This is a genomic window from Mesorhizobium sp. M0478, from assembly GCF_040321305.1.
GTDB lineage: Bacteria > Pseudomonadota > Alphaproteobacteria > Rhizobiales > Rhizobiaceae > Mesorhizobium.
This window is the reverse complement of sequence record NZ_JAMYRH010000002.1, coordinates 397,071-451,532: the sequence shown is the minus strand read 5'-3', so window position 1 is coordinate 451,532 and position 54,462 is coordinate 397,071. Positions and strand designations below refer to the sequence as shown.

At 62.4% G+C, this 54,462-nt stretch carries 59 protein-coding genes, 1 tRNA gene and 1 pseudogene (1 of these 61 cut by a window edge); 35 read left to right on the top strand and 26 right to left on the bottom strand.

Going from position 1 to position 54,462, the window contains the following annotated elements; all coding sequences use genetic code 11:
• Positions 1–4 precede the first annotated feature (4 nt).
• The 4 genes from NKI64_RS06575 (at position 5) to NKI64_RS06560 (ending at position 4,295) form a co-directional block, all read left to right on the top strand.
• The gene (locus NKI64_RS06575; protein WP_023686170.1) at positions 5–466 is read left to right on the top strand and encodes a membrane protein; all 462 of its coding nucleotides are present in this window, start codon (positions 5–7) and stop codon (positions 464–466) included.
• Positions 463–1,854 carry an FAD-containing oxidoreductase gene (locus NKI64_RS06570; protein WP_023686171.1) on the top strand — a complete coding sequence of 464 codons (1,392 nt, stop codon included), beginning with the start codon at positions 463–465 and terminating at the stop codon, positions 1,852–1,854. Before NKI64_RS06575 ends, NKI64_RS06570 begins: the two co-directional genes overlap by 4 nt.
• 115 nt (positions 1,855–1,969) lie before the next feature.
• Positions 1,970–3,148, top strand: coding sequence for an MFS transporter (locus NKI64_RS06565; protein ID WP_023686172.1), 1,179 nt, complete (start codon positions 1,970–1,972; stop codon positions 3,146–3,148).
• 91 nt (positions 3,149–3,239) lie between these two features.
• A complete protein-coding gene (locus NKI64_RS06560; RefSeq protein ID WP_023804790.1) occupies positions 3,240–4,295 on the top strand; it encodes a succinylglutamate desuccinylase/aspartoacylase family protein in 1,056 nt (351 codons plus the stop codon).
• A gap of 1 nt (position 4,296) precedes the next feature.
• Here the strand turns inward: NKI64_RS06560 and NKI64_RS06555 are convergent, their stop codons facing one another.
• Entirely contained in the window at positions 4,297–5,067 is a 771-nt protein-coding gene (locus NKI64_RS06555) for an isocitrate lyase/PEP mutase family protein (RefSeq protein ID WP_023669978.1), read from the bottom strand.
• A gap of 321 nt (positions 5,068–5,388) precedes the next feature.
• Here NKI64_RS06555 and NKI64_RS06550 point away from each other — a divergent pair, with 321 nt between their 5' ends.
• Positions 5,389–7,578: an anthranilate synthase gene (locus tag NKI64_RS06550; RefSeq protein ID WP_023686176.1), complete on the top strand. Its 2,190-nt coding sequence runs from the start codon at positions 5,389–5,391 to the stop codon at positions 7,576–7,578.
• 23 nt (positions 7,579–7,601) lie between these two features.
• Positions 7,602–8,531 (top strand): cation diffusion facilitator family transporter, encoded by a 930-nt coding sequence (locus NKI64_RS06545; RefSeq protein ID WP_502901367.1) that lies wholly within the window; start codon positions 7,602–7,604, stop codon positions 8,529–8,531.
• A 6-nt stretch (positions 8,532–8,537) separates the two neighbouring features.
• On the opposite strand, the gene NKI64_RS06540 is transcribed toward NKI64_RS06545, so the two are convergent.
• From NKI64_RS06540 to NKI64_RS06530, 3 genes are all read right to left on the bottom strand, one after another.
• On the bottom strand, positions 8,538–8,924 hold the full coding sequence (locus tag NKI64_RS06540) for a type II toxin-antitoxin system VapC family toxin (protein ID WP_023741041.1): 387 nt from the start codon (positions 8,922–8,924) through the stop codon (positions 8,538–8,540).
• On the bottom strand, positions 8,921–9,166 hold the full coding sequence (locus tag NKI64_RS06535; protein ID WP_352667095.1) for an antitoxin: 246 nt from the start codon (positions 9,164–9,166) through the stop codon (positions 8,921–8,923). The genes NKI64_RS06540 and NKI64_RS06535 overlap by 4 nt, the downstream gene beginning before the upstream one ends.
• 67 nt (positions 9,167–9,233) lie before the next feature.
• Positions 9,234–10,322: a hypothetical protein gene (locus tag NKI64_RS06530; protein ID WP_352667092.1), complete on the bottom strand. Its 1,089-nt coding sequence runs from the start codon at positions 10,320–10,322 to the stop codon at positions 9,234–9,236.
• A 100-nt stretch (positions 10,323–10,422) separates the two neighbouring features.
• Between NKI64_RS06530 and NKI64_RS06525 the strand changes: the two genes are divergently transcribed.
• The 5 genes from NKI64_RS06525 to NKI64_RS06505 all read left to right on the top strand — a co-directional run bounded on the left by NKI64_RS06525 (position 10,423) and on the right by NKI64_RS06505 (position 14,059).
• Positions 10,423–10,851: a DsrE family protein gene (locus NKI64_RS06525; RefSeq protein ID WP_023686179.1), complete on the top strand. Its 429-nt coding sequence runs from the start codon at positions 10,423–10,425 to the stop codon at positions 10,849–10,851.
• Positions 10,852–10,924: 73 nt separating this feature from the next.
• Positions 10,925–11,704 carry an SDR family NAD(P)-dependent oxidoreductase gene (locus NKI64_RS06520; RefSeq protein WP_352667089.1) on the top strand — a complete coding sequence of 260 codons (780 nt, stop codon included), beginning with the start codon at positions 10,925–10,927 and terminating at the stop codon, positions 11,702–11,704.
• Positions 11,705–11,783: 79 nt separating this feature from the next.
• Complete coding sequence (locus NKI64_RS06515) at positions 11,784–12,092, top strand: putative quinol monooxygenase (protein WP_023691624.1); 309 nt, start codon at positions 11,784–11,786, stop codon at positions 12,090–12,092.
• 80 nt (positions 12,093–12,172) lie between these two features.
• Positions 12,173–13,261 carry an AbrB family transcriptional regulator gene (locus NKI64_RS06510; protein WP_352667086.1) on the top strand — a complete coding sequence of 363 codons (1,089 nt, stop codon included), beginning with the start codon at positions 12,173–12,175 and terminating at the stop codon, positions 13,259–13,261.
• A 45-nt stretch (positions 13,262–13,306) separates the two neighbouring features.
• Positions 13,307–14,059, top strand: a complete 753-nt coding sequence (locus tag NKI64_RS06505; RefSeq protein WP_352667404.1) for an SDR family NAD(P)-dependent oxidoreductase — start codon at positions 13,307–13,309, stop codon at positions 14,057–14,059.
• 151 nt (positions 14,060–14,210) lie between these two features.
• Here the strand turns inward: NKI64_RS06505 and NKI64_RS06500 are convergent, their stop codons facing one another.
• A complete protein-coding gene (locus NKI64_RS06500; protein WP_352667083.1) occupies positions 14,211–15,107 on the bottom strand; it encodes a LysR family transcriptional regulator in 897 nt (298 codons plus the stop codon).
• 146 nt (positions 15,108–15,253) lie between these two features.
• On the opposite strand from NKI64_RS06500, the gene NKI64_RS06495 reads away from it, so the two are divergent.
• Positions 15,254–16,789 carry an MFS transporter gene (locus tag NKI64_RS06495; RefSeq protein WP_352667080.1) on the top strand — a complete coding sequence of 512 codons (1,536 nt, stop codon included), beginning with the start codon at positions 15,254–15,256 and terminating at the stop codon, positions 16,787–16,789.
• Between the two features lie 10 nt (positions 16,790–16,799).
• Here the strand turns inward: NKI64_RS06495 and NKI64_RS06490 are convergent, their stop codons facing one another.
• The 3 genes from NKI64_RS06490 to NKI64_RS06480 are packed head-to-tail and all read right to left on the bottom strand — an operon-like array spanning position 16,800 to position 19,062.
• Positions 16,800–17,114: a nuclear transport factor 2 family protein gene (locus NKI64_RS06490; protein ID WP_031197571.1), complete on the bottom strand. Its 315-nt coding sequence runs from the start codon at positions 17,112–17,114 to the stop codon at positions 16,800–16,802.
• The gene (locus NKI64_RS06485; protein WP_352667077.1) at positions 17,114–17,890 is read right to left on the bottom strand and encodes an esterase family protein; all 777 of its coding nucleotides are present in this window, start codon (positions 17,888–17,890) and stop codon (positions 17,114–17,116) included. The genes NKI64_RS06490 and NKI64_RS06485 overlap by 1 nt, the downstream gene beginning before the upstream one ends.
• Positions 17,891–17,895: 5 nt before the next feature.
• Positions 17,896–19,062, bottom strand: coding sequence for an ATP-grasp domain-containing protein (locus NKI64_RS06480; protein WP_352499773.1), 1,167 nt, complete (start codon positions 19,060–19,062; stop codon positions 17,896–17,898).
• 463 nt (positions 19,063–19,525) lie between these two features.
• Here NKI64_RS06480 and leuA point away from each other — a divergent pair, with 463 nt between their 5' ends.
• The 4 genes from leuA to NKI64_RS06460 all read left to right on the top strand — a co-directional run bounded on the left by leuA (position 19,526) and on the right by NKI64_RS06460 (position 24,774).
• Positions 19,526–21,202 (top strand): 2-isopropylmalate synthase, encoded by a 1,677-nt coding sequence (gene leuA, locus NKI64_RS06475; protein ID WP_352499869.1) that lies wholly within the window; start codon positions 19,526–19,528, stop codon positions 21,200–21,202.
• 193 nt (positions 21,203–21,395) lie between these two features.
• Positions 21,396–23,165 (top strand): tetratricopeptide repeat protein, encoded by a 1,770-nt coding sequence (locus NKI64_RS06470; protein WP_352499772.1) that lies wholly within the window; start codon positions 21,396–21,398, stop codon positions 23,163–23,165.
• Positions 23,166–23,268: 103 nt separating this feature from the next.
• On the top strand, positions 23,269–24,072 hold the full coding sequence (locus NKI64_RS06465) for an alpha/beta fold hydrolase (protein ID WP_023695841.1): 804 nt from the start codon (positions 23,269–23,271) through the stop codon (positions 24,070–24,072).
• An 84-nt stretch (positions 24,073–24,156) separates the two neighbouring features.
• Positions 24,157–24,774, top strand: a complete 618-nt coding sequence (locus NKI64_RS06460; RefSeq protein WP_023695842.1) for a hypothetical protein — start codon at positions 24,157–24,159, stop codon at positions 24,772–24,774.
• On the opposite strand, the gene NKI64_RS06455 is transcribed toward NKI64_RS06460, so the two are convergent.
• The gene (locus NKI64_RS06455) at positions 24,775–25,701 is read right to left on the bottom strand and encodes a metallophosphoesterase family protein (protein WP_023695843.1); all 927 of its coding nucleotides are present in this window, start codon (positions 25,699–25,701) and stop codon (positions 24,775–24,777) included.
• Between the two features lie 71 nt (positions 25,702–25,772).
• Here NKI64_RS06455 and NKI64_RS06450 point away from each other — a divergent pair, with 71 nt between their 5' ends.
• Positions 25,773–26,273 (top strand): NUDIX domain-containing protein, encoded by a 501-nt coding sequence (locus NKI64_RS06450; protein WP_031197573.1) that lies wholly within the window; start codon positions 25,773–25,775, stop codon positions 26,271–26,273.
• Between the two features lie 16 nt (positions 26,274–26,289).
• Here NKI64_RS06450 and NKI64_RS06445 read toward each other — a convergent pair whose 3' ends face one another.
• Complete coding sequence (locus NKI64_RS06445; RefSeq protein WP_352667071.1) at positions 26,290–27,276, bottom strand: glutathione S-transferase family protein; 987 nt, start codon at positions 27,274–27,276, stop codon at positions 26,290–26,292.
• A gap of 271 nt (positions 27,277–27,547) precedes the next feature.
• On the opposite strand from NKI64_RS06445, the gene NKI64_RS06440 reads away from it, so the two are divergent.
• The 6 genes from NKI64_RS06440 to NKI64_RS06415 all read left to right on the top strand — a co-directional run bounded on the left by NKI64_RS06440 (position 27,548) and on the right by NKI64_RS06415 (position 32,288).
• Positions 27,548–28,084, top strand: a complete 537-nt coding sequence (locus tag NKI64_RS06440) for a GNAT family N-acetyltransferase (RefSeq protein WP_023823375.1) — start codon at positions 27,548–27,550, stop codon at positions 28,082–28,084.
• Between the two features lie 106 nt (positions 28,085–28,190).
• Positions 28,191–28,952, top strand: coding sequence for a 3-hydroxyacyl-CoA dehydrogenase (locus NKI64_RS06435; protein ID WP_023734990.1), 762 nt, complete (start codon positions 28,191–28,193; stop codon positions 28,950–28,952).
• Positions 28,953–28,958: 6 nt separating this feature from the next.
• On the top strand, positions 28,959–30,134 hold the full coding sequence (locus NKI64_RS06430) for a CaiB/BaiF CoA transferase family protein (RefSeq protein ID WP_352667068.1): 1,176 nt from the start codon (positions 28,959–28,961) through the stop codon (positions 30,132–30,134).
• A 25-nt stretch (positions 30,135–30,159) separates the two neighbouring features.
• Positions 30,160–30,930 carry a HugZ family pyridoxamine 5'-phosphate oxidase gene (locus tag NKI64_RS06425; protein ID WP_352667400.1) on the top strand — a complete coding sequence of 257 codons (771 nt, stop codon included), beginning with the start codon at positions 30,160–30,162 and terminating at the stop codon, positions 30,928–30,930.
• Between the two features lie 153 nt (positions 30,931–31,083).
• Positions 31,084–31,422, top strand: a complete 339-nt coding sequence (locus NKI64_RS06420; RefSeq protein WP_023669951.1) for an ArsR/SmtB family transcription factor — start codon at positions 31,084–31,086, stop codon at positions 31,420–31,422.
• 71 nt (positions 31,423–31,493) lie between these two features.
• A complete protein-coding gene (locus tag NKI64_RS06415; protein ID WP_352667065.1) occupies positions 31,494–32,288 on the top strand; it encodes a TrmH family RNA methyltransferase in 795 nt (264 codons plus the stop codon).
• 38 nt (positions 32,289–32,326) lie between these two features.
• Here the strand turns inward: NKI64_RS06415 and NKI64_RS06410 are convergent, their stop codons facing one another.
• The gene (locus NKI64_RS06410; RefSeq protein ID WP_352667062.1) at positions 32,327–33,487 is read right to left on the bottom strand and encodes a coiled-coil domain-containing protein; all 1,161 of its coding nucleotides are present in this window, start codon (positions 33,485–33,487) and stop codon (positions 32,327–32,329) included.
• A 148-nt stretch (positions 33,488–33,635) separates the two neighbouring features.
• Positions 33,636–34,172 carry a DUF1134 domain-containing protein gene (locus NKI64_RS06405; protein ID WP_245259859.1) on the bottom strand — a complete coding sequence of 179 codons (537 nt, stop codon included), beginning with the start codon at positions 34,170–34,172 and terminating at the stop codon, positions 33,636–33,638.
• A 391-nt stretch (positions 34,173–34,563) separates the two neighbouring features.
• On the opposite strand from NKI64_RS06405, the gene chpT reads away from it, so the two are divergent.
• Positions 34,564–35,193, top strand: coding sequence for a histidine phosphotransferase ChpT (chpT, locus tag NKI64_RS06400; protein ID WP_023669947.1), 630 nt, complete (start codon positions 34,564–34,566; stop codon positions 35,191–35,193).
• A gap of 243 nt (positions 35,194–35,436) precedes the next feature.
• Entirely contained in the window at positions 35,437–35,805 is a 369-nt protein-coding gene (locus NKI64_RS06395) for a response regulator (RefSeq protein ID WP_023821625.1), read from the top strand.
• 85 nt (positions 35,806–35,890) lie between these two features.
• On the opposite strand, the gene ctrA is transcribed toward NKI64_RS06395, so the two are convergent.
• Positions 35,891–36,586 carry a response regulator transcription factor CtrA gene (gene ctrA, locus NKI64_RS06390; protein WP_006203583.1) on the bottom strand — a complete coding sequence of 232 codons (696 nt, stop codon included), beginning with the start codon at positions 36,584–36,586 and terminating at the stop codon, positions 35,891–35,893.
• Between the two features lie 449 nt (positions 36,587–37,035).
• Between ctrA and NKI64_RS06385 the strand changes: the two genes are divergently transcribed.
• Positions 37,036–37,413 (top strand): flagellar export protein FliJ, encoded by a 378-nt coding sequence (locus tag NKI64_RS06385; RefSeq protein WP_352667397.1) that lies wholly within the window; start codon positions 37,036–37,038, stop codon positions 37,411–37,413.
• Positions 37,414–37,521: 108 nt separating this feature from the next.
• Here the strand turns inward: NKI64_RS06385 and NKI64_RS06380 are convergent, their stop codons facing one another.
• Positions 37,522–37,923, bottom strand: coding sequence for a winged helix-turn-helix transcriptional regulator (locus NKI64_RS06380; RefSeq protein ID WP_023669944.1), 402 nt, complete (start codon positions 37,921–37,923; stop codon positions 37,522–37,524).
• A gap of 92 nt (positions 37,924–38,015) precedes the next feature.
• On the opposite strand from NKI64_RS06380, the gene NKI64_RS06375 reads away from it, so the two are divergent.
• Entirely contained in the window at positions 38,016–38,945 is a 930-nt protein-coding gene (locus NKI64_RS06375; protein WP_352667059.1) for an NADP-dependent oxidoreductase, read from the top strand.
• Between the two features lie 64 nt (positions 38,946–39,009).
• On the opposite strand, the gene sciP is transcribed toward NKI64_RS06375, so the two are convergent.
• Entirely contained in the window at positions 39,010–39,285 is a 276-nt protein-coding gene (gene sciP, locus NKI64_RS06370; protein WP_013529904.1) for a CtrA inhibitor SciP, read from the bottom strand.
• 255 nt (positions 39,286–39,540) lie between these two features.
• Between sciP and mnmA the strand changes: the two genes are divergently transcribed.
• Positions 39,541–40,731 carry a tRNA 2-thiouridine(34) synthase MnmA gene (gene mnmA / locus NKI64_RS06365; protein ID WP_352667056.1) on the top strand — a complete coding sequence of 397 codons (1,191 nt, stop codon included), beginning with the start codon at positions 39,541–39,543 and terminating at the stop codon, positions 40,729–40,731.
• A 64-nt stretch (positions 40,732–40,795) separates the two neighbouring features.
• On the opposite strand, the gene NKI64_RS06360 is transcribed toward mnmA, so the two are convergent.
• Positions 40,796–41,755: a Gfo/Idh/MocA family protein gene (locus NKI64_RS06360; RefSeq protein ID WP_023699712.1), complete on the bottom strand. Its 960-nt coding sequence runs from the start codon at positions 41,753–41,755 to the stop codon at positions 40,796–40,798.
• A 236-nt stretch (positions 41,756–41,991) separates the two neighbouring features.
• Between NKI64_RS06360 and NKI64_RS06355 the strand changes: the two genes are divergently transcribed.
• Positions 41,992–42,068: transfer RNA gene (locus tag NKI64_RS06355), tRNA-Met, on the top strand.
• Here the strand turns inward: NKI64_RS06355 and NKI64_RS06350 are convergent.
• The 4 genes from NKI64_RS06350 to NKI64_RS06335 all read right to left on the bottom strand — a co-directional run bounded on the left by NKI64_RS06350 (position 42,025) and on the right by NKI64_RS06335 (position 45,268).
• On the bottom strand, positions 42,025–43,653 hold the full coding sequence (locus NKI64_RS06350) for a recombinase family protein (RefSeq protein ID WP_031201392.1): 1,629 nt from the start codon (positions 43,651–43,653) through the stop codon (positions 42,025–42,027). The two genes, NKI64_RS06355 and NKI64_RS06350, sit on opposite strands and share 44 nt — an antisense overlap.
• A gap of 470 nt (positions 43,654–44,123) precedes the next feature.
• Positions 44,124–44,579 (bottom strand): helix-turn-helix domain-containing protein, encoded by a 456-nt coding sequence (locus tag NKI64_RS06345; RefSeq protein WP_023686247.1) that lies wholly within the window; start codon positions 44,577–44,579, stop codon positions 44,124–44,126.
• A 7-nt stretch (positions 44,580–44,586) separates the two neighbouring features.
• Entirely contained in the window at positions 44,587–44,898 is a 312-nt protein-coding gene (locus NKI64_RS06340) for a hypothetical protein (RefSeq protein WP_352667053.1), read from the bottom strand.
• Positions 44,867–45,268, bottom strand: coding sequence for a hypothetical protein (locus tag NKI64_RS06335; protein WP_352667050.1), 402 nt, complete (start codon positions 45,266–45,268; stop codon positions 44,867–44,869). The genes NKI64_RS06340 and NKI64_RS06335 overlap by 32 nt, the downstream gene beginning before the upstream one ends.
• 137 nt (positions 45,269–45,405) lie before the next feature.
• Between NKI64_RS06335 and NKI64_RS06330 the strand changes: the two genes are divergently transcribed.
• Complete coding sequence (locus NKI64_RS06330) at positions 45,406–45,648, top strand: helix-turn-helix domain-containing protein (RefSeq protein ID WP_023699715.1); 243 nt, start codon at positions 45,406–45,408, stop codon at positions 45,646–45,648.
• Positions 45,649–45,733: 85 nt separating this feature from the next.
• On the opposite strand, the gene NKI64_RS06325 is transcribed toward NKI64_RS06330, so the two are convergent.
• Positions 45,734–45,949, bottom strand: a complete 216-nt coding sequence (locus NKI64_RS06325) for a helix-turn-helix transcriptional regulator (RefSeq protein WP_023669907.1) — start codon at positions 45,947–45,949, stop codon at positions 45,734–45,736.
• Positions 45,950–46,078: 129 nt separating this feature from the next.
• Entirely contained in the window at positions 46,079–49,126 is a 3,048-nt protein-coding gene (traA, locus tag NKI64_RS06320) for a Ti-type conjugative transfer relaxase TraA (RefSeq protein ID WP_352667045.1), read from the bottom strand.
• Positions 49,127–49,298: 172 nt separating this feature from the next.
• Here traA and NKI64_RS06315 point away from each other — a divergent pair, with 172 nt between their 5' ends.
• The 3 genes from NKI64_RS06315 (at position 49,299) to NKI64_RS06305 (ending at position 50,944) form a co-directional block, all read left to right on the top strand.
• Positions 49,299–49,625, top strand: a complete 327-nt coding sequence (locus NKI64_RS06315; RefSeq protein WP_023669905.1) for a conjugal transfer protein TraD — start codon at positions 49,299–49,301, stop codon at positions 49,623–49,625.
• Position 49,626: 1 nt separating this feature from the next.
• Entirely contained in the window at positions 49,627–49,875 is a 249-nt protein-coding gene (locus NKI64_RS06310) for a conjugal transfer protein TraD (protein ID WP_023669904.1), read from the top strand.
• 538 nt (positions 49,876–50,413) lie between these two features.
• A complete protein-coding gene (locus tag NKI64_RS06305) occupies positions 50,414–50,944 on the top strand; it encodes a Ros/MucR family transcriptional regulator (RefSeq protein WP_352667041.1) in 531 nt (176 codons plus the stop codon).
• Positions 50,945–51,032: 88 nt separating this feature from the next.
• Here the strand turns inward: NKI64_RS06305 and NKI64_RS06300 are convergent, their stop codons facing one another.
• Positions 51,033–51,344, bottom strand: a complete 312-nt coding sequence (locus NKI64_RS06300) for a DUF736 domain-containing protein (RefSeq protein WP_023669902.1) — start codon at positions 51,342–51,344, stop codon at positions 51,033–51,035.
• Between the two features lie 661 nt (positions 51,345–52,005).
• Between NKI64_RS06300 and NKI64_RS06295 the strand changes: the two genes are divergently transcribed.
• On the top strand, positions 52,006–52,155 hold the full coding sequence (locus tag NKI64_RS06295) for a hypothetical protein (protein WP_352667038.1): 150 nt from the start codon (positions 52,006–52,008) through the stop codon (positions 52,153–52,155).
• 3 nt (positions 52,156–52,158) lie between these two features.
• Positions 52,159–52,388, top strand: a pseudogene (locus NKI64_RS06290) (hypothetical protein).
• Positions 52,389–52,670: 282 nt separating this feature from the next.
• Here NKI64_RS06290 and NKI64_RS06285 read toward each other — a convergent pair.
• From NKI64_RS06285 to NKI64_RS06275, 3 genes are all read right to left on the bottom strand, one after another.
• Positions 52,671–52,910: a hypothetical protein gene (locus NKI64_RS06285; protein ID WP_156933401.1), complete on the bottom strand. Its 240-nt coding sequence runs from the start codon at positions 52,908–52,910 to the stop codon at positions 52,671–52,673.
• 127 nt (positions 52,911–53,037) lie between these two features.
• Positions 53,038–53,175, bottom strand: coding sequence for a YHYH domain-containing protein (locus NKI64_RS06280; RefSeq protein WP_023669898.1), 138 nt, complete (start codon positions 53,173–53,175; stop codon positions 53,038–53,040).
• A gap of 949 nt (positions 53,176–54,124) precedes the next feature.
• Positions 54,125–54,462, bottom strand: the end of a protein-coding gene (locus NKI64_RS06275) for a hemolysin family protein (RefSeq protein ID WP_023669895.1). It continues 1,006 nt past the right edge of the window; 338 of the gene's 1,344 nt are visible here — the last part of the coding sequence; the start codon falls outside the window, past its right edge — the gene reads right to left on this strand; it ends in the stop codon at positions 54,125–54,127.

Sequence of the window (54,462 nt, the reverse complement as noted above, 5' to 3'; positions counted from 1 at the left end):
CGACATGCTCTATTTGCTTGCACTTCTGATCGGCGTCATTGCCGGTCTTCGCGCCATGACCGCGCCGGGCGCGATCGCCTGGGGCGCCTATCTCGGCTGGCTGCCGGTGGCCGGCACCTGGGCAAGTTTCATGGGCCATTGGGCCGCCGTCGGTATCTTCACCATCCTCGCCATCGTCGAACTGGTCACCGACCAGCTGCCCTCGACGCCGAGCCGCAAGGTTCCGCAGCAATTCGGCGCCCGCATCCTGCTTGGCGCCTTCAGCGGCGCGGTGATCGGTGCCACTGCCGGTTCCACCATTGGCGGCCTGATTGCCGGCGCCATCGGTGCTGTCATCGGCACCTATGGCGGCGGCGAAGCGCGCGGCCGGTTGGCCGCCGCCTTCGGCAAGGATTTGCCTGCCGCCCTCATCGAGGACGCGGTGGCGATCATCGGCGGCCTGCTGATCGTGGCGGCGGTGGTATGACTGCCCAAGCCTCAGACGCCAAGACATACGACGCCATCATCATCGGCGCCGGACAGGCCGGCCCTCCTCTCGCCGGCCGGCTGACGTCAGCCGGCATGAGCGTGGCGCTGATCGAGCGCAAGCTGGTCGGCGGCACCTGCGTCAACACCGGCTGCATGCCGACCAAGACCATGGTCGCCAGCGCCTATGCCGCGCATCTGGCGCGGCGTGCCGCGGACTACGGCGTGACGTTCTCAGGCCCTGTCGGCGTGGACTACAAGAGGATCAAGGCGCGCAAGGACAAGGTCACAAACGACTCCCGCAGCAATCTGGAGACGTGGATCGCCGGCATGAAGGGCTGCACGCTTTATCGCGGCCACGCCCGCTTCGAATCCGCCAACACCGTGCGTGTCGGCGGCGACCTTCTGACCGCCGAAAAGATCTTCCTCAACACCGGCGGCCGCGCCTCGGTGCCCGACCTGCCGGGCGTCAACGACGTCGACTACCTCACCAACTCCTCGATGATGGATCTCGATGTTTTGCCGCGCCATCTTATCGTCGTCGGCGGCAGCTACATCTCTCTTGAATTCGCGCAGATGTTTCGCCGCTTCGGCTCTGAAATCACCGTCATCGAGAAGAGTTCGCGCCTGACCGGCCGCGAGGACGAGGACGTGTCGGCGGCCGTCCTATCGATCCTCGAAAACGAAGCCATAGAAGTCCATGTCGGCGCCGACGACATCCGCTTTGCCAGACAGGGCAAGGAGATCGCCGTGACCTTCTCATCCGGCAAGCCGCCGGCGGTCGGCTCGCATGTGCTTCTGGCACTCGGCCGCACCCCCAACACCGACGATCTCGGCCTCGATAAGGCCGGCGTCGCGGTCGATCTGCGCGGCTTCGTCACCGTCGACGACCAGCTGCGCACCAGCGTGCCCGGCATTTGGGCAATGGGCGACTGCAACGGCAAGGGCGCCTTCACCCACACCTCCTACAACGATTATGAGATCGTTGCCGCCAATCTGCTCGACGACGATCCGCGCAAGGTCAGCGACCGCATCGAGGCCTATGCGCTCTACATCGATCCGCCGCTCGGCCGCTGCGGCATGACCGAGGCGGCGGTGAAGAAATCCGGGCGCAAGGCGCTGGTCGGCCAGCGGCCAATGACCCGCGTCGGCCGCGCCATCGAAAAGGGCGAGACGCAAGGTTTCATGAAGATCCTGGTCGATGCCGACACCAGGCAAATCCTCGGCTGCTCCGTGCTCGGCCCCGGCGGCGACGAGGCGGTGCACTGCGTGCTCGACCTGATGTACGCCAAGGCGCCGGTCGATACGCTGGCGCGCGCCGTGCATATCCACCCCAACGTCTCGGAGCTGTTGCCAACCATCGCCCAGGAGCTGAAGCCGCTCGCCTGACATAGCTCCGCGTCAAGCTCAGCGCTTTCTGCATTGGTGCGTTGCAGCAATGTGCATTGCGCGCGGCAAGGCTTCTCGTTCAGTCTGAATTGAACCGATTCAGTCTGGATTTTCCATGCCTTTGCCGATCCTTGCGCTTGCCATTGCGTCCTTTTGCATCGGCACCACCGAATTCGTCATCATGGGCCTGTTGCCGGAGGTTGCGGCCGATCTCGGCGTGTCGATCCCCTCGGCCGGCCTGCTGGTCACCGGCTATGCGCTGGGCGTCGTCTTCGGCGCACCCATCGTCGCCATGGCCACCGCGCATCTGCCGCGCAAGCCGGTGCTGGTCGCGCTGACGGCGATGTTCGTCGTCGGCAATCTGCTCTGCGCCATTGCGCCCAATTACTGGCTTCTGATGGCCGCGCGCGTCTTCACCGCGTTCGGTCATGGCGCCTTTTTCGGCATTGGTTCCGTCGTTGCCGCCAGCCTGGTGCCGCGCAACAAGCGCGCCAGCGCCATGGCGATGATGTTCGCGGGATTGACGCTCTCCAACATTCTCGGCGTTCCTGCCGGCACCGCGCTTGGCGAAGCCTTCGGCTGGCGCTCCACCTTCTTCGCCGTCGTCGGCATCGGCCTGATCTCTGTTGCCGCCATCGCCTGGCTGGTGCCATCCAATGTCGTCGAACCGAGCGGCGGCGGCCTGCGCAGCGAACTGCGCGTGCTGGGCAAGCTGCAGGTCTGGCTCGCCATGCTGATCGCCTCGCTGGCCTCGGCCAGCCTGTTTGCCGTCTTCACCTACATCAAGCCCTACCTTACCGATGTCTCCGGCCTGTCGACCTCCGCGGTCACCTGGGTCCTGCTGCTGTTCGGCGCCGGCATGACCATAGGCAACATCATCGGCGGCCGGCTGGCCGACTGGAAATTGATGCCGACGGTCATCGGCACGCTGCTTTTGATGGCAGTTCTGTTTGTCGGCTTCATGCAGTTCGGCGCTATCGCCAGCGTCGCCATCGGCGTCGTCTTCTTGTGGGGACTGCTGATCTTCGTCGTCGTGCCGCCGCTGCAGATCCGCGTCGTCGAAGCGGCTTCGGAAGGGCCGAACCTTGCCGCCACGCTCAACCACGGCGCATTCAATATCGGCAATGCCAGCGGCGCCTGGATCGGCGGCGTGGCTCTGTCGGCCGGCGTTTCCTATGCTCATTTGCCGCTGGTCGGCGCGGTGCTGGCCCTGCTGGCGGTCAGCGTAGCCGTTGTCTCGCAGGCGCTCGAAGGATCGGCGCCGATAACGACGGTTCCGGCCGCCGCCGAATAATTCCATTGCGCCCATGGCGGCGCGAACTGGACCAATCGACAGCCCTTCGGCAAAAGTGCATGTGTTCTGCCTCTTATCCTGGAGGCATCCCATGCAGAAATCGATCGAACGCATCGCCGGCGACACCGAAGGCGTTTCCTACGAATTCCCGGTGTTCCGCTTCGCCGGCGCCGACAAGGCAGCACCTTCGGCCTATCTCCAGGCAGCACTCCACGCCGGTGAACTGCCTGGTGTCGTCGCCATCGACGCGCTGATGCCGGCGCTGAACAAGGCCGAAGCCGAAGGCCGCATCAAGGGCAGCATCACGGTCGTGCCCTGGGCCAATCCGATCGGCCGCGCCCAATATCATTTCGGCGAGCACCAGGGCCGCTTTCATCTCGGCACCCGCAACAATTTCAACCGCGGCTTTCCGTTGCTCGCAGCACCGGACGCCAAGCTTTTGCCCGACACCACGCTTGGCACCCCCGACCAGCGATTGAAGACCCGTCTGGTGCAGCTGTCGCTCGGCCACGACATCGTGCTCGACCTGCATTGCGACGACGAGGGCCTTGCCTATCTCTACGTCCACGCCAGCCTGTGGCCGGCGATGGCCGATTGCGCCGCCGCCATGGGTATCGACGCCGTGGTGTTGTGGAGCGAGGACACCGACGGCACCTTCGAGGGCGCCACGATCATGCCCTACCAGAACGTCCCCGCCAACGTGGCGAAGCTCGACCGCCGCGTTGCCACCACGGTAGAATACCGTGGCATGCTGGATGTCGACGGCGCGCTGGCAAGTTCCGATGCCGAAGGCCTCTACCGGCTGCTGGCGGCGCGCGGCGTCATCGCCGATACCGCCCTTCCCGCACCCGGCGCGTTCAAGGGCCTCGTCGCGCCGCTGGAGAACATCGACATGATGCCGGCGCCCCGGGCCGGCGCCATCCTCTACGACGTCAAGCCCGGCGACCGCGTCGCCGAGGGCGCGCGCCTCGCCACCATCGTCCACACACCGGGCGAGGCCGGTGGCCGCACCGAAGTGCTGGCGCCGCAGGACGGCGTCATCCTGACCCGCCGCTCACGCCGCATCATCCGCGCCGGCGAGGATCTCTTGAAGCTGGTCGGCAACAAGAAGAGCGCCGACGCGAGGTCAGGCACGCTGGAGGACTGAGCTAACCCGAAATCGCCAGCCGCGCCTTGGCCTCCAGCCATTCGGCCATTTGCCGGTACGGCACCGGGCCGTGGCTGACACGGGCGACACCAAGCTCGGCCAGGCGCTGGCGCGGCGGCACATGCGCCAGCGCGATGATGTTGACCGGCAGCACGGTGGCCTTGCACAGCGCCTCGATCAGAGCCTCGTCGCCGAGCCCCGGCGCAAAGAAGCCGCTCGCTCCTGCCTTTTCATAAGCGTGCGCCCGCTCGATGGCCTGGTCGAGCAGCACGCTGTCATGCACATCCGGCTTGGCCTTGAGGAAAATGTCGGTACGGGCGTTGATGTAGGCGGGAATGCCGGAAGCCTTCACCGCCGCCGCTGCCGCCTCGATCCGCTTCACCTGTATGGCGATGTCGTGCAGGCCGGCGCCGCCGACGATCTGGTCCTCGAAATTGAAACCGATGGCGCCGGCCTGCAGGGCACGTGTCACCGTCTGGGCGACAGTCTCCGGCTCGACGCCGTAGCCGCCTTCGAGGTCCATGGTCACCGGCAGGTCGACTGCCGCGACGATGCGCCTGATGTTGTCCAGCGCCAGCTCCAGCGGGATTTTCTCGCCATCGGCATAACCAAAAGCAGCCGCGACCGGCCAGCTGCCGGTGGCGATCGCCTTGGCGCCCGCCCTCTCGACGATCTTGGCCGAGCCCGGATCCCAGGCATTGTAGAGAACGATCGGGTTGCCCCTGACGTGGAGCGCATGGAACCTGCGTGCGCGCTCGATCTGCTCGGTCATTGCTGTCTTCCCGTCTTTCCGATGTTGGACGAACAGTCTAGGCAGGACCCCAAGCCTTGGCGATGTGCCATGGGCTGCGGAAGCGGCGGCCACAAACAGGCCTTTCAAACCTGTTGCGCATCCGGCTTTTCGCCGCTATGGATTTCGCCCATGAACATGCGCTCGATCAAGACCATTTGGTGGTGGGCTCGCTGACAGCGGCCTGTTCGAACGCGTGCGCGTGAAAATAGAGGGTGGCCGCAACGGAATGTCCGGGCGGCCATTTGTTTTTTCAAAGCCATTCCCGGGTCCGTTGCCCCAACAAGCCATATGGAGACGGCAATGACGATGAAGGCTCTGGAAAACGGCGCGGAAAGCTTCGTGACCGCAGGTGGTGTCACCATCACCCGCGAACGCCACGACAAGCCTTACGCCGGTGCGATCGATGCCTATGTCGATGGCTTGAACTCGCGCCGTGGTGCGGTGTTTTCCTCGAATTACGAATATCCGGGCCGCTACACACGCTGGGATACGGCCATCATCGATCCGCCGCTGGTGATTTCCGCGCGTGGCCGCGCCATGCGCATCGAGGCGCTGAATGGCCGTGGCGAAGTGCTGCTGCCGGTGATCGGCAAGACGCTGGCGGGCATTACCGAGGTGACGATTGCTGAAACCTCGAAAAAGCTGATCCGCCTCGATGTCGCCAAGCCCGGCCGCGTCTTTACCGAGGAAGAGCGCAGCCGCGTCCCCTCTGTGTTTACTGTGCTGCGCGCCATCACCGCTCTGTTCAAGACCGATGAAGACGCCAATCTCGGCCTTTACGGCGCCTTCGGTTACGACCTCGCCTTCCAGTTCGATCCAGTCGACTACAAGCTTGAGCGCAAACAGAGCCAGCGCGATCTCGTGCTGTTCCTACCTGACGAGATCCTGGTCGTCGACCATTATTCGACCAAGGCCTGGACCGACCGCTACGATTATTCCGGCGACGGTTTTTCAACCGAGGGGCTGCCGCGCGACGAAATTGCCGAACCGTTCAAGACCGCCGACCGCATCCCGCCGCGCGGCGACCATGAGCCGGGCGAATATGCCAATCTGGTGCGCAAGGCGATGGACAGTTTCAAGCGCGGCGACCTGTTCGAGGTCGTGCCCGGGCAGATGTTCTACGAACGCTGCGAGACGCAGCCTTCCGAAATCTCGCGCAAGCTGAAGTCGATCAACCCGTCGCCCTATTCCTTCTTCATCAATCTCGGCGAAAACGAGTATCTGATCGGCGCCTCGCCCGAAATGTTCGTGCGCGTCAATGGCCGCCGCGTCGAGACCTGCCCGATATCCGGCACCATCAAGCGCGGCGACGACGCCATTTCCGATAGCGAGCAGATTCTGAAGCTGCTCAACTCCAAGAAGGATGAATCCGAGCTGACAATGTGCTCGGACGTCGACCGCAACGACAAGTCCAGGGTCTGCGATCCGGGCTCGGTGCGCGTCATCGGCCGCCGCCAGATCGAGATGTATTCGCGCCTGATCCACACCGTCGATCACATCGAAGGGCGCCTGCGCGAAGGCATGGATGCCTTCGACGCCTTCCTGTCGCATGCCTGGGCGGTCACCGTCACCGGTGCGCCGAAACTGTGGGCGATGCGCTTCATCGAGCAGAACGAAAAGAGCCCGCGTGCCTGGTATGGCGGCGCCATCGGCATGGTCAATTTCAACGGCGACATGAACACCGGCCTGACGCTCCGCACCATCCGCATCAAGGACGGCATTGCCGAGGTGCGAGCCGGCGCCACATTGCTCTTCGACAGCATCCCCGAGGAAGAAGAAGCCGAAACCGAACTGAAGGCATCCGCCATGCTCTCCGCCATTCGCGACGCCAAATTGGGCAATGCCGCAGGCGCCGAACGCACCACCGCGCGCGTCGGCGACGGCGTCAACATCCTGCTCGTCGACCACGAAGACTCCTTTGTCCACACACTGGCCAACTATTTCCGCCAGACCGGTGCCAATGTCTCGACCGTGCGTTCGCCGGTGCCGGAAGAAGTCTTCGAACGGCTGAAGCCCGATCTCGTCGTGCTGTCGCCCGGACCGGGCACGCCGAAGGATTTCGACTGCGCCGCGACCATCAAGAACGCCCGCGCCCGCGACCTGCCGATCTTCGGTGTCTGCCTTGGCCTGCAGGCGCTGGCCGAGGCCTATGGCGGCGAACTCAGGCAGTTGCACGTGCCGATGCACGGCAAGCCGTCGCGCATCCGCGTCTCCAAGCCCGGAATCATCTTCTCCGGCCTGCCCAAGGAAGTGACCGTCGGCCGCTACCACTCGATCTTTGCCGATCCGGTGCGGCTGCCCGACGATTTCATCGTCACCGCCGAGACCGAGGATGGCATCATCATGGCCTTCGAACACCGCAAGGAGCCGATCGCCGCCGTCCAGTTCCATCCGGAATCGATCATGACGCTCGGCCACAATGCCGGCATGCGCATCATCGAAAACATCGTTGCGCATCTGCCGCGCAAGGCCAAGGAAAAGGCCGCTTAGAAACGATGGCGGCGACGGACAACATGGCGGCGATCGCAGCGAAGGCAGCGGCCAGGCAAAGGATCGCCAGCCTTGCCTTCTGGTCGATTGTCATCGCCTGCGTGGTGCTCGCGCTCAAGCTTGCCGCATGGTACGTCACCGGCTCCGTTGCGCTCTATTCGGATGCGCTGGAGTCGATCGTCAACGTCATAGCCTCGGCCGCCGCCTATTGGGCGGTCCTGGTCAGCTACAAGCCGGCCGACCAGGACCATCCGTTCGGCCACCACAAGGCCGAGTATTTTTCGGCGGTGCTGGAAGGCGTGCTGATCGTGCTCGCCGCGCTTTTGATCCTCAACGAGGTCTGGCGCTCCTGGCAGACGCCGACCCCGCTCGAACAACCCTGGGAGGGCCTGGCGATCAACGGCGTCGCCACCGTCATCAACGCCTTCTGGGCCTGGACGCTGATCCGCGCCGGGCGCAGCGCAAAATCACCGGCGCTGGTCGCCGACGGCCGGCACATCATGACCGACGTCATGACCTCGGTCGGCGTCTTCGGCGGCCTCGTCGGCGCTATCCTGACCGGTTGGCAGATCCTTGATCCGGCGCTTGCCGTCATCGTCGCGCTCAACATCCTGTGGCAGGGCTGGCACGTCATCGGCTCGTCGATGAACGGGCTGATGGACCGCGCAGTGGACACGACCGAACACATGCACATTCGCGACATCATCTCGGCCAATTGCAAGGGCGCGCTGGAGGTTCATGACCTCAAGACCCGCATCGCCGGCCGCGCCACCTTCATCGAGTTCCACCTGGTCGTCGACGCCGACATGACGGTCGGCGCCAGCCACGTCATTTGCGACCGCATCGAGGACGCGCTGAAGGCCGAAATCCCCTCGGTGCGCGTCACCATCCATGTCGAACCGGACGACGAGGCGAAGCTGCCGAAAGGCACGACGGCGGTGCCGTTCGCGTGAGGCGAGTTACCACGTTTCGATAGTGAGATCTTTGATCCGCTCGAATTCCCGGATATTGCGGGTTATCAGCGTGAGGTCCCGAGCACGTGCCTGCCCGCCAATCAGCGCATCGTAGGGACCAATCGGGGTTCCCAGTGCCGCAAGCCCAGCACGAATCTCACCGGCATGTCTCGCGTCGTCTCGGTCGAATTCAAGTACCGGGAACTGCAAAGCTTCGATGCGCGCCAGATTTTGGACCTTTCGCTGGCTCTTTTCAGCGCCGTAGTACAGCTCATGCAAAACGACCGCCGAGAGAGCAAAGTCTTGTGGTGCATGCCGTTTGAGCAAAGCCAGCAGACCCTCGTCGCCCGAGATGATCGCTATGACGGCATTGGTGTCGAGCAGGTAGGTCACTTAAAGAGGTCATCCAAAGCAGGTCGATCCTGACCATCCTGACGCTCCAGCGCTCCCTGGGCGAAATCGTCGTCAACCGGTCCGATGACCTGGTCGAGCCATGCCCAATCCCGCGCAAGCGGCTCCAAGATGACAGTTTGCCCATGACGACGGATCGAAACCTCGTCTGCCTCGAACCGAAACTCCTTAGGCAAGCGCACAGCCTGTGACCGGCCTGACCAGAACACCTTTGCCTTGTCCATGTGCTATCCTCAAATGAGATATAGCAAAGATATATATACCATGGTAGCGTCATAGACAAGATCGAACTCAACGAGTGCAGGCCGACTGCGGCATAGCCTCCAACCGGTAGACCTTGTCATCGGACTTGGTCTTGCCATCCGCCGAGCACAGATCGACAATCGCCAGGCTGCTATTGGGGTTGGCCAGCATGAGGGTGCCGTTGGCGCCGCGCTTGAGGAAGATTTCCTTTTGCGCGATATCGCAGGAAAAATTGCTCATCTTCGAACTGGCCGCGCAGCGCCATTGATCCGCTTCACCCTGGCAGGAATAGGTCTGCGTGACCTTCGTCCCGTTCTTCCTGGTGGTCACCGAAACGGCGACATCGGAGCCGTCGGGCCAGTTGGCGACATCGCCTGAGGCAAAGGAGGCGAGTTCGACCGGCCCGCGGAAGACCCGGATCGACTGCGTCACCTGGTCGGGATGCGAGGAGAGATGCGCGGCATCGTAGTCTCGCCCGAAGCAGAAGGGTTGGTCCGGCTTCAGTCGCTCGCGCAAGGGAGCTCCAAGCGCCGGATCGATCGGGTCGATCTTGGCGAATTCAGCCTGGCAGGTTGCGGCCGGCATCGGGTCGAGACGGAAATTATCGTCCTCCGAGCCCAGCGCCTGCCGGTCATATTCGGCTTCGCCCAGTTCGTCCTCCGATCCGGCGTCGAGATAGAGATCGGACGAGACATCGGTGAGGATCAGGCGGCCTTTGTTATCGAGCTTCAGCGACGCCATGGTGCGGTCGCAGTCCATGCCGCAGCGGATCGGACCTGACTTGCCGTCCTCGGACTCGTGATTGCACCAGCCGCCGGCCCATTGCGGCGCCTTGGCGCCGCGCACCATGGTGGTGAGAAAACCGTTGTAGGAGGTGTCGGCGTTTGCCATCGGCTCCTCGTTCGGATGGCTCACCGGATCATGGCCATAGAGGAAGAAGATCCGCGCCACCTTCTGCTTTGGATGCGCCTTGAGGTGCGCCGCATCATAAACGCGGCCGAAACACGCATCGACGCCATTCGGGCTGAGTTCGGGTAATTTAAGCACATCGTCGGCCGCGGCCGAACCCGCAAGCGCGCCGAGCAGCACGGCGCCAAATCCAGCGCTGGCAACAACCTTCCACTTCCTGAACGCCATGTGACCCCCTCCTCGCATCGACAGGACGTAACGTGAATTTATGCTAGTATCATGGCCGCAGCCACGCAATTTGCGGGGAGCGCCAAGCCGAGAGGATGCCATGCGTCGACGCGACATGTTCCGGGCCAGCCTTGCCGGTGCCGCCGGCCTGTTCGGGCTGAGCCGGGCCGCCGCCGCTGAAGACAGACCGAAGGTCGCCTATCACCTCAGCGACCTCGATAAGGTCAATTTCGTGCTCGGCAACATCAAGAACCACTATGAAGGCACCGGCGGCAATGTCGACATCGTGTTGGTCGTGCATGGTCCGGCCCTCGCCGGCTTCAAGTCGAAAGGCATATCGGCGGCGATCTCGGGACGCTTTGCCGGCCTTGTCCAGCAGGGCCTTGAGCCGCATGCCTGCGGCAACACCATGCAAGGCATGGAGATCACGCTTGCCGACCTGCTCGAGGGCTTCCACGCCGCCGACAAGGGCGGCGTCGTCAAGCTCGCCGAACTGCAGCGCCAGGGCTACGCCTATCTCCGGCCCTGAGCCGCCACGGGCTTGAACGTGAAGGCCATGAGAGCCTACGAAGGGTGGCCAAACAGCCCGAAGGAAAGTGCTCATGACCGCGACCACCCTCGTCATCCCCGATCTTGCCGGCAAGGCGGTGCTGGTCACCGGCGCTTCGACTGGCATCGGTGCCGCCCTTGCACTGGCCTACGCCGGCCAGAAATGCCGGGTCGCCCTGCACTACAATTCGAGCCGCGAAGCGGCCGAAACGCTGGCCAAGACCATCCGCGACGGCGGCGGTGAGGTGTTCCTGACACAGGGCGACTTCTCACAGGCAGCCGATGTCGAGCGGGTAGTCGAGGAGAGCGCCGAAACATTCGGGCGGCTCGACGGGCTGGTCAACAATGCCGGCGGCATGCTCGGCCGCGTGCCCTATGCGGAGCAGACCGAGGCGCACTACGACGCGGTGATGGACCTCAACGCCCGCTCGGTGCTGACGGCCTCGCGCAAGGCGATGCCATGGCTGAAGAAGCAGGGCGGCTTCATCGTCAACACCTCGTCGATCGCGGCGCGCAATGGCGCTGGCGGCGGCGCCGGGCTGTACGGTTCGGCCAAGGCCTTTGTCTCCAATGTGACGCGCGGCATGGCCAAGGAACTGATCGGCTTCGGCATCCGCGTCAACGCGGTGGCGCCGGGCACCATCGCGACACCCTTCCATGAGCGCTATTCCACCGACGAGCAGATGAAGGGCATGGTCGCCACCATTCCTCAAGGGCGTGCCGGCACGGCCGAAGACTGCGTCGGCGCCTATCTCTTCCTGTCCTCCGATCTCCTGAGTGGTTACATCACCGGCCAGGTGATCGAGGTGAACGGTGGCCAGTTGATGCCGTGAGCCGGCAATTGCATACTGCGTCTCGCAACCATGCATGTCGTGCGCACGTTTGCTGAGGTTGGAAGAAAGGGGAGAGGCAATGTACGGATTGATCGGAAAGATGCGGGCGGCGCGCGGCCAGCGCGACGCGATCATGGATGTGCTGCTCGCCTCGACCGGCGCCATGCCGGGTTGCCTGAGTTATGTCATCGCCCGCGACCCGGCCGATGCCGACGCGATCTGGGTGACCGAAGTGTGGACCGACGCCGCAAGCCACAAGGCTTCGCTGCAGCTGCCGGAGGTCCAGGCAGCGATCGCCAAGGCCCGGCCGATCATCGCCGGCTTCGAATTCCAGGTCGAGACCCATCCGGCCGGCGGTTTCGGCCTGCCCGCCATCAAGAACGAGTGACATCCCAACGCGGGGTCGGGGTCGTGAATTTCGTCCGAGACAGCGTTCGCATTTTTCTCTTCCAGGTCTAAGACCCAAACATGGACTCTTCGCCAGACCAACCGGCCGTCGAACGCATGGCGCGCATGCGTCCGGTTCGGCAGTGGGTGGTGCTGCTGATCGTCTCGCTGCTATTCGCCGGCGCGCTGGAATACGCCGCACTGCCGGCGGCGCTGCTGATCGGCCCGATGCTGGCGGCGATCCTTGCCGGCACCAATGGCGCCACGGTGCGCGTGCCGCGGCCGCTGTTCGCCGCCGCCCAGGCCTTGGTCGGCTGTCTGGTCGCGGCGTCGATCTCCACCGACATTTTTTCGGTGTTCTACAAGGAATGGCCGCTGGTCCTTGTCGTGGTGCTGGCGACCCTTGCGGCGTCCAGCCTGCTTGGCTGGTTGATCAGCCGCTGGCGCATCCTGCCCGGCACCACCGCGGTCTGGGGCTCGTCGCCGGGTGCTGCCACTGCCATGGTGCTGATGGCCGGTGCCTTCGGCGCCGATCAGCGCCTCGTCGCCTTCATGCAGTATCTGCGCGTCATCTTCGTCTCGATGACGGCGGCGCTCGTCGCCAAGATGTGGGTCGACACGTCGGGCATCGAGGTACCAGCCATCGTCTGGTTCCCGCCGATCGAACCGGCAGCCTTTGCCGCCACGCTCGGCGTGGCGCTGGTCGGCGGCCTGCTTGGCCGGTTGTGCCGGCTGCCGTCACCCTTCTTCCTCGGCACTTTCATCTTTGGCACCATAGTCCATCTCGGCTTCGGCGCGGCGATGCAATTGCCGCCATGGCTGCTGGCGCTCTCCTATGCGATGGTCGGCTGGTCGATAGGGCTGAACTTTACCCGGGCGATCCTGCGCCATGCGACACGGGCGCTGCCGCAGATCGTCGGCTCTATCGTCGTGCTGATCGCCTTTTGCGGCGGGCTAGCCTGGCTGATCAGCCACGTCCTTGGTATCGATCCGCTGACCGCCTATCTCGCGACCAGCCCCGGCGGCATGGACAGCGTCGCCATCATTGCCGCCGCCGCGCAGAACGTCGACATATCCTTCGTCATGGCCTTGCAGTCGGCCCGCTTCCTGGTCGTGCTCATCGCCGGGCCGAGCATAGCGCGGCTGGTGGCGAGAGCCGTCAGGGACTGAGATTCAAATATGCAGGGAAGAGGAAAAGTGCCCATGAACCGTCGTGTGAATGCCGTCGATCTCTCAGGCCGGGTCGCCGTGGTGACCGGCGGCGCGCAAGGCATCGGCCTTGCCGTCGCCCGGCGACTGCTGTCATCGGGTGCCAGCGTCGCCCTCTGGGATGTGGACGAGACCGCCATGGCGAAGGCCGTTTCCGAACTCGCCCCGCTCGGCCGGGTCGAGGGTTTGCTGTGCGATCAATCGCTGATGGAGGCCGTCGACAGCGCCGCGACCGAAACCGAGCGCTCGCTTGGTCCGGTCGATCTGCTGGTAAACAATGCCGGCATCGCCGGACCGGCAGCGACGGTGGCGGATTATGATCCTGCCGCCTGGCGCCAGATAATCGACATCGACCTCAACGGCGTCTTCTACTGCTGCAAGCGCCTGGTGCCCGGCATGATCGCGCGCAGCTACGGCCGCATCGTCAACATCGCCTCGGTCGCAGGCAAGGAAGGCAATCCGAATGCCGCCGCCTATTCCGCCGCCAAGGCCGGCGTGCTCGCGCTGACAAAATCGCTCGGTAAGGAGTTGGCCGGCCACGACATCGCCGTCAATGCGCTGACCCCATCGCCCGCCCGCACCCGCATCCTCGAACAGCTCACTGAGGCCCAGGTCGCCTACATGCTGGGCAAGGTGCCGCGAGGCCGGTTCGTCGAAGTCGAAGAGGCGGCTGCGATGATCGCCTTCATGCTATCGGACGAAAATTCCTTCACCACCGGCGCAACGTTCGATCTCTCCGGCGGCCGCGCCACCTACTGAGAAGCGTCGCTGTTCCTTGCTGTCGCCGTCGCTGTCGGCGCCGCGAAGGACTAGATCATGATGAGATTTCGTTGAAATTTCATCATGATCTAACCCTTTGTTGGAGCATGATCTTTTCCAAAAACCGGTACCCACTTTTTGGGATCATGCTCTAAGAGCCGCCCAGCGTCGCGGCAAGCCGGTCGGGAAGGAAATCGACGAAGGCGCGAACCTTCGGCGACAAATGACGATTGGACGGCCACAGCAACCGGAACTGGCCGCGGCCGTCGACATGGTCGTCCAGCACCGTGCGCAGCAGGCCGTCACGCAGCGCCTCGCGGACCAGGAAATCGGGCATCGAGCTGATGCCGAGCCCGGCCATCGTGGCGCCCTTCAGCGCCTCCGTGTTGTTGCAGGTCAGCATCGAGCGGACCTGCGGCTCGGCGCTGCCGCCGATGAACGGCCAGCCTTGCAGCTTGCCGCTGTTGGGAAAGCGGAAGCGGATGCCGTAATGGTTCACGAGATCGTCCGGACCGCTCGGGTTGCCGTGCTGCTCGATATAGGAGGGTGCCGCACACAACAGCAGCCGGAAGGGTGCAAGCGGCCGCGCCACCAGGCGCGAATCCGGCAGGTCGCCGCTGCGGATCGCGATGTCGACGCCTTCGTCGATGAGGTCGACGATGCGGTCGTTGAAGTCGATGTCGAGTTCGATTTCGGGATAGCGCGCCATGAACTCCGACAGCACCGGGAACAGCAAATGATAGGTCACGATCGGCGTCGAAACGCGCAGCCGCCCATGCGGTGTTTCGCGGCTCCGCGACAGCATCGCCTCGGCATCGTCGATGTCGTCGAGGATGCGCCGCACCCGCTCGTTGAACAGCTTGCCCTCTTCGGTCAGGCCGATGCGGCGCGTGCTGCGCTGAAGCAACCTTACGCCGAGATCCCGCTCGAGCCTGGCGACGCTCTTGCCGACGGCCGATGCCGAGATGCCGAGCGTGCGGCCCGCAGCGATGAAGCTGCCGAACTCAGCCGTGCGGGCAAAGGCCAGGAGCCCATTGAGGCGTTCCATCGCATCTCTCCATTCGAGCGTTTCAGTCCGATATATCTGGAGATTTAACACTATTTTTCTCGAAGTGTGGCGGGCCTATCTTCCCGTTACGACCGGCGCAGCAAGCTTGCGGCAGGCCGGCGGATCCTGGTTCAGATAGGAAATCCATGACCTCGAAGACCACAAACGGCGCGGTCGCGCCATGGCTTGTCCTGTTGTCGGTATGCCTTGCCGCCATGACAATGCCCTTGACCTTCACCGGCCCGGCCGTCGCGCTTTCCCGCATTGCGGCCGACCTCGGCGGCAGCCCGATCGCGCTCAACTGGGTGACCAACGCCTTCATGCTGACCTTCGCCGCCACCTTGATGGCATCAGGCGCGCTGGCCGACAATCATGGCCGCAAGCGGCTCTTCCTTGTTGGCCTCGCCACCTATGTGCTGGCATCGCTGGGATCGATGTTTGCCCCTGATATCGTCTGGTTCGATGTGCTCAGGGCTGCGCAAGGGCTCGGCAGTGCCGCCGCCTTTGCCGGCGGCGCCTCCGCTCTTGCCCAGGAATTCGATGGGCCATTGCGGCTGCGCGCCTTCTCCTTCCTCGGCACCAGTTTCGGCATCGGCCTCGCTTTTGGGCCGATCGCGTCGGGCCTGCTCATAGATGCTTTCGGCTGGCGATCGATCTTCGTCTTGGTGCCAGTGCTCGCGATTGCAGCCGCTTTGCTCGGCCTGCGCACCATCAGGGAATCGCGCGATCCGGATGCGACCGGCCTCGACTGGGCGGGAGCCGGCACCTTTACGATCGCGCTGGCATCGCTGACCTACGGGGTGCTGCAAGCGCCGCAGAGCGGCTGGACCGATCCCCTGGTGATCGCGCTTCTCGTGGCGGCCGCCCTTTGCTTTGCCGCTTTCGTCGTCGTCGAGCGGCGCGTGCGCCGGCCGATGCTCGATCTCTCGCTGTTCCGCTTTCCCCGCTTCGTCGGCGTCCAGTTCCTGGCGGCCGCTCCCGCCTATGGCTTCGTCGTCCTGCTGGTGCTGTTGCCGATCCGCTTCATCGGCATCGAGGGGATGAGCGAGATCAAGGCGGGGCAGTTGATGATCTGCCTGTCGGGACCGCTGTTGATCCTGCCACTGCTCGCCGGCCAGGTAGCGCGCTGGATCGCTCCGGCAACGATCTGCGGTGTCGGCCTGCTTGTGGCCGCCGGCGGCCTTGTCTGGCTGAGCCTGACACCGCCTGTCGTCGCAGCGCTGGTGGCGCCGCTGATCCTCATCGGCATCGGCATCGCCCTGCCCTGGGGGCTGATGGACGGACTTGCCGTCGGCGTCGTGCCGAAAGAGCGTGCCGGCATGGCGGTCGGCATCTTCAACACCACCCGCGTCGCTTGCGAAGGCGTGGCGCTGGCGATCGTCATGGCAGTCCTGTCGGGTTTCACGGCAGCCCAACTGGCGGCTCAGGGAACGGCATCTTCCCTGGATGCAACCGCCGCCGCGCAGCTGCTGGTGACCGGCAACATCGGCGAAGCGGCAGCCCACTTGCCGGGTGCCGGAGCCACGGTCCTGGTCCAGGCCTATGAGACCGCGTTCGACAGGCTGCTGATCGTGCTGGCGGCAATCACCATCGTCACCGCTCTTGTCGTCTTTCTCGGCTTGCGCCGTGGATCGGCGGTGGAACACGAGACCATTGCTCTGCCGGTTTGCCAGGAAGGGTAGCTGAGCCGTGTCAGGAGATGGCGAGGCTCGCTATGCGGTGGCCGTCCAGCACGAAGGTCATGTCACCCTCGCCGTTGAAGCCATTGCCTTTCACGGCGATGCGGACGCGATAGCTGCCCTCGACCTCGGCGATGCGGACAATGCGAAGATTGGACTTCACGCCGATATTGTCCGACTGGTTCCAGCGCGCGATCTGCTGGCGGCCTTGGAAGGACCGCCCCCAGTCGGTCAGGGACGCGTCGGCTGTGAACGTGTCGAGAACGGCTTCGCTATCACCCGCATTGGTGGCCTCGATAAAGCGGCGGATAGGTTCGGGTGTGGCCATCAATCGAGCCGGTGCATCAGATCGTCATCCAGCCAGCGGCCGAAGAAATAGACCAGCTGCTTGTGCCACCATGGCCAGTCATGACTGACATCGCCGCCCCAATAGTCGACCCAGGCGGGAATGGATTTGTCGCGCAGGATCTGTTCCAGCCTGCGCGTCTCGACCAGCATCCGCTCTTCCCAGGCGCCCTGCCCGCAGCAGAAGATCATCCTCAGCGACTTCAGCCGGGCAAGCAGTTTTGGGTCTACGATGCCGGGCAGATAGTCGAGCGGCGAATTGTAGAAAATGTCGCCTTCCAGCACCTTGCCGAAGAAGTCGCCCGCCGAATAGACGCCCGACAGCGCGATGACGCCGCTGGCGAGTTCGGGAAAGCGAAAGACGAAGTTCGAGGAATGATAACCGCCCATCGAACAGCCGGTGAACAGCGGCTTTAATTTGCGCCCGCCATTGGCTTGCTCGGCGGTCGCCAGAAACTCCGGCAGCGCCTCCTCGCGCACATATCGGAAATAAGCCTCGTGGCGACCGATACGGTGGGCGGCGCCGGCATGCTTGTTGAAGAACGATTCCGAATCGACGCCGTCGACCGCAAACAGCTGGATGCGGCCGGTATTGATGAATTCGGCCAGCGCTCCAACCCCGCCGGAATCCTCGAACTGGTAGAACCGCCCCTGCGACGTCGGGAACACCACCACCGGCCGGCCGGCATGGCCGTAGCGCTTGTATTCCATGTCGCGGCCGAGATTGCCGGAGAAACCCTTGTGATAAGAGATGTCCATCGCGTCTAAGCCTTTTCCGCGTGGATGTAGGCGACAGCCGCGCGCAGTGCTGCTTCGTCCTTCGAGCGCATCTGGTAGGCGTAATTTCCCATGGCGCGGCTGAAAACCTTTTCTATCGGCTGATGATGGACGATCTTGTCGCGATGCGCGGCTAGCACGTCCTCATGGCTGTGCAAATAGTGGAGGTGCTGCTTGCGGCTGGCATAAGCGGTGAAATACTTGCCCTCATAAGGACCACCGGTGGCATCCTTCACCACCATGTCCGCCCAGGCCGCGTAGACGTCGATGTCGAACGTGTAGTTGATCGCATCGGTCATCCAGGCGCCGGGCGGCCGCATGTTGACCTCAAGCGCGATGACGCGGTCGTCCTTGGTTTCGAACAGCTCGATGTGGAAGAAGCGCTCGCGCACGTCGAACGCCTTGAGGATTTTGCGGCCGGCCTCTTCGATCGCCGGTCGGACCTTGGGAAAGCAGGTGTAGCTCATGTGGCGATCCTTGTTGACCACTTCCATGATGCTCTGGTCGTAGCGGTGGCTGGCCGCCAGCACCACCTCGCCGTCACGGTTGACCAGCCCATCGAAGGTCACCACCAGCCCCTCGATGAATTGCTCCATGACGAAGGTCACGTCCTCGGGCTTGTCTCTGAAGAACTGGTCGAGTTCCCTGGCGTTGGAAATCTTGAAGGTGTTCGAGGCGCCGGAACCGGAATCGGGCTTCACCACCACGGGATAGCCGACGCGGCGGATGAAGGTCATGGCACCGGCCCGGTCGGAGCATTTGCGCTGGGCGATGGTGTCGACGCCGCTCTTGCGAAAGAATGCACGCATGCGGCTCTTGCGCTTCAAATTCTTCACGAAATCGAGCTTGGTGCCGTAGATGTTGAAGTCGGTGCGGATATTGGCCTCCAGCTCCAGCCAATGTTCGTTGAGGGACTCGAAGCGCTCGATCCGGCCCCATTTGTGGATGAAATGACCCATCGCCCGGAACACCGGGTCGTAGTCCTCCATGTCGGCGATGCGGTAATATTCCGACAGGGCCACCTTCAGCTTGCCGTCCAGCGCCTCATAAGGAGCATCGCCAATGCCCAGCACCGTGGCGCCGGCCTTCTTCAGCCGGTCGCAGAAATCGGCGCCGTTGGCGGGAAAATGCGGCGAGAAGAAAACAAAATTCACGGATGACCCCTCCGACGGCGAAGCATTGCGGCCTCGGCTACACGCAAGTCTGGGGAAGAGTGCTCGCGAGTGGTGGAATGGCAGCCCACTTGCCTGTCCATGGCGGCTCCTGTATGAAACCCGCCATGAACACGCGCGTCTCCTCCGTCGCTTCCCGTCCGACTGGCTTTGCCGGCGAGACGGTGCGCGCGCTGGCATCGACCCTGCTTCTTCTCGGCCTTATCGGCGATCGCCGGGTTCGCTGAAGGAGCGCCCGGCGGTCGAACCGCCGCTTACGCGCACGCTCCTTGGCCAGTTCAGAAATTGGCAATTCACATCAACGAACGAAAATCTGATAAGGCGCTGCTCGCCTTGGAATCCGTCCGAAGACCGATCCGCGAGCCGCCGGGAGAACCAGACGATGAACGCACGAGAAGACATCCGCGCCGGCGAAGCCGAAAGCGTAAAGCGCGCGGCCGGCCGCATGCCGGGCGCGGCCCGAAAATACCAGCCCTATCCGACGGTCGGTCTCACCGACCGCACCTGGCCCAACAAGGTCATCGACAAGGCGCCGATCTGGTGCTCGGTCGATTTGCGCGACGGCAACCAGGCGCTGATCGATCCGATGGGTCACGAGCGCAAGGCGCGCATGTTCGCCCTGCTGCTCGACATGGGTTTTAAGGAGATCGAGATCGGTTTCCCCTCGGCCTCGCAGACCGATTTCGATTTCGCCCGCTGGTGCATCGAGGAAGGCAATGTGCCGGCCGATGTCTCGCTGCAGGTGCTGGTGCAGTGCCGTCCCGAACTGATCACCCGCACCTTCGAGGCGCTGAAGGGCGCCACCAACCCGATCGTGCATTTCTACAATTCGACCAGCGAGTTGCAGCGTCGCGTCGTCTTCGAGAAGGATGTCGGCGGTATCAAGCGCATCGCCACCGACGCGGCCAAGATGATCACCGACATGGCGGCCAAGGCCGGCGGCGGTTATCGCTTCGAATATTCGCCCGAAAGCTTTACCGGCACCGAGCTCGAAGTCGCGCTGGAGATATGCAACGCCGTCACCGAGATCGTGAAGCCGACAGCCGACAACAGACTGATCATCAACCTGCCGTCGACGGTCGAGATGTCGACGCCCAACATCTATGCCGACCGGATCGAATGGATGTGCCGCAACCTGGACGACCGCGAGAACCTGCTGATCTCGCTGCACCCCCACAACGATCGCGGCACCGGCATCGCCACCACCGAGCTCGGCCTGATGGCGGGTGCGGACCGCGTCGAAGGCACGCTGTTCGGCAATGGCGAGCGCACCGGAAATGTCGACATCGTGACGCTGGCGCTCAACATGTACACGCAAGGCGTCGATCCCCATCTGGATTGCTCCGACATCAACCGGATGAAGGACGTCTACGAATATTCCAACCAGCTGAAGATCTCCGAGCGCCATCCCTATGTCGGCGAACTCGTCTACACCGCCTTTTCCGGCTCGCACCAGGACGCCATCAACAAGGGCATGAAGGCCTTGAAGAAGGCCAACACGCCGGTCTGGGAAGTGCCCTATCTGCCGATCGATCCGGCCGATGTCGGACGCAGCTACGAGGCGATCATCCGCATCAACTCGCAGTCGGGCAAAGGCGGCATCGCCTATGTACTGCAGGCCGATTACGGCCTCAATCTGCCGCGCAACCTGCAGATCGAGTTCAGCCAGGAGATCCAGGCGATCACCGACGCCGAAGGCAAGGAAGTGCCGGCAAAACGCATCCATGACCGCTTTATTGAAACCTATGTCGACCAGCCCGGCGCACGGCTGAAGTTCCTCGACCATCACACCTATCCCGATACCGAGAAAAAGGGCCGGCGCGCGGTCGAGGCGGTGATCCTCGACAACGGCAAGGAGACGACAATCGCCGGCTCCGGCACCGGCCCGATCGACGGCTTCGTCGATGCGCTGTCGCGTCATGTTGGCGTCGACATGTCGGTGCTTGATTATTCCGAACATTCGCTCCAGCGCGGCTCGAACGCCTCGGCGATTTCCTATGTCGAGATGGAATATCCCGGCGGCAAGCTGTTCGGCGCCGGCATCAACACCAACATCGTCGCCGCCTCGCTGGAAGCCGTTGTTTCGGCCGCCAACCGGATAATCGGCCGCAAGGCCGGCTGATATTTTCCCGGGCGCCGAATGTCCGCGGCGCCCGGAAATCCCCCATTTGCCGAGGGAAGTTCCGGTCTTTTGTGTCAACCACCGGCAACTATCCGGTGTGTTACGCGATCGCATAACATAAGCATGCTTGTATGGAAGTGCAGGCTCTATATGATTGCGCCTCAACCTGTGCCGACTTCGAGAGGATCGACACTTGCAGCATGCCACGCCTGCCGCCCCCGCAGTGCGCGAGACACTGGAGCGACTGCTCGCCAGCGAAACGTTCGGACGTTCCGAGCGCGCGCGCAAGTTGCTGCGCTATCTTGTTGAGCGCGAGCAGGCCGGCGAAGCCGACAGGCTCAAGGGTTTCTCCATCGCCATGGACGTCTTCGGCAAGGACGGCGATTTCGATTCGTCGACCGACGCCGTTGTCCGGGTGCAGGCAGGCCGGCTGCGCGAACTTCTCCAGCATTATTTCGCCAATGAAGGCATAGCCGAACCGGTTCGCATTGCCATTCCGCGCGGCGGCTACGTGCCGTCCTATGAGCTCAACGCCATACGCCTGCCGGTTGGGCAGGAGCCGCTTGCGGCGGCGGTAGCCGCCTTGCCCGGATCGCCCGACCAGGCGGCTCTTGACGCCGTTCCCGCTGCCGCGACAGCTTCGGGGGTTACAGAACCTGGGCCTTCGCTGGCGCGCCATCTCCAGTTCTTCTGGGTCGCCATGACGCTGGTCATTCTCATGCTGGGCGTGCTCATCCTGCGCCAGGGCGGCGGCGCATTGCTTGCCAGCAGCGATCCTACCGCGGTGGTCGAGACCGCGGGCGTAACGAGCAGCATCGCATCGCCGTCGATGGAGGCCCTGCCCCTCGTCTACATCGCGGTGAAGGCCACCGGCCCCGAGGCCGGCCGCGTCGCCGCTTCGCTGCGCGCCGGCCTTGCCGGTTTCGACACCATCGACTTCATCGGCCGCGACGCCGATGGCAAGCGCGATCCGAGCACCGACCCGACCAGCTTCGTTTTCGATGTCCTGCCGGGACCAATGGCAGGTGACGTGACGCTCGAACTGCAGAGCGTGGCGACGGGCCGCGTGCTTTTGTCCCGCAGTCTGACGGCCGCCGACAGCGCACCTGGCACCGTCGAGGATCGTATCGCCGCCATCCTCAGCTCGACCATTCCCGCCTCCGGCCCGCTCTACAGCTACATCGAACAGAACGGCATCCAGACCGGGCTGACGAGCTGCCTGATCCTCAACGACAGATACTATCTCGACCAGAGCACCAGGACGCACGAGGCCGCCTATCGCTGCCTGGACAACCTCGCCGGCCAGGGTGCGAAATCGTCGTTGGTCTATTCGGAACTGGCCTCCCTGACCCTTGAGGCCGCCACCGATCATTACGCCTATCCGCCTGGCGCGACGGTGGAACAGGCAATGTCTTTCGCCCATCGCGCCATCCAGATGGGACCGACCAGCCCCTATGCGCACCGCGCCTATGGCTACCTCAATTCGCGCCTCGGCAACACCGAGGAATCGATCCGCTGGATGCGCAAGGCCTATGAGCTCAACCCCTACGACCTCGGCATGGCTGCCGCTTACGGCTATGGCCTGATCTTTGCCGGCAAATATGCCGAGGGAACACCCATCCTGACCCATGCCGTCGAGACGTTCAGCGGCCATCCGACATGGTGGGATTTTGGGCTTTTCGCCGGGCAATTCATGCTGGGCGACATGAACAAGGCCGCGATAGCCAGCGAGTCGCTGCGCACTACGGCGATGAAATCGCATTATCTGGCGGCGCGGCTGATCGGCGCCAAGGCTGCCGGCCGCGAACAGCTGGCAGCCAAGCTTCTGGATGAGCTGACCACCAAATTCCCGAAATTCGCCGCCGATCCGCGCGCGGCCTTCGCCGAGCGCAAATATCCCGCCGATCTGACCGACCGGCTGGTTGAGGCGCTGCGCGCCGCGGGCCTCGGCAACGCCAGCTAGTCTTTCCGGATCGCGAAAACTTTACTGGCCATCGGTCTGGACTGGGAGCAATCCAGCCTCGATTCGAATTTCCTCTCCAGTCTTGCAATAATCGCACATTTTCATGGTCTCATCCCTCTATGTTGCCGAGCGGGGCGCCGGGCCGAAGACGGTCGTCCTGCTGCATGGCTTCGGTGGTTGCCATGATATCTGGCGCGAGGTGACCGCGTCGCTAGGGCCCGATGTCAGGACCTTGGCCTACGATCTTCCGGGACACGGACTGTCTCTCGTATTTCCTGGCAGCGGCCCGGCCAGAACAGCGGCGCGAGCGGTTCTCGCCGATATCGCCGCACGCGGGATAGCAAGGGTGCATGTCGCCGGTCATTCGATGGGCGGCGCGGTCGCCTCCCTGATGGCGCTTGCCGAGCCTGAAAGGATAGGCTCGCTGACGCTTCTGGCGCCGGGCGGTGTTGGCCCCGAGATCAACGGACCGCTGTTGCGCCGCTACGCCGCGGCCGCCGACAGACGGGAAATCCGCGCCTGCCTTGCCGCCATGTCGGGACCGCGAAGCCCGCCGCCCGAACGCATCGTTGGCGTCCTGGCGGACGTACGCCGTCGCCCCGGCCAGTTGCGCAAGCTGATTGAGATATCGGCCGTCATGACCAGGAACGAGCGGCAGGGGGTCATACCCCGCGAACAGCTGGACACGCTCGACATGCCGGTGATGGTGGTTTGGGGAACGGACGATCCGGTGCTGCCCTTTACCCAGGCTGATTGTCTGCCGGCGCATTTTCATATTCATCACGTGCTCGATGCCGGCCATATGCTGGTCGAGGAAGTGCCTGATGTGGTCGCCCAGGCCGTGCGCCGAAACATGGCACGCCGCGGCAGGCGCCTGCGTCCGACATTCGAGGCCGCGGCGAGCTAACTTACTTGCGCCCCGCACCTCGCCAGTGCATTTTGCCGCCGCCTGTGTTAACTCGCAATTAACCATATCAGCGAGGCGACGCCGATGAAGGACACTGGCGAAAACATCACCCCCATCGACACCTCCCGCAAACTGTCCGACGCCGTTCGCGATGTGAAAAATGCCTTCGCCGATCGCGACGATGTCGTGGTCGACATGCGCGAGGCGCACCGGATGCGGCTTGATCTGCTCGCCGCTGAGCTCGCCCCGGTCTTTGCCGACGTGCCCGCCGACATGGACAATTTCGACTTCGTCATCTCCTCCGGCCTGCAGCCCCGCCTGTGGATCGACGCCGTCAGCCATGTCGCCATGGGGCGCGACCGCCGCACCTACCGCTTTCTCAGGGATACCCGCATCGGCCGCGTCGTGCTCGCCGAATCGACCGATATGAAACCGGTCGCCGATCAGGTCACGCGCTATGTGGCGGAGCGCATCGTCGAGCGCCAGCGCATGATGGAGGGCGGTGTCGAGCCGGCCGTCGCCGACCTGAAACGCGCCGCCGTGCCGGAAGCTGAGCCGCCCTTGCAGGCAGCCGTGCCCCGCAAGGGCTGGTCGACGTTCCTTTCCGGTCTCGGCTTGGTCGCCGCCGGCGCGCTTGTTGGCCTGGCGGTGGCGGCCGCGCTGTTTTGGGATCGCCTGATGGCGATGAAGATCAGCTTCTGATCAACGATCTGAAGGCCTCGGTGTCTGCGCGCCGAGTTCAATGACCTGCAGGTCCGATGGCGGCAAGGCCGGCCCGGTCAGGCCGCGCCGCGTCAGGCGAATCAGCCAATTGCCCTTCTCCCCGTCAATATCGAGCAGATTGTACTGTGCCGCCGGGTTCTTGCTGCCTGGCGACTGCCCGGCGGCGGCGACGCCGACGACCGGAATCCTGGCGCCGCGCCCGCCGATGAAGAACAGCGACGGCAGATGCGAATGGCCGTGCAGCACGAGTTCGGCGCCATGCCTATGAACGGTCTTGTGGAAGCGGGAGATGCCGAACAGGCGCTTTTGCTGGGCGACGGCGCCGCGCACCGGCGGATGATGGATCATGATCACCCGCAACAGGCCGCGTTTGTTCGTTGCGTCGAGCACTGTCGCCAGCCTTTGCGCCTGACCTTCGAGGAAGAAGCCGTTGGCCATGAACGGCGCCGTGGCGCGCGCCGTCGAAACGCCGATCAGCGCGACATTGCCGCGTACGCGCAGATAGGGAAAAGCGTTGCGGTCGATCGGCGCAGTCACGCCGTCGCCGCTCATCCACGCCGCCCAGGAGCGGCAGACCTTGTCGAAGGCGCCCGGCACATAGGCGTCGTGGTTGCCCGGCACCACCGAGACATCCTCCGGCGAACCCAGCGTCTCAAGCCAGTGCTTGGCCATCTCGATCTCGCCGTCGAGCGCCAGATTGACCAGATCGCCGGTAACGGTGAGGTGGTCGGGTGTGCTCGCCTTCATGTCGGCGACGATGGTGTCGATGACGGCATCGTGCATATGGCGGCGGCGGTTGCGCTGCCAGTTGACGTAGCCGACGACGCGCTTGGACGCGAGTTCGCGATAGGTTACACCGGGAAGCGGCCCCAGATGGACATCGGAAATATGCGCGAGCCTGAACATCCTTCCTTCATAGGCGACGCGCTCCCCGCTTTCCACTCACTGTTTCCTGCCCATCCACGGTTTCGCTAGTCATGGCTATATCGGACCCGGAGCAGGCGTTTCGCCAGACCGGCTGGGCAGGCCTCAGGGCAAGGCTGTTCCATCTCTATTTCCTGCTGCGGCGGCCGATGACGCTGGGCGTGCGCGGCCTGATCCACGATCGCGCCTCGAACACCGTCTTCCTCATCCGCCACACCTATGTCCCCGGCTGGCAATTGCCGGGCGGCGGCGTCGAGGTCGGCGAAACGCTTGGCGAAGCGCTGGCGCGGGAACTGGCCGAGGAAGGCAATATCGCGCTCACCGCCCCGCCGGTGCTGAAGTCGATGCATTTCAACCGCCGCTCCAGCCGCCGCGACCATGTCGGCCTCTATCTCATCGAAACCTTCAACCAGACCGCGCCGAAACTGCCGGACCACGAGATCGCCGAAGCAGGCTTCTTTCCGCTCGACCGCTTGCCGCATGGCACGACGCCGGCGACGCTGCGGCGGCTTGCCGAGGTTTTTGAAGGCCAGCCGGTATCGCCGTACTGGTAGGCTGTCAATCCGATGCTCACGCCGCCTGCCTGAACCGCGCCCGGTCGTGCGGCGCGCCATAGTCGAGCCCAGGCCCGACCGGCACGATGCGCGTCGGGTTGATGCTCTCGTGGCTGCCGTAATAGTGCATTTTGATGTGGTGCAGGTTCACCGTGCCGGCGATACCAGGCACCTGGTAGAGGTCGCGCAGATAGTTCGAAAGGTTCGGATAGTCGGCGATGCGGCGCAGATTGCATTTGAAATGGCCGACATAGACCGGGTCGAAACGCACCAGCGTGGTGAACAGCCGCCAGTCGGCCTCGGTGATATGCTCGCCAGTGAGATAGCGCTGTTTTGACAGTCGGCCCTCCAGCGTGTCGAGCGCCGCGAACAGCTCGCCGAACGCCTCTTCATAGGCCGCTTGCGTGGTGGCAAAGCCGGCGCGGTAGACGCCGTTGTTGACGGCTGGAAAGACCAGCGCATTGACTTTGTCGATCTCGCCGCGCAGGCCTGGCGGATAGAAATCGAGAGCGGCATCGCCCCACTCGTCGAAGGCCGAATTGAGCATGCGGATGATTTCGGCGGATTCGTTGGAGACGATGGTCTGTTCCTTCTTGTCCCACAGCACCGGCACCGAAACCCGGCCCGAATAGGCTGGATCGGCCTTGGTGTAGATTTGGTGCAGGAAGTCGAGGCCGTAGAGCGTGTCGCCGGTGGCGCCATCCTCGGCCAAAAACGTCCAGCCCTCAGCACCGAGGAAATGATGCACGACCGAAACCGGGATGATGTCTTCGAGCTTCTTCAGCGCGCGAAAGATCAGCGTGCGGTGCGCCCACGGACAGGCGAGCGAGACATAAAGATGGTAGCGTCCGGGCTCGGCCTTGAAGCCGCGCGTACGACCTTGCGCCGGCGCGCCGTCGCGCGTGATCCAGTCACGCCACTGCGTCTCGGTGCGGATGAACCTGCCGCTGCTATCGACATTGGCCGGACGGTCCTGCCATTTGCCTTCGACCAGCAATCCCATACGAAATCTCCTTGCGTGCCTTGGCCAATCTAGTCGCAAGGCGGCAATGCCGAAGCCGTCATCTGCTGAACAGAGCGTCACTCGTATGAAACGCCGGATGAAAACAGCCGATTGCAGCCGCCGGAAATTGATGCTAGCGGACACTCCGCATGTTCGATCTTGGCTTGATCCGGTTTGACCGACGACGAAAGGGCGCCCGCGCTTAGAAAGCGCTGACTGGCGAACGCTGCCGCTTGCAGCAACCTTTCCTCTTTATCGGACCGCGAAGACCATGAGCCTTGCCGACGTGAAATACCTGCCGGAAACTCCGGCGCATGATCCCGAAATCGAAGCCATCAACGACGAAGCCTTTGGCCCCGGCCGTTTCGTGCTGGCCGCCTACAAGATTCGCGAGACCGGCGGCCACGAGCGCTCGCTATCCTTTGTCGCCATGAATGGCGACATCGTCGTTGCTTCGGTGCGCATGACCCGCATCGCCGCCGGCGCCGGACGCGCGCTGATGCTCGGGCCGCTTGCCGTGCGGCCCGCCTTCAAAAATCTCGGCATCGGCCGCCGGCTCGTGGCGATATCGCTGGAGGCGGCCGCCAAGGCCGGCGCGCCGGCGGTGATCCTTGTCGGCGACGAACCTTATTACGGCCCGCTCGGCTTCAGAAAGATCCCCCGCGGCCAGATCTCCATGCCGCGCCCGGTCGACCTCGACCGGCTGCTGTCGCACGAGATCGTGCCCGGTGCCGTGGCGCGGCTCTCCGGCGAGGTCGGCCATGCCAACCTGGCCAGGATCGCCGAGCAGGCACCAGTGATGGCCTGAGCTCCAGGATCGGTCGCGGCAGCGGCCGCGATGGATCCCCATTGGTCAGGTTGCACCATGGCGGCGACCTCCGTAGCATGACCCGGAGCAGCACGGAGCACGCAGCATGAACCCGAACGGCCAGATTGCGATCGTAACCGGCGGCGGCTCTGGCCTCGGCGAGGCAACCGCCCGCGCGCTGGCCGACAAGGGCGCGCGCGTCGCCATTTTCGATATCGGCATCGACCGGGCATCGAAGGTGGCGGGCGACATTGGCGGCGCCGCCATCCAGTGCGATGTGAGCAGCGCCGACAGCGGTGCGGCCGCGCTCGCCGAGGTGGAAAAGAGACTTGGGCCAGCGCGCATCCTGGTCAATTGCGCGGGCATTGCCATCGGCGTGAAGACGATCGGCAAGGATGGTCCACATCCGCTCGACCAGTACCGCAAGGTGATCGAGATCAATTTGATCGGCACCTTCAACATGATCCGCCTCGTCGCCGACCGTGCCGCCAAACTCGAACCGCTGCAGGGCGGCGAGCGCGGCGTCATCGTCAACACCGCGTCGGTGGCCGCTTATGATGGCCAGATCGGCCAGGCCGCCTATGCCGCATCCAAGGGCGGCGTCGTCGGCATGACGCTGCCGGTTGCCCGCGACCTGGCGCGCTCCGGCATTCGCGTCTGCACCATCGCGCCCGGCATCTTCAAGACGCCAATGATGGCCGGCATGCCGCAGGAGGTGCAGGATTCGCTCGGCGCGGCCGTGCCCTTCCCGTCCCGCCTCGGCGAGCCGTCCGAATATGCCGCGCTCGCCCTGCATATCGTCGAAAACCAGATGCTGAACGGCGAAACCATCCGCCTCGATGGGGCAATCCGCATGGCGCCGAAATAGACGGCCATGGCGGCCGGCGCAGTGAAGACCGGTCCGCTGGCCGGCCTGAAAGTCATCGAGATGGCTGGGCTCGGCCCGGTGCCTCTGGCCGGGCTGATGTTGTCGGAGATGGGCGCCGAGGTGCTGCGCATCGAGCGCACCGGTTCGGACCAACCCCTGCTGCCGCTCTCCGATGCGTACAATCTCGACCGTCACGGCCGCTCCATCCTGCACGTCGACCTCAAGCAGGCCAAAGGAACGGAACTGCTGCTGCGCCTTGCCGAAAAGGCCGATCTGTTTGTCGAAGGCTTTCGCCCCGGTGTGATGGAGAGGCTTGGTCTCGGCCCGGATGCTGCATTGGCGCGCAATCCGGCGCTGATTTACGGCCGCATGACCGGCTTCGGCCAGGACGGGCCGCTCGCAGGTCGCGCCGGCCACGACATCACCTACCTCGCCTATTCCGGTGTGTTGCATGCCATCGGTCGGGAGGAAGGCCGGCCGGTGCCGCCGCTGAATCTGATCGCCGACAATGGCGGCGGCGCCATGATGCTGATCGCCGGGGTGCTTGCAGCGCTGTTCGAGCGCTCGCGCTCCGGCAAAGGCCAGGTGATCGACGCGGCGATGGTCGAGGGCGCTTCGATGCTGGCGGCCCCCATACACGCCTTCATGTCGGCAGGTCTGTGGAGCGACCGGCGCGGCGCCAACCTGCTCGATTCCGGTGCGCCCTTCTACGACACCTATGAGACGGCGGACGCACGCCACGTTGCGGTCGGCTGCCTTGAGCCGCGCTTCTTCGCCGCATTCGCAAGGCTGCTGCCGCTCGGCGAGGATTTTGTCCGCGGCCAATACGACAAGGCGTTGTGGCCGGACATGCGCGCGGCCATTGCCGACCGGTTCCGGCAGAAGACACGCGACGGCTGGGACGCGCTGTTTGCCGCAAGCGATGCCTGCGTGGCGCCGGTTCTGTCGCTGGCCGAAGCCAGGGATCATCCGCACAACCGGGCGCGTCACGCATTTGTGAAAGCCGGTGCGCTCGAGCGGCCCGCACCCGCGCCACGCTTCTCGACCTCGCAGCCGGCGCTTGCCGGCATGCCTGAAGATGACGATCAGCGACCTCAGACCGTGCTGGCGCGCTTCGGCTTTTCGACAGCCGAGATCAAAGCGCTTGTCAAAGCCGGCATGATTGCCAGTAACTGGATTTAGAAAATCAACTTACCTGGTGAGCATTTTGGACCAGCCGAAGAAGGACGTCATTCGCGCGACGGACGCCGAGGCGATCAGGCTGGCCGCAACGCTGATCCGCAGCGCCCGTTTCGGCGCCCTCGCGGTGATCGAGCCGTCGACCGGCGCACCGCTGGCCTCCAGGGTCGGAGTCGCCACCGACATCGATGGCACGCCTCTGATCCTTGTCTCGGCGCTGTCAGCCCATACCGGCGCCATCCTTGCCGAGCCGCGCTGCTCGCTGCTTGTCGGCGAACCCGGCAAGGGCGATCCGCTGGCGCATCCCAGGATAACGCTGGTCTGCCGGGCGCAGCCGCTGGAACGCGGGTCGAGCGCGCATGCCCGCGCCGAGCGGCGCTATCTCAACCGCAATCCCAAGGCAAAGCTCTATGCCGAGCTCGGCGATTTCTCGATCTTTCGCCTCGAGCCGGAGCGCGCCAGCCTGAATGGCGGCTTCGGCAAGGCCTACCTGCTCGACCGTGCCGATCTCATCACCGAGGGGTTGATCGTCGACGAGCTGGCCGCCAGCGAACAATCCGCTCTCGACCACATGAATGCCGACCATCTCGACGCCATCGCCGTCTATGCCTATCATTTCGCCAGGGTTGAAGGTGATGGTTGGACCATGACCGGCCTCGATGCCGAGGGCATGGACCTGGCATCGGGCGACACCGTTTGCAGGGTCTATTTTCCGCAGCCATTGAAGACCGCGCGCGACCTGCGGCCGGTTCTGGTCGACATGGCCAAAGCCGGTCGTGCGCCAGCTACGCAAGGATAATCGTCATGAATCAAAAGCACGTCTTGAGATTTGGGCGAAATGATCTACGATTCAGGCGACGCTGAATCAGCAGCGTGATCCATAGCTGAATTATAGCAGCCAACGCTATTTGCCCCCATAGCGTTTGGATGAGCAGGAAAACATGGGGCATCGATGGTCTCGACCAAACTAATCGCCAATGCCGAATCGGCGGCGACATTTCTGACCCTTATGGGCAACGAAAAGCGGCTCTTGATCATGAGCTATCTGGCCGACGGTGAAATGTCGGTCGGCGCCATCGCCGAAAAGGTGATGCTCAGCCAGTCCGCTTTGTCGCAACATCTGGCCAAGCTCAGGGCGCTCGATCTTGTCGAGACCCGCCGCGACCGGCAGATGATCTACTATTCCTGCAAGTCCGAAGCGGTGCGCGAACTGTTGCGCATGCTGGACGGCATTTTCGGGATAGGCGACTTGTCCCAGATGGCAACGCGTCTGCGCCGCGCCGGGACTTGACCTGCAGGGCTTGACTGGCGGCTCCGGTCGCTCCTTACCTCGCTGACGATTTTTCGCCGGCCGAGGTATTGATGGATCCGATCCAGATCGACGACGCGCGCGATCCGCGGGTCGCCGCCTATCTCGACATCCGCGAGCGCGATCTCACCGGCCGCCATGGCCGGTTCGTTGCCGAAGGCAAGGTGGTGCTGGACGTCCTGCTGTCAGCCGGACGCTTTGCTGCGGAGTCGGTCCTGGTCCTCGAAAACCGGCTGGCCGGGCTCGACGACATCCTGCGCAAGGCCCCTGCCGACCTGCCGGTCTACGTTGCGGCAAGCGCCGTCATGGACAGGATCGCCGGCTTCCACATGCATCGCGGTATATTGGCGATCGGCAGCAAGGGCACGCCACAGCCCGCCGAGGCCTTGCTCGACACCTTGCCTGCCGAAGCGTTGATCGTCGTTCTCATCGGCATCGCCAACCATGACAATATCGGATCGATCTTCCGCAATGCCGCCGCCTTCGGCGCCGATGCCGTCTTCGTCGACGCCACCTGTTGCGACCCACTGTATCGCAAGGCGATCCGCGTCTCCGTCGGCGCCACGTTGAAGGTGCCCTTTGCGTCCTTCGGCGACACTGAAGCTTTCATCGCGAAGCTCGGCGAGTTGGGCTTCGGCCAGGTCGCTTTGTCGCCGCGTGGTGAGGCTGACATTCGCGATGCCGCGCGACCGAAACGACTGGCGCTCTATCTCGGCACCGAAGGCGAGGGCCTCCCGGAGAGCCTGCTTGCCCGCCTGCGGACGGTGCGGATCGCGATGTCGGAAGGGTTCGACAGCCTGAATGTTGCTGCCGCGTCAGCCATTGCGCTGCACCATTTTTCGCCCTGATAGGCGTAGTCAGGCAATTTCAAGCCGGGGCTTGAAACTCAGCTCGGCAAATCTGCCTTCTGCAACGCCCGGACGCGATCGGCGAGGCTGGTGGTTCCTGACCGCGTTTCCTGCGGCGCCGCCAGCGCCTTGGCGATCGGTGAATCCGGTCCTTCGAGCTTGGCCGTCAAATGGACGACCTCAGCCGCCAGATTGTTCATCTGTTCGCGCAAGGGAGAACCGGCATCATTGCCATTGCCGGGGCCATTCCCGGGCTTCGCGGATCCAGAACCGCCAAGCTCCGCCTTCATCCGCTTGTTTTCGCGGGCCAGCGTCGTCAGCCTGGCTTCGAGCCGCTCTCGGTCGCCTTCGAGCTTGGCGAGCGTCTTGTCGATGTCCTCGTTCCTGGCGCGGGCACTGTCTTGCGCACCAACCAGGCCAGCAGCCGCGGCGCCTCCTGTAGCCTCGCCCTTCACCCGCTCGCGAAGCCGGGCCAGTTCCTTTTCGCGGCGATCGAGCTTGTCCTCGCGATCGGCAAGCGTGGCGAGCAGGCGCTCGAGCTTTCTGTCGAGGTCGGCGGTTCTTTTCTTTTCGGCCTTCAAGGCATCGCGCGTGGCCTTGCCTTCGGCGACGACTTCCTGATGGCGCTTGTCGGCCTCCTTCCGCTGGCCGCGCAGCACTGAAATGTCGTTGGCAAGTTTTTCCAGCTCGGATTCGCGAGCCACCAGTTCGATCTGACGATTGCTGGAGGAGAAGGACGCGTCGTCGTACATATGTTCGAGCTTTTCCAGCTCGAGCGCGCGCTTTTCCATCATGCGCTCTGTTTGTGCAAGCCTATCCGACAGCTGTTGTATCTGCTGCTCGCGATGCAGCAGCAATTCGTTTTTTTCCCCGAGCTCCGAAAGCGCCTGCTTCTTGTCCTTGCGCTCGACCGCCAGGCCCTTCAGCGCCTCGCGGCCGCGATTGATTTCGACGAGTTGCTCATTCGCCTGCTCACGCAGCGTCTTGATGCTGATTTCGAGCCGGCGCGTCGTCATGGCGAACTCGGCCCGCAAGCTGTCCTTGTCGGCCTGGATCTCGGCCAGCGTTCGCGGCACCGACGCCTCGACACGCTTGCGTGTCAGCGCGACCGCCCGCCGCCAGATGGCCGGCGCGACCAGCAGCGCCAGAAAGCCTGCGCACAGAAAGCCGAGGGCGAAGAACAGGATCGACTGAACCAAGGTGACTACCCGTTACGGGCGGGCCGCTATCCGGCAACCGCCAAGTCTGGACTTTGCCAATGACGCAAATCCAGCGCTGCGGCAAGGGTTTGCCGCAGCTGCACCGGGTCAGAATCTGTTGATCGGGTCGAAGTGTGGTCGGAATCGCTCAGAAAGGATTCCAGGTCGGCCTCTGCGTCAGCTTCAGATAGCCGAGATTGACGCCAAGCCGCGCGCCGACGCCGGTGCGGATCGGCACCAGCAGCACCCTGTTGTTCTGCAGCACGTTGAAGCCGACGCCGGCCACGACATAGGCCGAACCGGCAACGCCGCCGAACCGATTGTAGAGATTGCTGACGTCGTCGAGGTTATAGACGAGCATCATCACCCGCGATCCCTCGCCGCCGAAATCCCAACCGAGCGAAGGCCCTTGCCAGAACACCTTATGGTCGCCGGCATTCTTGGTGTAGAGCGTACCTTCGCCATAGGTCAGGCCCCCGATCAGCGCGCCGGATCCCTCTTCGCCGAGCAGATAGCCATTGGGCAGGCCGTAGGAGGCAAAAATCTTCTCGACGACGGTTGCGAGACCGCCCGACGTCGCGCCGAAGAACTTGTGACCGGAATCGACGATCTCCTGAGCGGTGTATTCCTGTGCCCGCGACGCAGAGGTTGAGAAAGCGAGAGCGCCCATGAGGGCAATCGCCATGAAGAAGACGCGGACAAACGTCCGGTCGTAGAATCGGGAAACCATGCTTCCAATCTCCGTCAGGGAGCACTTTCGCCGACGCCTCGCACCCCGTCCGGCTCTTTAGGCGGCCGTTAAGGATGACTGTTACGGGCAAACTATGCCGTAATCCTTTTTCAACCATTAACCTCCCACATGAACATGGCGGTTCGAAGGCTGTTTCTGACTGTCTGCACGGGCTCCCATCCTGTGCAAAGATGCCGTTTTTCTCACAAGAATTGTGGATTGTTGCTGCACGCTCGGGCGCTGTGTATTCAGAATGCCTGGGGGGAGAGAGCGTGATTCGGGTGGTGAGCGTGGCTGTCGGCCGCGCGGCCACCAGGATGTGAATTTTAGCAGGGATTTTTCGCCGATGGCTGAGCTTTTCTCTCTCTCCGCACCCGATCTCGCAGCGTTGTTGTGCAGCCGAGTCTGCCACGACATCATTTCGCCGGTCGGCGCCATCAACAACGGCCTTGAACTCCTGGACGAGGGCGGCGCCGACGAAGACGCCATGAAACTGATCCGGCAGAGCGCCAGAAACGCTTCGGCCCGCCTGCAATTCGCCCGCATCGCCTTCGGCGCCGCCGGTTCGGCGGGCATGATGATCGACACCGGCGATGCCGAGTCCGTCGCCATCGCCTTCCTGAAGAACGAGAAGCCGGAATTGATCTGGAACGGGGTTCGCGCCCTGCTCCCCAAGAACAAGGTCAAACTGCTGCTCAATTTGCTGCTTGTCGCCAATGCCGCCATCCCGCGCGGTGGCAGATTGGTGGTCACGCTGGAAAACCTCGACACCGAGCCGCGCTTTGCGCTTGCCGCAAGCGGCCCGATGCTGCGCGTGCCGCCGAAATTCCTCGAACTCCATTCCGGCAACAAGCCCGAGGAGCCTATCGACGCCCATACCGTCCAGCCCTACTACACGCTGCTGCTGGCGCGTGAGGCCAACATGACGATCTCGATTCACGCGACCGCCGAAGAGATCGTGCTGTCCGCGGCCTGAGCGAAGCCGTTCGGCAGGACGCCGAGCATCAAGAACAATCAAGTATCTTTTCCCTCTGATATTTGCGGCAATTCAGAACAGGCAAGTTTCATTGCCGGCAACGCCCCTGCAGAATGGGGCTGCAAACGACATGTTTGTAAAAACTTTACCTAACGGCTTTTCTGCTTCTTTACCAGATCGGCCTAGTGTGCATCCCGATACCCGGATGCCGCCGGTTCGCCCCATGGCAAAGAGGACCCGGAAATGAAGCGCTGCATGTTTGTCGACGATTCGAGCGTCATCAGAAAGGTTGCAAAACGGATTCTTGGCGGCTCCGACATGGTGGTGATCGAAGCAGCAACTGGACTTGATGCTGTCGAGATGTGCGCTGCCGAGATGCCTGATGTGATTGTCGTCGACGGCGCCCTGCCGGACATGCAAGCGGTCGACGTCATTCGCCAGGTTCGCGCCATGGAGAGCACGATCAAACCGCAGATTCTGATCTCACTGGTCGAGGTCGATGTTGCCTCGATCATGAAGGCAAAGCGCGCCGGCGCCCAGGGTTATCTGTTGAAGCCGTTCAACCGGACGCAACTGCTCGAACGTTTTCGTACCTTGAAGGTTGCCGCCTGATTCGGCTCGTTTTCGGCCAAAAAGGACAGCAAAAAACCCGGCCTGAGCCGGGTTTTTTGCAATGGTTCAATCGGATGGTGTTCGCTCAGGCGCTGACGCGGATGTCTTCCGGCTCGCGCAGCACATAGCCGCGACCCCAGACCGTCTCGATGTAGTTCTGGCCACCGGATGCTGCGTCGAGCTTCTTGCGCAGCTTGCAAATGAAGACGTCGATGATCTTCAGTTCCGGTTCGTCCATGCCGCCATAAAGGTGGTTGAGGAACATTTCCTTGGTCAGCGTGGTGCCCTTGCGCAGCGAGAGCAACTCCAGCATCTGGTATTCCTTGCCGGTCAGATGCACGCGCTGGCCGCCGACTTCGACGGTCTTGGCGTCGAGATTGACCACTAGGTCGCCGGTGGTGATGACCGACTGGGCATGGCCCTTGGAACGGCGCACGATGGCATGAATGCGGGCGACCAGCTCGTCCTTGTGGAACGGCTTGGTCATATAGTCGTCGGCGCCGAAGCCCAGGCCGCGCACCTTGTCCTCTATGCCGGCCATGCCGGACAGGATCAGGATCGGCGTCTTCACCTTGGACAGGCGAAGTGTCCGCAAGACTTCGTAGCCGGACATATCGGGAAGGTTGAGGTCGAGAAGAATGATATCGTAATCATAAAGTTTACCGAGATCGACACCTTCTTCGCCGAGGTCGGTCGTGTAAACATTAAAACTTTCAGATTTGAGCATCAGCTCGATGCTCTGAGCGGTTGCACTGTCGTCTTCTATCAGCAGAACGCGCATTTCATTCCCCTTTTCTGCCGCCGGACCATGTCACAACCCATCCGGGACCGGAGCAGTGATTGCCTGAACAGAGGCTGCCATCGAATGGTTAACAAAACCTAATTCCGCACCAAGGACGGTACCAGATTTTTTAACCCCTTTCTACACCCTCTTGAATCTAATGATGAATCACAGAACCAAATCGCTAATGCAACACATTAATAAGTCGGACTAAGTGACTCAAGGGACTCGCTGGCCGGCTTCCGTATCGGGAGCCGGAATTTTTACCCGGCCTTAAGTCCTCGCCCTTATGATTAACAATGCGCGTAAACGAATGGTTACCGCCGGCAAAAAACTTTAGGGATTTGTTTCCCATAGTTCGGGGAATGCCGGTGGATACGGGCGGCGCCAGGCCCTGGCGGGCGGATTGGACGATATGTGCAGGTGTGCGTTTCCGGGAGTACCGAATCATGAAGTCACGTGAAAACCTCGTTCGGCTGAAGCAATTTCAGGTGAATGAGAAGCGGCGGCAGCTGCTGCAGCTCGACATGATGATCGCCGAGTTCGAGCGCATGGCCGTTGAACTGGAGCTTCAGATCACCGCCGAGGAGAAGAAGGGCGGCATCACCGACATCAATCATTTTGCCTATCCGACCTTCGCCAAGGCGGCGCGTCTGCGCCGTGATAACCTCAGAAACTCTCAAAGCGACCTCGCCCAGCAGCGAAGCGCTGCCGAATCATTACTCGGCGAAGCTGAAGCGGAGCTTTCCAAGGCCGAGATGCTGGAATCGCGCGACACCAAGATCCGCGACGCGGAACTCGGCGGTCGCAGCGCCATGATCGGCTGACGGCAGGGTTTTAACCCGACCGGCGCCGCCTGACGCCGCGCTTTGCTTTGCGTGTAGCGCGCCAAAAGGCTCCGGCGCTGCTGACCTGGCCGCAAGGCGGCCGCAGCTTCAGGCCCGTGTCAAATCCCCGTCCTGGTTCGCCGCCGCCCTCGCCCGCGCTTGCTTGATATCAGGCACATGCTCTTCCGACCAGGAGCGTATCTGGGTGAGCAGCCCCGCCAGGTTCTGGCCAAGTTCGGTCAATTCATATTCGACCCGCGGCGGGATCACCGGAAAGATTTCGCGCCGCACCAGTCCGTCGCGCTCGAGGACGCGCAGCGTCTGCGTCAGCATTTTAGGCGTGATGCCTTCGAGCTTACGCGCCAGTTCCCCATTGCGCATCCTGCCACGGCGCAGCGCACAAACCGTCAGATAGACCCATTTGCTGGCCAGCATCTCGAGCACGGCGTGCGAAGGACACGTCCGCTGGAAGGCGTCATAGCCGGAGCCGCAATCATTATCACTATCCATGAGGTGCCTATATATGGAAAAGGTACATACTGGACAAGGGAATATTACTATCCAAATGATAGTGGCACAGAAGCCCCCAGCAGGAGCCTCCCATGCGTGCCGTTGTCCAGAATTCAGTCGGCGGACCCGACGTCCTCGTCATCGCCGATCGCCCCGCGCCCTCGCCCAAGTCAGGCGAAGTGCTCGTGCGCGTGCATGCTGCCGGCATCAATCCGGTCGATGGCTCGGTGCGCGCCGGTTACTATCCTTTGCTGGGCGAACCGCCCTTCACTTTGGGCTGGGATATTTCAGGCACGGTCGAGGCGGTGGGCCCAGGCGTCGATGGCGGCCTCAAGGTCGGTGACGCCGTGTTCGGCATGCCGCGTTTTCCCAAGCAGGCCGCGGCCTATGCGGAGCTCGCTGTGGCCCCGGCCGATGAAATCGCACCGAAGCCGCAAGGCATCGACCACAATCATGCCGGCGCGCTGCCGCTGGCCGGCCTGACCGCCTGGCAAGGCCTTGTCCGCCATGGCGGCCTGAAGCGCGGCCAGCGCGTGTTGATCCATGCTGCGGCTGGCGGCGTCGGGCATCTGGCGGTGCAGATCGCCAAGGCGCACGGCGCTTATGTCATCGCCACCGCCAGCCCGAAGAAACTCGATTTCGTCCGCTCGCTCGGCGCCGATGAAGTGGTCGACTACACCAAGCGAGATTTCACCGCCGAGGTCAGCGACGTCGACCTGGTGCTGGAGCCGATGGGCGGCGACCATGCCGACCAATCGCTGACAGTCCTGAAGGACGGTGGCGCCCTGGTGTCGCTGCTCAATGTCCACGACACCACCCGAGCCAAGGCTGCTGCGCGTGGGATCCGCGTCGAGCGCATGTCCGTCGTGCCCGACCGTGAAGGCCTCGTCGAACTTGGCAAACTGGTCGATGCGGGAAAGCTTGCGGTCCATGTGGCAAAGGCGTTTCCGCTCGAACAGGCGGGCGCCGCGCACGCTTTTCTCGCCACCCGGCCGATCGGCAAGGTGGTGCTGACGGTCTGAAGCAGGCATTACCGACAGGCAAAAGGGCGCGGTCACCGCGCCCTTTTCTGTTGTGGTCCTGGCTCTAGTGCCGGTATTGCTGGATGCGCGTCGTGCGCAGCCCGGCAAGGCCGTATTCGTCGATCGACGCTTGCCAGGACAGGAATTCCTCGGTGGTCAGCTTGTAGCGCTGGCATGCCTCGTCGAGGCTCAAAAGCCCGCCGCGCACCGCAGCAACCACTTCCGCCTTGCGCCGGATAACCCAGCGACGTGTATTCGTCGGCGGAAGATCGGCAATCGTAAGAGGGCTGCCGTCAGGCCCAATAACATATTTGACTCGCGGTCTAACAAGATCGGTCATCGTACTCTCTACTAAAAACTCAAAGACCCAATCCCCACCACATTACCGCCACAGCTTTAAAAATTGCCTAAGCGAACCCTAATGAGTAGGTAAGGATCATGAACGCCGCGTTAGTCTTTTCGTCGGCATTTGAGGCAACGGCGGACAGACGCGCAATTTTCCCGCAAAATCGGCACCGCCGCAAAGCTGGCGCCGCTGGTGTGGTTGACCTATATTCGCGCCACTGCCATTGAAGCGCCGCAGAACGAAAGAACCATGAACAGCCTCGACCTTCCCGCCAGCCCGCAAAACACCCGCATCGTCGTCGCCATGTCGGGCGGTGTGGATTCGTCTGTCGTTGCAGGCCTTTTGAAGCGCGAAGGCTATGATGTCGTCGGCGTGACGCTGCAGCTCTACGACTATGGCGCGGCAACGCACCGGGCCGGGTCGTGCTGCGCCGGCCAAGACATTGACGATGCCCGCCGCGTTTCCGAGACACTGGGCATTCCGCATTACGTGCTCGACTATGAGGAGCGCTTCCGCAAGGCGGTCATCGACCCGTTCGCCGAGAGCTATGTCGCCGGCGAAACGCCCATTCCGTGCGTCTCTTGCAATCAGACGGTGAAGTTCGCCGACCTTTTGGCCACCGCCAAGGACCTTGGCGCCGATGCGCTCGCCACCGGCCACTATATCCGCTCCGGCGCCAATGGCGCCCACCGCGCGCTGTTCCGGCCCGTCGATGCCGACCGCGACCAGAGCTATTTCCTGTTCGCCACCACGCAGGCGCAGATCGACTATCTGCGCTTTCCGCTGGGTGGGCTGTCCAAGCCTGCGGTGCGTGCCATCGCCGAAGAAATGGGGCTGACCGTCGCCGCCAAGCAGGACAGTCAGGACATCTGCTTCGTGCCGCAGGGCAAATATTCCGACATCATCGCCAAGCTGAAGCCGGCTGCCGCCAACCCAGGCGACATCGTCCATATCGACGGCCGCGTGCTCGGTCGCCATGACGGCATCCTGCGCTATACGATCGGCCAGCGCCGCGGCATCGGCATCGCCTCGGGCGAGCCGCTTTACGTCGTCCATCTCGACGCCGACCGGGCCCGCGTCATCGTCGGTCCGCGCGAGGCGCTGGAGACGCACAAGATCTATCTGCGCAACATGAATTGGCTGGGCGATCGCGCGCTGTCCGACATTCCGGCCGCCGGCATGGAGCTGTTCGCCAAGGTGCGCTCGACGCGGCCGCCGCGCCCGGCCGTGCTGCATCACCGCGCCGGCAGCACCTTTGTCGAACTGGTCGACGGCGAGTCCGGCATCGCGCCCGGACAGGCCTGCGTGCTCTATTCCGACGACGGCAACGAAGCCCGCGTCTTCGGCGGCGGCTTCATCGAGCGCTCCGAGCGCGGCGCCGAGGCCGAAGCCATGCTCAGCCGGCTCGCAGCCAGGCCGGCGCAGATTCCCGCTGAGTAAACACTACCCTCTCGGAGACAGTTTTAGTTTCGATCTGCCTTAAGAGCAGGGTTTCGAAACGGTCTCAGGACTTTGTGTGCGTGACTGTACCCGCCGTCAGGATGCGCAGCACCCTGATGGCTTCCTCGCCGCTGGTGCGCGGCTCGGCCCGCGTCTCGATACACTGGATGAAGTGCTCAAGCTCGCGTGTCAGCGGCATGCCCTGGCCGACCGCGACATAGGACGGCTCGTTGGTGGTGAAGGCCCACTGGCCGCTGTCCTGCCACACCGCGTGGCGGTAGACGGCCAGCTTGCGCTCCCATGGCTCGACATCGTCGAACACCGCCATTGCCTTGGTGCCGACCACGGTCAGCCGCCGCTCGCGATAGGGATTGAGCCGCGAGGTGAAGAGATGGCTGCGCAAGCCATTGGGAAAACGCATGTGCAGATGCGCGAAATCGCTGAGATTGTCGAGGAGTGCGGCCCCCTCGCCCCTGACGTCGATCGGCTCGGTGCCGGTGATGGCCAGGATCATCGACAGATCGTGCGGCGCCAGATCCCACAGTGCGTCGTTCTCGGTGTGGAATTTGCCGAGGCCGAGCCGGTGCGAGTGGATGTAGCGAACCTCGCCGAGCTCGCCATTGTCGATCAGCGCCTTCAGCGTCTCGAAGGCGGGATGGAAGCGCAAGACATGGCCGACCATGAACACGCGGCCGTTGTCCCTGGCCGCCTGCACGGCGCGCTCGGCGTCGGGCACGGTCAACGCAATCGGCTTTTCCACCAGCACGTCCTTGCCGGCCTCAGCGGCGCGCACGGCAAGATCGGCATGGAACTGCGGCGGCAGCGCCATCACGATGGCGTCGATATCATCACGCACGAACAGCTGGTCGGGCTCGATCGCCAGGCAGTCCTGCTCGCTGGCAAAGCCTTCGGCCCGCGCCCGATTGGCATCGGAAACCGCATGTAGCGCGCCGAGCGCCTTGAGGGTGCGGATGTGGTTGCTGCCCCAGTATCCGCAACCGAGGACTGCAATGCGCGGCTTCATCAGCTTCAAACTCTAATTTCTTGGCCGAGACATAGCGGCGTGCCCCTTCGAACTCAACCCCGGTGGCTTACTGGAGATGCCAGCCCGGCAAAGCTTTTACCGGCGACAATATGCCGGCGCCCCTCGCGCATCGATGCTTGACAGGCTCGCCCTCCCAACCTTATATCCGCGCGACCTTGGCGAACGCCTCGAAATGCCTTTCGATTTAAGGCGGATTTCGGGCCTTTCGCCGCCCTGGCGGGGTAGCTCAGTTGGTTAGAGCACGGGAATCATAATCCTGGGGTCGGGGGTTCAAGTCCCTCTCCCGCTACCACCATTCCCCCCGCTCGTTTGACGCCGTGGGGGAAGGCACCCTCGCCCAAGAGTGCCGTTAACCGCCCAGCGATTTCGACTTCGACGCCGCCGATCCTCGATGGATCTCGAAACACCGTGACGGTTTCGACCAAGTCGCGCATTGCCTCTGCACATTCGGAATCGCCAAAAGCAATGCCCTTAGCAAGCCCGGTCCGAAGTTGGTTTAGTTGTTCCTCGTAGCGAGCGAGCACCGCAGGGTGCAGCGCGATCACTCCCGTAGCGGCGGGCACCCGATCCAACTCGGCTAGAATGCCCTTACGCTCTTCATTCAGCGTTGTTGATTGCGGTCCCAGCACGGCTGGGTCGCCATAGCCCTTGGCAATGGCGTTGACCAGGCGCTCGATCTCCCGAGTTAGTTCTTCAAGCCGTCGCTCCAAACGGCTGCGCCTGGCATCGGTGTCGGCTGCCAAGCGCTTCCGTTCTTCGTGGTAGGTCTGGACGTACTGGGCAATCACTTCGGGATGGCGCAACTCGGCGGAAAGGCCGTTCAGAACTGCAGCTTCGACCGTATCCAAATAGAAGGTCTTGGGATCGGCGCATGTTCCGCTTTCAGTCGCGGCGGAACAGCGGATGCGAATGCGCTTGGACTTGTCCACGCCTTTCGACGACATTCCCGCACCACAGGCACCACACCTCAGGAGCCCCGTCAACATGTGCCGTGGTCGGCGCTGGTGGCTTGGATGAGTGGCTGCACGCGCCTTCTTGCGTGCTTGTGCTGCGTCGAACAGGTCGGACGGAACAATAGCGAGGTCGGGCACTGCGACTACTCGCCAGTCACCCTTGGGATTTGGGCGCGAGACACGTTTCCCCGTGTCAGGATCCTTGATCATTCTGACCCTGTTCCAGATCAGGCGGCCAGCATAAAGCTCATTGTGAAGCAGCCCCGTCCCTCTCTGCACATTTCCATTGATGGTGGAGGCATTCCAGGCACGACCGCGAGGCGGCGGTATGCGGTCTGTGTTTAGATCGTGAGCGATATCGCGCGGGGTTTGCCCTGCGACATACTCTCGAAAGACACGACGCACGATTTCCGCTTCATCCTCTGCGATCATCCGCTTCCCGGGATCGCCTAGCACGTACGAATAGCCATAGGTCAGACCGCCGGCGTGAAGCCCTTTGTTGACTCGGCCGGCTTGGCCCCTGCGGACTTTGTGAGCGATGTCCTCTCGGTATAGCTGGCCAACGAGACCGCGCAGGCCGACCAAGACCGTGTTCACCACGCCTTCGTGAACGGCACGAATTTCGATGCCGAGAAATGAAAGGCGTTTGTGAATGCCCGCAAGGTCTTCCATGTCGCGCGAAAGCCGATCAAGTGCCTCTACGACGAGCACGTCGAATTCGTGCTCACGCGCTTTGTCCATGAGCTGAAGTAATCCGTCACGGCCCAGGACGGAGCCACCGGAGCGTGCTCGGTCGTCAAACGTTGCGACAACGTTCAACCCCTCACGTTCTGCATATGCTCGGCACAAAGCGAGTTGATCGTCGATTGATCGCTCATTTTGGAGGTCGGTTGAGAAGCGTGCGTAGATCGCGGTTCGAGTCATGATAAGTTTTCTCGGCCTGTTCACGCTCGTGGTCTTCGCGAGCCGCTTGGCGCGCAAGTGCTTTTGCAAGGCGCAGAATCGCTCTATCAGGCGCTCGGAACAAGGCCCTTTTTTGGTGCCTCACAACCATTGCGAGTAGCGCTCGCTACGGATCGGCTGGGCTTCTGCTGAAAATAAGAATGCGCGGCTTGGTTCGATCCTGCCGAGATCATGATCTTGGTCCATGTCTCCCAGATGCGCGCATGCAGGAGATGAGAAAAGCCATCAAATTGATTAGTCGCAGAATTGGATAGCAAGGCGTGCTTTTCGGAAATCCGTAAGTCCCAACCTCAAGCCGCAAGCTATTCCGGGCGGCTCTGGAGAAGCTCTCAGGCATGTCTGGCGGGATCGCCTGACTACACCCACCGCCGTCTTTCCGAGGTTGTAGGCAACAAGTGGCGCGGGCCCTCACGACCTCCTCAACCTCGTTTCTAATACTCGTCTGGGCATTGCACAGGATCGATTTCCTTTCCCAATTCAAAGAGCAGAGACGACACGCGGTTGCGCACACGCGGGGGGAGTCGCATCAGCCTTTCGATCAAGCGTCTGCCTTCCGCGCTGGCGATGAATCCCAGGCGTTCGTCTACGGTCAGGAGCGGAGCGGTTGCCTCGCCATTGCCCGGCAGACCATCGAAGAAGCGGCTGACAGGAACATCCAGCGAGCGGGCGATTTCGTAGAGCGTGGAAGCGCTGACGCGGTTGCGCGCGCTTTCGTATTTCTGGAGCTGTTGAAAGCTGATGCGGATCGCACGGGCCAGTTGCGCCTGCGAGACGTCCGACTGGACTCGCAGAGTCGCGATCTGCCTGCCGACGTGACGGTCGGCCGGATGGGGACCGACCTCACCGTTAGGTGCCACACCGCTTTGAAAACGATCCAAGATTTTCATCAAGGCTTCACCTGCTCTGTGAGTTTTGCTGCTTTTCTGAGCTTGGGTTCGTCGCAACGTCTAAACGGTGAAGACGGACGAGGTCATTCAGTACCGATCGGATGTGCGGCCAGGGAAAATCGTCTGGATGTTCCCAGTGCTCACCGTCACGCAGGATGACCTTGAGCTTGGCCAAAATGCCTTCGATGGACGTGGCCGCTGTCTGCGGTAGATCATCCAGAAGTGCCCCTTCGACTGTTTCCGATTGCCGGATCAGTTCGTCTGTTCTCGAATAGCCGATCTCAGCATCAGCAGCGTCCCAGCGCGCCTGGTGTGCCACGAAATCCGCAAGCGCCACTGCCCCATTCGACTTCATTTTCAGGAGAGTGGGCATCGTTCAGGCTCTCGATGGAATGGAGCGTCACGTCCGTACCATCGGCAAGCCGCACCTTGGCGCAGGGAAAGCCAACTATCCTGGCGAGGTGTGTCTCCAACCGCTGCTGTTCGCGGCACAGCGCCAGTGTCTCATCATGGATTCTTTGCCAGCTCCCACACAGACGAAGAGCAGGATCGGCCGCGCTGCCGTCCGTCAGTTCGCCAGCCAGCGATTTTGCCTGGAAGGGCCATGCCGCCGCGCCCGTGGCCGTTCCCGTCAGCAAGCGCCGCCGGGTGATGAAAAACAAATTCATGCTATCGTCGGAATCATCCATGATCCGAGCTCCAAACAGCTTTGCATGGTTGGTGATACAGCCAAACGCTTTGGCGGCCTCAGCTAAATATCTGAATTTAAGATAACTGAAAATCAGATATAAAGGAAGCCCCCATCTGAGTTCAGATGAGGTGATAAGTGGTCGATACACTCGGTACGAATCGGCACAAAGCTTTGATCGCGCTGCTGATCAAAAACCGTGAAGCGGCAGGCCTTACGCAAGTTGAGTTGGCAACCAGGCTCGGCCAATACCAATCGTTCGTAGCTCGACTAGAAAGCGGACAGAGACGTGTTGATGTCGTGGAGTTTATAAACCTCGCCGAGATTCTCGGTTTTAGCGCTCCGTCAGCCATCAAGAAGCTATCGGAAGTAACAGGTTGAGCGATGGGAGCGTGTGACCGCGCTAGTGCAAATTGACAATTTGCAGAACCGGCAAGGAAGCCCCCAGGTTGTTGCACCTACCCGTTCAATCGGACCTCTTCACCTCAGCCTTCGACCCCCATCGAATGGGATCCTCAACCCAGCGGTTGATCTCGGATTCATGCCACCCGGCGCCATTGGTGCTGATCCTCAGTTGAGCCGGGAACGTGCCGTCGGCGATCTTGCGATAGATTGTCGAGCGGGACAGGCCGGTCCTGGCGAGGACTGTTTTGAGACGAACGATACGATCCGGCTCGGACATAGCTTGCGTCCACCTGAATGGTTGTTGCTGATTTCTGTTGGGACAGACAGGACGAACCCATGCCGGAGGCAATCCGATTTTTCGCTTCATCCGCCTGTAGCGTGAAAACGGTGGCAAATCGGAGGGGTGTCAGAGCCCAAGGCCCCGCCCCTTTCCGATGCCATGGCTGAATGCCAGTTCCACACCCAGACGCCGGCCGGATTCGACCTCGATGCCAAGCGCCTTCTTATGATTGGCAAGCATGGATTCAAGCTGCGGATCGCGTTCAAGGCTCTTGGCCATATCGGACATGGCCGAGCGCGTTGACTTGTAGCCGGACATGTCGCCGGCCTGATATTGCTCCCGTCCCGTCCGATCGAGCTTTTGCCAGCGTTCGACGAAACGGTCGGCGCGGCGGCCTGGATCGATGTCCATCCCGGTGCGGATTTCCGTCTCAAGCTGGAGAGCAAGCACGATGCGGCGGACGCGGCCAGCCCCCGCCTCGTGGACAAGTTCGGGATTTTTCACATAAGCCGCTTCGGCATCGCGCCAGCCAAAGGGCCGCACCTTCTCGAAGGCCCTACGGGCATCCCTCAACTCGCGCATCTGCTCGGGACTGCCCAGCCCATCCGCATCTCCGTTGTGCGATATCGCGTCGATAGCGCGCGCGTGACGAATAAGCGCCTGGGTGCGAGCGCTGCGCAACGCCGCTTCCGCGTCCACCGGCACAGACGTGTCGCGCTGCGCTCCTCTGGCGGAAGCTTCCCTTCCAGGCGCGGCGACGGCATCGTCGCCTCGCGCTCCACCGTCTTCCCTTCCCGGCCTGCGCCCAAGGTCTTGGTCAAGCCCGGCGTCGCCAGGCGAGCGCAACCCGTCCAGCAGCCCGCCGATCCTGTCGCGAAGCTTCTCCGGAACGATGCGGCGCACGATCTCTATCACGCGCTCGCGGAAGGTTATGCCGCGCCGCTCGGCATAGCTCTGCGCCGGGTCGACCTTCTCGTAATCCGACGCCATGTCCTTGGCGCGGTCGCGTGACAGCGTGCGGACCAGCCGTTCGGGGGTCGCGAAGTCATCGGCCCCATAATGCAGCTCCATCCTGTCTCGATGCCGCGACAGTGCGACGTAGCTGCCATGCGCATCCATGCCCGGCGTGGCGAGCACATGGGTCCGGTCGACGGTCATGCCCTGCGCCTTGTGAATGGTTGCGGCATTGCCGTGGTCGATGTGCGCGTAGTCTTTCAGGTCGAACCGCACCGACCTGCCATCATCGGTGCGCACGGTCATGCCTTGTTTGCTGACTTCTTCCACAATGCCGAGCGTGCCGTTCTTGACGCCAAGCCCGCGCTCGTTGCGCAAGAACATGACCCGGTCGCCGCTGGCGAAGTTTCTTGGGCCGCGTTCCACATCCACCTGAACCTCGTCGCCGAGATCGCCAGCAGCGCGCATGCGCTCGCGCGCTGCCTGGTTGAGCGCGCTCACCTCGTTGTTTGTGTGGGTGAGGATGATCCGGCTTGCCTCTGGATGCGCCTGCCTGTCGCGATCCCAGCGCTCGACGAGTTCAGCTCGCGCCTCGTCGCGCGTTGCAGCCTGATGCACCATGCCTTGCGCATCGTAGGTGCCGATCGCGGCGCCGATCCTGCCGGTTGCCAGATCGCGCGTGGCATCGCGCTGCCAGTCCTCACGCTGCCGGCGAACCTGACCGATTTCGACGCCGCCATGACGCTCGTGGATGGAACGGAATGCGGCGCCGGCCTCGATCGCCTGCAACTGCTGCGGATCGCCGACGAGTACGACTTTTGCGCCAACGTCGGCGGCATGGGAAAGCACGCGCTCCAACTGGCGCGTGCCGACCATGCCGGCCTCATCAATCACCAGGACATTGCGAGCTGTGAGCAGATCGCGGCCCTGTCCCCAGCTATGCTCCATACTGGCGATGGTGCGTGATGAGATGCCTGATCCGCCTTCCAGATTCTCGGCGGCAATGCCGGAGAGTGCGGCGCCTCGAACCTCGTAGCCCGCCGCTGCCCATGCCTGGCGCGCAACGCCCAGCATGGCGCTCTTGCCCGTTCCGGCAAAGCCGACGACGACACCAAGACCGTTTCTATCGGTGATATGCGCCAGCGCATCGGTCTGCTCGCTCGAAAGGACAAGCCCGCGTTGCGCTGCGCGCGCCAGTGCCGCCTCGCGATGTGCGTTACTCACCGCGTGTCTCTCGTCCAAATCGATACGCTCCGCAGCGCGGTGAAGGCGCTGTTCGGTGTCGATCATCTGCCGAGTGGTGAAGCGATCTTCGCCACGTCCGTCCTTGCCGAGTTCAATCAGATCGGGTGCGTTGCTGATGGCTGCCACGACCGCGTTGAACTGCTCCACTCCGTCGCTGTGCCGATGCGAGAACTTCGCAATGTCCTTTCGGGTGAAAGTCGATTGCTGGTGCGTGATGGCATCGAGCGCCACGGATGGATCGGCAATGATGCGCGCACCATTGTTGCGCGCGATGTCGCGATGCAGTTCGGCGCGATCTGCTTCAATGTCGCTAGCAGCAAGGCCACTGCCCTCAATGCGCTGTGCTGGCGCACCAATCTGGGTTTGCGGCTCCAGTGAAATGCCCTGCGCTTCCAGACTGCGATGATCGATGTGCGCGTCGATGTCGAGTTCGGCCAGGCGTTCATTGGCCAGCTCCGCCCATCGCTCGCGCCAGCGCTCAACCAGCTGGGTAGCATTCCAGTCTCGAACCTTGGCGCCAAAACCATTCTCGTCCACGGCCCGCATGGTCAGCATGACATGAGCATGCGGCTTGGGGCTTCCATCCTCTGCGCGGTCCCAGTGCACATTGAGATCGGCGACCATGCCCCGGCTTACGAACTCAGCCTGAACGAAGTCGCGCGCCAACTCGATGCCTTGCGCCTGGCTGAGTTCACGCGGGAGCGCAAACTCGACCTCGCGGGCAAGTTGCGCATCCTTCCTCACCTCGAACGCCTCGACATCGTTCCAAAGCCGTTCGCGGTCGCGCCAGGCCTCCGGTGCATCCTCCGGCAGCATCACCTCGGAATGAACGACACCGCGCTTGGCGGAGAAGTCGTGGCTGCGTTCTATCCGCTCGTCACGCAGCCGCGAGGCCGAGCGGTAGGCGGCGGACGCCACAGCGCTTGAGCCTGCCTTGCGGCCAATGACCTTGACGTGAAGATGATAGATCGCCATCGCGACCAGATCATTTGCACGTCAAAGCCCACGTCGGCACGACGTATAAGCGCGCCCTCCCTCGAAAAAATCTCGGGATGGACCAGCCCGTCCCGGGCTGTCTCGGCGACCCTGAAGCCTTCCGGCAGCCGCTCCCCTATCATCCTCCGACCGACAACCGATGGAGACAGCCATGCGCAAACCGCGGGACTTCGACGCAGAACTTCAAGCCCTGGAAGAAAAAGCGCGAGAGCTCAAAACCAGAAAGGTGCAGCAGCTTGGCGAGCTGGTGATCGCCACCGGCGCCGATCAGCTCAGCGCGGACGAACTGGCGGGCGCACTGGTCGCAATCACTGAGACGAAAGACACGGCAAAGCGTGAGGCATGGGCTAAGCGTGGGGTGATGTTTTTCGAGAGCAGGTCCCGGCGAACTGCTTCGGCATCTCAGCGCAACCCTCGCGGCGCTCCAGCGCAATCGGGCAGCGCGCAATCGCCGGCAGGCGGCACAGGCTCGCAATGACATGAGAACATGGCAGGTGGAGCGTCGCAAACGCACCCGACAGCTGATCGAGCTTGGCGGTCTCGTCCTCAAGGCAGGCATTGTCGAGCTCACCAATGACGATCGCGCAATCATCTACGGCGCGATGCTCTGGATCGCCGCGAAGCTGCAGGGCCATGACGGTAAGCATGCCCGGGAGCTTTTGGCCGCGAAGGGAAAGCAGGCATTCGATGGTGAACGGCGTGAAGAGCAGATGGACTGGCGAACATAGCCACAGTTGGCGAGCAGCGGCCAGTCCGAAGTCGGAACAGCAAACTTCCGCCGGTGTGCCAGCGCCGCAGTCAAGCGCTTGCGCAGGAAGCTTTCGCGATCTCCTCGCGACCGCCGACAATCTTCTCTCGCGAGCCTTGATCCTGATCATATAGAGCGCAAGGCTCGCGTTGGCGACGCTCGTCAAAGCGGGCGCTGCCCTATGAGCGAACTTCAAAATCCAGATCGTGCCCTCGAAACCTCCCACGCCCTCCAGATTCGATCATGCACACTGCGCATTGATACAAACTCTATAGCCAGGGTGAGAGCCAGCGGCATTGCTCTGCACAGCTGGAACGGGCGGAAAAGTGAAGGAAGCTCCTCGCTTTAGATGAGATAGGCAAAAGCATCCCAGCCGATGGGACAACAGAAGCGAAACTTACTCTTGTCATGTTGCGCAAAAGAGGTGGATTTTACGAAGAAACGTACTATTTGCGCCGTGGGCAGGCTAGAAAAATCAAACGTCGCTCAATTCATCCGATACAAAAAAGGGAAATCATATGACCACTGCTCTCGAGCAAGGCAACAAACTGGATACCGTGTCGATAACGGCTGACATTGTCGCCGCCTATGTATCGCACAATCCAGTACCGGTTGGCGAGTTGCCGAAACTCATCGGCGACATCCATGCCGCCCTGAATGGCATCGGCACGCCGGCGGTAGAACCTGTGGTAAAACAGGACCCGGCAGTTTCGATCAAGAAATCGGTGACACCTGACTTCATCATCTGTCTGGAAGACGGAAGGAAATTCAAATCGCTCAAGCGGCACCTTCAGCACTTCAACCTGACCCCCGACGAATACCGGCAGAAATGGAACCTGCCGTCCGACTATCCGATGGTGGCGCCGAACTACGCGGCTACCCGGTCGGCTCTGGCGAAATCAATAGGGCTCGGGCGCAAGGCGGCGACGTCCACGTCTGCCGCGGCGGAAAAACCAAAACGGGCTACTCGTGCGGCGGCAGCGGCGACGACTGCGGCGGCCATGAAGTCGCCGCTGAAGAAGGTCCGCAAGGCGCCGGCCAAAGCGTAACGCGCTGCACCTAGCGGACGTGCCAAGTTGTATAGGACCTGAACATGGCAAAGCCCCGCCTTGCGGCGGGGCTTCGTGTTTTGTCGGGTCACTCTGCGGCGCGGCGTGACCAGATGAGCGAGAACTCACCCTCGGTGTCGGTCTCGACCAGGCTCGCATAGATCGGAGCGGGGAAGCTGGGATCGTCGAGCTTGACCGAGTGGTAGTCGCGTCCCTCGCGCGAGGTCTTCTTCCATGCCGCCCCGAACTCGGTGGCGCCAGCGAAGATGCGGAAGTCGGGACCCTTTTCATTTTCGCCATCCGTCGGAGCGAACGTTACCGTCTTGACGTTGAGATTGAGGGTCTTGACCGAGCCGGAGAAGCCGTTCGCGGTGCGGGAGAAAGTGCCGATCGTAGCCATGGTGATGTTCCTTTGTGTTTTCTCGGGCCGCGCCCATCGCGGCCTCGATGGTGGACGTGAGACCGGAAACGATCGGTCTGCATCCCGAAGGGGCTGAAACGAAGTGGAAGACGGCGACGCGAGGCTTTCTTGGACCGTGAGGAATGGACGCGCAGCGGACAGGGGAAGAAAACGCAGCGCCGACGTTGCGAGAAGACGATCGAGACGGAGTGAAACGAAGACGGTCTTCGGTCAGACCCAATCCATTCGAGGACGCCTTGGGCGTGGCCTGGAAAGAATACCCGGAAGGAACGCCACATTGGCTAAGATCAGTCAGGGCCATTGTAGCTTGCGCCCTGCGCTTCTGAATTTCGGCCACAGACCTTCCTCACGCGCCAGGGCGGTGTTGGTCCTACTCCTAACCGGTGAAGAAGGGACGTCCGATTTCCCTAATCTTTGGGCTGAATCGTCATCGCGTTCAGGGCGGCTCCGAAGGCGACCAATTGATTGCTGAGGGCAGCACTTCTAAGCCGACAGATGCCGACGATTTCCTATAGATGCGCCACACCTGATCCTCCACCGCATGGCCGAATGTTCCCGCTGCGGTCACGCCGACGCGCGGTGAGGCATTGCTGGAAGGTCGGATTCACGCCGGGCGTCTGACGCCGAGGTGATGCGCTGCGTGACTTTCCCGATAAGAGTGGTGGAAATTCCCGGTTCGACCATTGGTTTGGAGGTGCATCCCGAGCATCTGCCGAAGCGCTTGATGATCCACAAGCCGATGAAGATCGACGGCAAGGTCGTCTGGCACACAGAGAGATTTCGAGGATAGGACATGGCCAGGTCGAAAGGTTCGCAGCAATTATCACAGGCTGAAATTGAGCGCTTTGCGACGGCAGCGGAGGCACTGCACTTAAGTATCATCAGCCGTTTATATCGCCCCATAGCGACGACTACCGGCAGACGCGCGTCCTGCATGAGGTGCTGTTGAAAGCCGTGCGGGAAGTCACCGGGAAGGAAGTGGCGTTCATCCAGTGGAACGGGACAGGGCCGTCCAAGCCGTAGCGTGGCTCTAGCCGTTTTCGCAGCCGATCCCATCGCCGTCGCGGTCCAGATCATAGATATCCCTGCCGACAACAGTGACCGGGCCGCGTACATAGGCGGACCATTGCCCTTTCCGGAGGAGCAATCGACGTCGCTGGCGATTGGAACGCAGGCTCCCGCGTAGTTTGGGTCGCACGCGTCTTCGGCATGAGCGCAGCCGATGAAAGATGCCACACCAAAAGCGACCGCGCCTACACGACGGGAAGCCGCCGGCTGGATCCTTATCCGAATCAGCGCTGTATCTCAGTCGTCTATCTCTTCGCCTTCATCGTCTTCGTCCGAACCGCGAGACGGGTCTTCGACGAAGGTTTGGCAACCCTCATTAAATGATTGGCTGTTTGAGCTGCAGTCGCTGTCGTTGGAAATCTGATTTTGCTCAGCCCAGTCGTAGCCAGCTTTATGCCCGGAACAATCTTCGGTGCAGTCATTTCCTCCGAAAGTCCCCTGCGCATGACATGGCGTGGCTGATGCCGCCGCAAGCATCAATGTGCCCAAGTGGAACAGCCTTCGAATTCTCATCTGCGCCCCCCCATGGTGAGCAACGCTGCTATCCAGGCGCCGCGAATATGCCTACTCGCACGAACCCAAATCACGCAATTTGGTCCTGATATCAGTGGCAGTGATACTCGCCAGTCTTGTGGTTGGTATGGCACCCATTGGCATCGGTGCCGCCGCCGTGTGCGAAGGTATCCACCGAAAATGCCAACATGGTCAAAGCCGCCATGGCGGCAAGAATTGTGGATTTCATATCGCCCTCCCAAGATAATTCGGACAGAAGAGCACTATCGTGGAGTTAGCACAACTGGCTGATTGCAAATTACCTACTGGTTAAGTGCCGATGTTCAATATCCAATATTGCTCCCGCGCATCAAGATCGGCCGATGAAATGGCGAGCGACGGACTTAGACGCCCAATTGCGCGGCCATCTTTTGCGTGGCCGCCGTTGTCCGGTCAATGCCGCTGGTGATCGACAGCAGATGTCGTTTCGTCGAAAGAAATTCGGAGTCGCTGCAATCGGCCACAGCGCGCTTGAACAGGGCTCGCATGGCGATGAGCGCGACCTCGCCGTTACCAGATCACAGACCAGCGAGGCATCTGTCGGCGCAAGTTGATTTTCGACGGCCTTTCGGATCGCAAAGCTTCGCGAACTCGGCTTTCTCAAAGCGGGTCAACGGCGCGGCGGCGGAAAATCAGGGGATTTGGGATTGGTCTTGGCCATGACTTCTGTACACGATTCAAAAATCATTCTTCGCCGCAAAAAATTGCCGCATGCCGCATCTGTGGTCGTTCGTCGACACGCAACCGACATGTCCCTCCGTCGCGCAGTCGCTGTGGTAATGGGGGTGCCACCGCCCCGGCGGTCACAACGGCCTGTGGCGAGTGTCGATCAGCCTGGCTGACTCATAGCAGCCCGAATGCCATTGCGGTGAGAAAGGCCACCACTAGCACCACCAGGACCCCAATAATCAGCCAGACGGCGCTCTTGGCGTCCATTTAGACCCTCAACTGTCGGTTCCATTGATCACATAGCGCGACGCGAAGACGCTCACCAGTCACTGTGACTCCAGCGGATACGCGTCCTGGGCGAACTGACGGGCGTTTGTGGATAGGGACTACTGTGGGAGCGTGGGTTCGAAAAGTGGGAATATTCGCGCGCAAAAGGCCGGCCGGCTTACCGGCCTGTCGCGCGGTCAGTCTCAACTGGTTGCCGGCTTGGATGTAGGCGGCTCACGGCGAGCGAGCAGCTTGTCGATCCGCCTTCCATCCATATCGAGGATCTCGAAGCGCCAGCCCTCGTAGTCAAAGTGCTCACCGGCTTCCGGCAAGTGCCCAAGGCTTGACAAGGCGAACCCAGCGATCGTGTGAAAATCCCCTTCGGCAGACCCCGATCGGAATCCTAGGCGAGCGAACGCATCGTGCGCCAGCATCATTCCGTCGATGAGCAAGGACCCGTCATCGCGCTCGATGACATCAGGGTCCTCATTGTCCAGGTCAGGAAGGTCGCCTGCGATGGCTTCGAGCAGATCGGTCTGGG

Bases quoted from the DNA above. Each gene is read 5' to 3' on its own strand.
- NKI64_RS06575 (WP_023686170.1), top strand. From the start codon at position 5: ATGCTCTATTTGCTTGCACTTCTGATCGGCGTCATTGCCGGTCTTCGC.
- NKI64_RS06570 (WP_023686171.1), top strand. From the start codon at position 463: ATGACTGCCCAAGCCTCAGACGCCAAGACATACGACGCCATCATCATC.
- NKI64_RS06565 (WP_023686172.1), top strand. From the start codon at position 1,970: ATGCCTTTGCCGATCCTTGCGCTTGCCATTGCGTCCTTTTGCATCGGC.
- NKI64_RS06560 (WP_023804790.1), top strand. From the start codon at position 3,240: ATGCAGAAATCGATCGAACGCATCGCCGGCGACACCGAAGGCGTTTCC.
- NKI64_RS06555 (WP_023669978.1), bottom strand. From the start codon at position 5,067: ATGACCGAGCAGATCGAGCGCGCACGCAGGTTCCATGCGCTCCACGTC.
- NKI64_RS06550 (WP_023686176.1), top strand. From the start codon at position 5,389: ATGACGATGAAGGCTCTGGAAAACGGCGCGGAAAGCTTCGTGACCGCA.
- NKI64_RS06545 (WP_502901367.1), top strand. From the start codon at position 7,602: ATGGCGGCGATCGCAGCGAAGGCAGCGGCCAGGCAAAGGATCGCCAGC.
- NKI64_RS06535 (WP_352667095.1), bottom strand. From the start codon at position 9,166: ATGGACAAGGCAAAGGTGTTCTGGTCAGGCCGGTCACAGGCTGTGCGC.
- NKI64_RS06530 (WP_352667092.1), bottom strand. From the start codon at position 10,322: ATGGCGTTCAGGAAGTGGAAGGTTGTTGCCAGCGCTGGATTTGGCGCC.
- NKI64_RS06525 (WP_023686179.1), top strand. From the start codon at position 10,423: ATGCGTCGACGCGACATGTTCCGGGCCAGCCTTGCCGGTGCCGCCGGC.
- NKI64_RS06520 (WP_352667089.1), top strand. From the start codon at position 10,925: ATGACCGCGACCACCCTCGTCATCCCCGATCTTGCCGGCAAGGCGGTG.
- NKI64_RS06515 (WP_023691624.1), top strand. From the start codon at position 11,784: ATGTACGGATTGATCGGAAAGATGCGGGCGGCGCGCGGCCAGCGCGAC.
- NKI64_RS06510 (WP_352667086.1), top strand. From the start codon at position 12,173: ATGGACTCTTCGCCAGACCAACCGGCCGTCGAACGCATGGCGCGCATG.
- NKI64_RS06500 (WP_352667083.1), bottom strand. From the start codon at position 15,107: ATGGAACGCCTCAATGGGCTCCTGGCCTTTGCCCGCACGGCTGAGTTC.
- NKI64_RS06495 (WP_352667080.1), top strand. From the start codon at position 15,254: ATGACCTCGAAGACCACAAACGGCGCGGTCGCGCCATGGCTTGTCCTG.
- NKI64_RS06490 (WP_031197571.1), bottom strand. From the start codon at position 17,114: ATGGCCACACCCGAACCTATCCGCCGCTTTATCGAGGCCACCAATGCG.
- NKI64_RS06485 (WP_352667077.1), bottom strand. From the start codon at position 17,890: ATGGACATCTCTTATCACAAGGGTTTCTCCGGCAATCTCGGCCGCGAC.
- leuA (WP_352499869.1), top strand. From the start codon at position 19,526: ATGCCGGGCGCGGCCCGAAAATACCAGCCCTATCCGACGGTCGGTCTC.
- NKI64_RS06465 (WP_023695841.1), top strand. From the start codon at position 23,269: ATGGTCTCATCCCTCTATGTTGCCGAGCGGGGCGCCGGGCCGAAGACG.
- NKI64_RS06460 (WP_023695842.1), top strand. From the start codon at position 24,157: ATGAAGGACACTGGCGAAAACATCACCCCCATCGACACCTCCCGCAAA.
- NKI64_RS06455 (WP_023695843.1), bottom strand. From the start codon at position 25,701: ATGTTCAGGCTCGCGCATATTTCCGATGTCCATCTGGGGCCGCTTCCC.
- NKI64_RS06450 (WP_031197573.1), top strand. From the start codon at position 25,773: ATGGCTATATCGGACCCGGAGCAGGCGTTTCGCCAGACCGGCTGGGCA.
- NKI64_RS06445 (WP_352667071.1), bottom strand. From the start codon at position 27,276: ATGGGATTGCTGGTCGAAGGCAAATGGCAGGACCGTCCGGCCAATGTC.
- NKI64_RS06440 (WP_023823375.1), top strand. From the start codon at position 27,548: ATGAGCCTTGCCGACGTGAAATACCTGCCGGAAACTCCGGCGCATGAT.
- NKI64_RS06435 (WP_023734990.1), top strand. From the start codon at position 28,191: ATGAACCCGAACGGCCAGATTGCGATCGTAACCGGCGGCGGCTCTGGC.
- NKI64_RS06430 (WP_352667068.1), top strand. From the start codon at position 28,959: ATGGCGGCCGGCGCAGTGAAGACCGGTCCGCTGGCCGGCCTGAAAGTC.
- NKI64_RS06420 (WP_023669951.1), top strand. From the start codon at position 31,084: ATGGTCTCGACCAAACTAATCGCCAATGCCGAATCGGCGGCGACATTT.
- NKI64_RS06415 (WP_352667065.1), top strand. From the start codon at position 31,494: ATGGATCCGATCCAGATCGACGACGCGCGCGATCCGCGGGTCGCCGCC.
- NKI64_RS06405 (WP_245259859.1), bottom strand. From the start codon at position 34,172: ATGGCGATTGCCCTCATGGGCGCTCTCGCTTTCTCAACCTCTGCGTCG.
- chpT (WP_023669947.1), top strand. From the start codon at position 34,564: ATGGCTGAGCTTTTCTCTCTCTCCGCACCCGATCTCGCAGCGTTGTTG.
- NKI64_RS06395 (WP_023821625.1), top strand. From the start codon at position 35,437: ATGAAGCGCTGCATGTTTGTCGACGATTCGAGCGTCATCAGAAAGGTT.
- ctrA (WP_006203583.1), bottom strand. From the start codon at position 36,586: ATGCGCGTTCTGCTGATAGAAGACGACAGTGCAACCGCTCAGAGCATC.
- NKI64_RS06385 (WP_352667397.1), top strand. From the start codon at position 37,036: ATGAAGTCACGTGAAAACCTCGTTCGGCTGAAGCAATTTCAGGTGAAT.
- NKI64_RS06380 (WP_023669944.1), bottom strand. From the start codon at position 37,923: ATGGATAGTGATAATGATTGCGGCTCCGGCTATGACGCCTTCCAGCGG.
- NKI64_RS06375 (WP_352667059.1), top strand. From the start codon at position 38,016: ATGCGTGCCGTTGTCCAGAATTCAGTCGGCGGACCCGACGTCCTCGTC.
- sciP (WP_013529904.1), bottom strand. From the start codon at position 39,285: ATGACCGATCTTGTTAGACCGCGAGTCAAATATGTTATTGGGCCTGAC.
- mnmA (WP_352667056.1), top strand. From the start codon at position 39,541: ATGAACAGCCTCGACCTTCCCGCCAGCCCGCAAAACACCCGCATCGTC.
- NKI64_RS06360 (WP_023699712.1), bottom strand. From the start codon at position 41,755: ATGAAGCCGCGCATTGCAGTCCTCGGTTGCGGATACTGGGGCAGCAAC.
- NKI64_RS06350 (WP_031201392.1), bottom strand. From the start codon at position 43,653: ATGACTCGAACCGCGATCTACGCACGCTTCTCAACCGACCTCCAAAAT.
- NKI64_RS06345 (WP_023686247.1), bottom strand. From the start codon at position 44,579: ATGAAAATCTTGGATCGTTTTCAAAGCGGTGTGGCACCTAACGGTGAG.
- NKI64_RS06335 (WP_352667050.1), bottom strand. From the start codon at position 45,268: ATGGATGATTCCGACGATAGCATGAATTTGTTTTTCATCACCCGGCGG.
- NKI64_RS06325 (WP_023669907.1), bottom strand. From the start codon at position 45,949: ATGTCCGAGCCGGATCGTATCGTTCGTCTCAAAACAGTCCTCGCCAGG.
- traA (WP_352667045.1), bottom strand. From the start codon at position 49,126: ATGGCGATCTATCATCTTCACGTCAAGGTCATTGGCCGCAAGGCAGGC.
- NKI64_RS06315 (WP_023669905.1), top strand. From the start codon at position 49,299: ATGCGCAAACCGCGGGACTTCGACGCAGAACTTCAAGCCCTGGAAGAA.
- NKI64_RS06310 (WP_023669904.1), top strand. From the start codon at position 49,627: ATGAGAACATGGCAGGTGGAGCGTCGCAAACGCACCCGACAGCTGATC.
- NKI64_RS06305 (WP_352667041.1), top strand. From the start codon at position 50,414: ATGACCACTGCTCTCGAGCAAGGCAACAAACTGGATACCGTGTCGATA.
- NKI64_RS06300 (WP_023669902.1), bottom strand. From the start codon at position 51,344: ATGGCTACGATCGGCACTTTCTCCCGCACCGCGAACGGCTTCTCCGGC.
- NKI64_RS06285 (WP_156933401.1), bottom strand. From the start codon at position 52,910: ATGCTTGCGGCGGCATCAGCCACGCCATGTCATGCGCAGGGGACTTTC.
- NKI64_RS06280 (WP_023669898.1), bottom strand. From the start codon at position 53,175: ATGAAATCCACAATTCTTGCCGCCATGGCGGCTTTGACCATGTTGGCA.